A 41,371-nucleotide genomic window follows, 5' to 3' on the forward strand; every position below is an offset into this window, starting at 1 on the left:
CGGGCTCGCGAACGGCGAGGTCGGCACGGTGCAGCCCGTGCCCGAACTCGCGTCGGTCGCGAAGCGGGTCGGGGCGATCGTGCACACGGATGCCGTGCAGGCGGCGCCCTCGCTGCCGGTGTCCTTCGGCTCCCTCGGTGGGGGGCGCGAGCACGCCTGGCCCGGCTCCGCCGTCGATGCGATGACGGTCGCCTCGCACAAGTTCGGCGGACCGCAGGGGGCGGGGGCGCTGCTGCTGCGAGGAAATCTGCCGCTCGAGCCTCTGCTGCACGGTGGAGGGCAGGAGCGCGGTGCGCGCTCCGGCACCGAGAACGTGGCCGCGATCGCGGGGTTCGGGGCCGCGGTCCAAGCGTGCAGCGCGATCGTCGGCACGCGGGCGGTCGAGCTGCTGGGCAGCCGGGATGCGCTCATCGAGCGCATCGTTGCGGAGTTGCCCGGGGCTCGGCTGACGGGTCACCCGGCTGAGCGGCTGCCGGGGCACGCCTCGTTCGTGGTCGAGGGAGTGAGCGGCGAGTCGATGCTGGTGGCGCTCGACGCCGCGGGTTTCGCGGTCTCCTCCGGCTCGGCCTGCGCCGCGGGCAAGGACGAGCCGTCTCCGACACTGCTGGCGCTGGGGCTCACGCCGGAGCTCGCGCAGACGGCGATCCGCTTCACGCTCCCCGCGCCGCTTCCCGAGGGCGACATCGAGCGCATCGCCGCGGTGCTGCGCGGTGAGGCACCGGTCGCCGGGTCCGCGAGGCGCCGGAGCGTGTGAGCGGTTCGGCGCGAGCACGGGACCGATCGCCCTACGCCGCACGACTCTCGCGACGCGGGCGCGGCGCATAGAGCGGATACGAGACCAGGCGCTCGACCATGCGCGGGAGTTCGCTGCCCGGGTCGAGCGCCACGGCGTCGACTGCCTGCCGATGCGCCACCGATTGTGTACCTCCCAGCCACCAGACCCACGCGCTGAGCGAGAGCAGGCCGGAACGCAGTTCTTCGGGAGCATCGGATAGGGCGATCAGGAGTTTGCGACGGACCCCCGGGAGACGTTCGAACTCGGTGAAGTCCGGGCTGATGCTCGCGAGGATGCGGCGAATCGACCACCCCGCGCCTCGGGCCCGCTCCGGGCCGCCGTCGAGATCGACCGGCACGCCCTGGAACTGGGTCGGCCCCATCTCGCGGGCCAGCTCCTCGGGGAACTCCGGTCGCGTGAGTACTCCGAGCGCGAGCAGCAGCCATCGGTCGGGGTGCTGGGCGCTGCGGATCAGCCGCGCCGTCGTCGACGGGTCGAGCGGATGGTCCTCGTCTCTGAGCGCTCGCACGACCGCAGCGGTGCGCGCCATCCAGGTGTAGGCGTCGTCGGGAGGCGGTTCTTCCAGATGCTCCGCCATGAGCGCGATGAAATCCCTTCGCGCCTCGGGGAGAGCGAGGCGCTCCCCGGGTTCGACGCCGGCCGGGGGTTCCGGTGCCGAGCCCGGGAAGTCGAATGGTGCGAGCTCCGCGAGCGCGTCGGCCACCGCCGCGCGGCGAGCGGGCTCGGGCTCGGGGATGGCTCCGAGCTCTGCCAGCGCTGGGTGCGTGTCGCCCCGGAGACGCGCGCCGAGGGAGATGGGACTCTCTTCGATCTCGCGCAGCGGTCTTCCGCCGGTCGGCGCGGCGGGGTCGAGATAGCTGATCCAGCCGTCGGGAGCAATGCAGCACAGCTCACGCGGGCCGAGCCCCTCGCGGCGCAGACGCCGCTCGAGACGCCTCGCGAGTCGGCGCCAGGGCGGCCCGCCGGCCTCGGCGAAGGTCTGCTCGCTCGAGATCACGATGGCCGGTGCCGAGACCGTGTCCTGCACCGAACCGATGTCGTGCAGCGCATCGCAGATCAGATCGAGAAGTCCGACCGAATCGCTCGGGCTGTCGGAGGCCGGGAGGTCCACGCGCATCGCCCGCCCCGCGCGCTTCCCCGAGAAGAACACCACGAAGATGCTGTCAGGAGCGGTGAAACCGACCAGCTGCGGGAGCGCGGCGAGGAAGTCGGCGGTGGTCCGGCAGCGGATGACTTCGGGCTGATCGAGGCTGAGATCGTTCATGCATCGATCCTGAGCTGTCGCGAAGGCCGGATCCTAGTTACCCACAGGCCGCCGTGGATCTTCGTTCCGACGCGCCAACATTGCCCACTTGTGAGCGAAGCTTCGTGCGCACAAGGGCTTCCGTCACTACGTGGATCGACGCCCAGGAGGACGATTTCCGGAGAAACGTCCTCCTGGGCGTCGATCGCCTGCCGGAGCGTGGAAGCCAGTAGCGTGGCAGAAGAACGCCGAGGCCTGTGCGCCGTCTACTCCACGAGCTTGCCGGCGACGGAGGTGTCGATGACGTCGTATGCGAGGTCGCGGAACGAGTCCGGCGCCTCGGCCACGCGCTCGAAGGTCACTCCGCCATCGGGCGTCCACACGAAGCTGCCGCGCAGCTCGTCGCTCTGCTCGGGGAAGTCGGAGCGGTTGTGGCAACCGCGGGTCTCCCGGCGCTCGACCGCGCACTCCAGCGTGGCCCGCGCGGCCAGCAACGAGCCGTAGAGGTCGAAGGCGTGGGCGAGATCGTCGAAGCCGGCGATGTCGGGGTGCACCCCGAGGTTGCCCGCGCGATCCTCGATCGCACCGAGCTTCTCGAGACCCTCGCGCAGGCCGGCCTCGCTGCGCACCACACCCGCGTGCTCGGTCATGAGATTGCGCACCTGGCGCTGCAGCAGGCGCGGCGTCTCCGTGCCCTTGCCCGAGAGCAGATTCTGCATCTCGGCGCGGGCCTCGCCCACCGCGTCGGCCGAGCGGGTCACCTGCGAGAGCCCCGACACGTACTCGGCGGCATCGGTGCCCGTGATGCGGCCGTACACGAGCAGTTCGATGAGGGAGTTGCCGCCGAGGCGGTTGGCCCCGTGGAGGCCGCTCGACGCCTCTCCGATGGCGTAGAAGCCGTCGACGCCGGTGCTGTGGCTCTCGGCGTTCACCCACACGCCGCCCATCGAGTAGTGCGCGGTGGGAGCGATCTCGATGGGCTCCTCGGTGATATCGAGCATCTGCAGGTCGATGAGCGTGCGGTACACGCGTGGGAGCTTCTCGAAGATGGTCTCGCGCGGCAGGTGCGACACGTCGAGATAGACGCCGCCGTTCGTGGTGCCGCGCCCCTCGATGATCTCTGTGTAGCTCGCGAGCGCGATGCGGTCGCGGGTCGAGAGCTCCATGCGCTCGGGATCGTAGCGCTCCATGTAGCGCTCGCCGAGGGCGTTGCGCAGGATCCCGCCCTCGCCGCGCGCGGCCTCCGACACGAGCGTGCCGGCGGCGTCGGCGGGCTCCAGGATGCCCGAGGGGTGGAACTGCACGAGCTCGGCGTCGCGGATCTTGCCGCCCGCGAGCGCGGCGAGGCGGAAGGAGTCGCCGGTGTTCTCGTCTCGGCGGGAGGAGGTGTTGCGCCAGATGCGGTTGTGGCCGCCGGCTGCGAGGATCACGGCGTCGGCGTGGATGAGCACGGGCGTGCCGTCGACGATGTCGAAGCCGTAGGCGCCGAAGATCTTGCCGTCGGACGCCAGCAGGCGGGTGATGTAGATGGTGTCGACGATGGGGACGTTCAGCTCTCGAGCGCGGCGCAGCAGGGTGCGCTGGATCTCGAGACCCGTGTAGTCGCCCGCGTAGCAGGTGCGGCGGTACTTGTGCGCGCCGAAGAAGCGCTGGCTGATCCGTCCGTCCGCCTCGCGCGCGAAGGGCATGCCCCAGCGCTCGAGATCCTCGATGCCGCGGGCGGCGTTCTTGGTGACGACCTCGATGATCGCGGGATCGCCGAGGAAGTACGACTCGCGCAGCGTGTCTGCGGCGTGCTGCTGCCAGCTGTCCTCCGGATCGATCGTGCCGAGCGCGGCGTTGATGCCGCCGGCGGCGAGCGTGGTGTGCGCGTCGTGCTTGCGACGCTTGCCGACCGTGAGCACCTGCACCCCGCGCTCGGCGAGCTCGATCGAGGCGCGGAGGCCGGCGCCCCCGGTACCGATGACCAGCACGGAGGTGGAGAGGAGGCGCTCGCGGGTGGCGGTGTCGTGGCTCGCCGTGACGGAGCCTGCTGCATTCGTGTTCATGCGGACCACGTTAGGCACCCTCGTTTGATTACTCCAATGAATAGTCCGGATCATGACGATGCGATTATGCTATGAGAGATGAATCTCGAACAGCTCCGGGGGTTCGCCGAGATCGCGCAGACCGGACACTTCACCCGCGCGGCCGAGCGCCTCCACCTCGCCCAGCCCTCGTTGAGCCGCCAGATCTCGAGTCTTGAGCACGAGCTCGGTGTCGAGCTCTTCCACCGCGCCCGTGGCAACGTCACCCTGACCGCGGCGGGGGAGCGCCTGCTGCCCATCGCGCGACGCATGCTCTCCGACGCCGAGGCCGCCCGCGGCGAGATGGCCGAGCTTGCGGGCTTGCGTCGCGGCCGGGTGCGGCTGGGCGCGACGCCGACGGTCTGCACGAGCCTGGTGGCCGAGGTGCTGGCCGAGTTCCGGGTGCGCTACCCGGGCATCGACGTCGAGATCCTCGAGCGCGGATCGCGCAGCCTCATCGCGGCGCTCATGGAAGGATCCCTCGACCTGGCGCTCATCGTGACGAGCGTCTCATCGGGGGCGGCGCGGGCCGTGCTCGAGCACGAGCCGATCCTGAGCGAGCGCCTCGTGGTGGTCTCGTCGGCAGCGGCTCCGGATCCGTTCGGCCGCGAGGGATCGGGATCCCCGGCCGGGTCCGCCCCGAGGCCGATCGAGCTGCGCGAGCTGGCGGAGGTGCCGCAGGTGCTCTTCGCCGAGAACTACGATCTGCGGGTTGCCGTGGACACCGCCTTCGCGGCGGAGGGGCTCGTGCCCACGGTCGCCGTGGGGGGAGTCGAGATGGACTCCGCACTGAGCTTCGCGGAGCGAGGGATCGGCGTCGCGGTGGTTCCTGCCATGGTGGCCGTCGACCGCCCCCAGCTGCGCGCCGCACCGCTCGCCGGCGATGCGATGATCCGCACGATCAGCGCGGCCCGCCGCTCGGACATGGCACCGACGCACGCGAGCGCGGCGCTGCAGGCGCTCGTGCGGGAGACCGCCGATCGCCTGACCGAGCCGGGCAGCGCGATGGCGAAGCTGGTCGAGCGGGCGTAGGCCGTGGTATGAGACCGCGGGCGGCTACCCGTCATTCTGCGCACTGCGACTCGCAAGCTCGCGCAGCACAGGCTCCGTCGCAGAATCTGGAGTTGGATCCTGCGACTCCTGGCGCCGTGGGCGCCACCGCGAAATGCGCGAAACGCTGGCGCGTTTCGCTCCAGCATTTCACGCGCGCAGGATGACGGGTGCGCGGGTGCGGATTCACCCCTGCCGGGACACGAGCTCCGCGATCGCGATCGGCGCGTAGGGCGTCGTGCAGCCGGGCGAAGTCGGATAGTCCTCGAGCACGCGCAGGCGCTCGCCGATCTCGAGCGCCCTGGCGCGATGCTCCTCGTGGCAGACGCCGATCTGCGTGAGGCTCCAGTTCATCGCCCACTGCAGGCGATCCGGAGCGTCTCGCATCTCGGCATCGATCGTGTCGAGCAGGCCGGGCAGATCGAGACCCTCGGGCGACTTCGCGACGCGCTCCGTCGTGAGCGCCCACCCCGCGCTCGCGACCACCGGGTCCGGATCGGCGAACCACACGAGTCGCAGCGCCTCGGCGTGCGGGCTCTTCTTGACCACGTAGTTCACGAGCCAGTCGTGCACCTTCGGGATGTATGCCTCGCGCAGCATGGCATCGAGCTGCGCCTCCTCGAATGCGCGGGGCTTGCAGATGAGCAGTGCCACGAGCCGAGCCGGGGTGTAACCGGTCGCCCACAGCTCGAGCGCCAGATCCTGGTTCGACTTCAGCGCCTTGGCGATGGCGCGCAGCTTCGTCAGGTTGACGCCGTGGTCGTCGCCGTACTTCTCGTTGACGGCACGCGCCTTCGGATCCTCGAGCGCCTCGAGCGCCGCGACCACGTCGGCCGCGCTGCTGGCGGGGGAGATGTCGATGGTCATGGCGGCCTCCTTGCCGAGTCAGCGGGGCGGTCAGGCGCGCTGCGCGTTCACCTGGGTCAGATCCGCCTCGAGCGCCACCCATCCCAGCATGGCGCACTTCACGCGCATCACGAACTTCGAGACGCCCTGCAGCGCCACGGCGTCGCCCAGCAGCTCCTCGTCGGGCTCGCCCTCGCCGCGCGCCTGGATCATCTCGCGGAAGGCGGCGATCCGGGTGCGGGCCTCGTCGACGGTCAGCTGCTCGTCTCGCACGAGCTGCGAGAGGATCGATGCCGAGGCCATCGAGATCGAGCAGCCCTGGCCTTCCCAGGCCAGCCGTTCGATGCGGCCGGTCGCGGGATCGACGGCGATCGACAGGTCGATCTCGTCGCCGCAGCTCGGGTTGAACTCGTGATGCGACGCCGTCAGCGCGCCGTCGGGCGCCTCGAACGCACCCTTGCCCACCGGGCGCTTCGAGTGGTCGAGGATCAGCTCCTGGTACAGTCCGTCGAGCGCGCTCACGCCGCCACCTCCACACCGAAGTACCGCTGGGCGCCGCGGATCGCGTCGAGGAAGCGGTCGACCTCGTCCTCGGTGGTTGTCAGGTGCACGCTCGCTCGCGTGCTCGAGGTGATGCCGAGAGCGCGGTGCAGCGGCTGTGCGCAGTGGTGCCCCACCCGCACGAGCACCCCCTGCTCGTCGAGGAACTGGCCCACGTCGTGCGCGTGCAGGCCCTCGACCGAGACGGCCGCGAGGGCCACCCGCAGCGAAGGGTCGGCGGGGCCGAGCAGGCGCACGCCGGGGGTCGCCTCGATTCCGGCGACCAGGCGCTCCACCAGCTCGTGCTCGCGGGCGGCGGCCCGTTCCATACCGACGGCCTCGAGGAAGGCGACCGCGGCTCCGAGCCCGACGGCCTGCGAGACCGGCTGCGTGCCGGGTTCGAAGCGCATCGGGGGCGGCATGTAGTCGGCGGACTCCATGGTCACCTTCTTGATCGCCGACCCGCCGGTGCGCGACGGCGGCAGTGCCGCGAGCAGCTCGGGGCGGCCGTAGAGCACGCCGATGCCGTTGGGGCCGAGCATCTTGTGGCCCGAGAAGGCGGCGAAGTCGACGCCGAGGGCCGTGAAGTCGACGGGGATGTGCGGCACGGACTGGCAGGCGTCGAGCACCGTGATCGCACCCACGCTTCTCACCAGCTCGGTCAGTTCGGCGACGGGCGCCACATAGCCGGTGGCGTTGGAGACATGCGCGAAGGCGAATATGCGCGTGCGGTCGTTGATGGCCGCGCGCGCATCGTCGAGCGTCCAGGTGCCGTCCTCGCGCACGGGGATGTATCGGAAGGAGGCGCCGGTCTTCGCGGCGAGCCGCTGCCAGGGGATGAGATTGGCGTGGTGCTCCGCCTCGGTGACGAGGATCTCGTCGCCCGGGCCGAGGGCGAAGCGCTCGCTGCCCGGGACGCCGAGCTGAGCGGCGTTGGCAGACGACGCGCCGAGCCCCGCGTTGGCCTCGCCGATCCCGAGGGCAATGATGTTCAGCGCGTCGGTGGCGTTCTCGGCCCACACGATCTGCTCGGGGGCGGCGGCTCCGACGAAGCGCGCCACTGCGGCGCGGGCGCCCTCGAAGGCCTCGGTCGCGGCCCCGACGGCGCCGCTCGTGCCGCGGTGCACCGCGGCGTTCGCGGTCTCGAGGAATCGGCGCTCGGCGTCGAGCACGGCCGTCGGGCGCTGCGAGGTGGCCGCAGCGTCGAGATAGGCCGGAGCGAGTGCATCGCCCCGCGCTGCGAGCGCGTCGTGGGCGGCGAAGTAGGGGAAGGCCGCGCGCAGGTCGGCGACCTCCGCGGGGCTGAGCGCGAGAGCAGGCATGGTCTCCATTCTTCCACCCCGGACTGGACGTGCGACGCGGCGTTGCTGCGAACGGGCGTTCGGATCGCCGCGGGGTCGGGCTTCCACCCGTGCAACATCCGCCCGTGCGTGGCTATTCCTCCCGTTCTCCCGCCCGGGCCGCGGTCCAGCCCGGGCCGCGAGCCTGCCTCGGGCCGCGGAACTTCTTCGCGCGTCAGTAGTTGTCACCAAACGTGAAGAATGACCGCAACTACTGACGCGCGAAGATTGGGGCGTGGGCGCTGGGGATGGAGCTGGACCGCGGGCGCGCGCCGGGGATGGGCTGGGACCGCGGGCCGGCAGGCGGCGGAAGGCCGGCCGCTCAGCGGGCGGTTGACGGCGTGAGCAGCCAGTTGACCAGACCCGCGAGCACCGCGACCAATCCGGCGCAGAGCGGCAGCATCATGGCGGGCTCGACGCCGAGGTTCTCGGCCACGCTGCCCGCGGCCGCGGCCGCGAGAGACTGTCCGAGCATGATCGCCGAGCCGAGCATCGTCATGACGGTGGCCGAGCGTCCCTCGGGGCTGCGCGCCGAACCGAAGCCGTAGAGCGTCACCAGCAGCGGCCCGATCCCGATGCCGGTGACCGCGAGGCCCAGCGCCACCAGACTCATCCCGTCCTCCGGCCCCGCGCTGCCGGCGGACGCGAGGATCGCCTCGCCGACCACGATGAACGCCGCGAAGACGAGCCACCGGTAGCGCAGGGTGAAGCGCGGCGAGAAAAGCGCGACGCTGATGGCGAGGAGCGCCGATCCCACACCCATCACCCCGTAGAAGAGTCCGGCGGACTCCGCGGCTCCGCGCGCCTGCATGAACGCGGTCAGCGAGGTGAGCGTGGTGCCGAAGACCATGCCGACGGCGAAGATGCCGAGCACCACGACGAGCAGCGAGGGCCGGGCGAGCTCGGCCGCCGGCGCGAGGGTGGCCGCGCGTTCCTCGGGGGAGGTCGCGGTGGCGCTCGTGTGATGCAGGGCGAAGGCGGTGACGAAGATCAGGGTGAGGGAGGCGGCTCCGGCGATGGGCGCCCAGGCTCCCAGCGTGGTCGCGAGCAGGCCCACGATGACCGGTCCGAAGACGAAGACGACCTCGTCGGCCGCCGACTCGTAGGCGAGCACGGTCGAGATGGTGCGGGGACGGCGCTCGGCCGGCAGCTCGGTCTTGATGATCGTGACCAGTCGCGATCGCGACATCGGCGAGGTCTGCGGTATCGAGGCGCCCACGAGGAACGCCGCGGCGAAAACCGCGAGCGAGGGGAGCGGGCTGTAGGCCACCCACGCCAGCAGGCCCATCGCCGCGCTGTTGACGCACGCGGTGGCGAGCAGCGTGGGGCGCTGCCCGTAGCGATCGGCCGCCGCGCCGATGAGCGGGCCGAAGATCGCCGACGCGATGCCGACCATGGCCGATCCGAGGCCGGCGATCTCCACCGATCCGCGCACCGAGACGAGCAGCGTGAGCACGCCGACGACGCCCATGGCGAATGGCAGGCGCGCGACGAGCGCGAGTGGGAAGTAGAGGACCCCGGTGCGCGAGACGAGCGTGTCGCGACGGGCCGGGCTGCTGCTCGATGAGTGCATAGCCGACCAAGCCTAGCAGGGCGCGGGATCGCGCCCTGCGGCGCCCCTTATGAACGGTCGGGCAGCTCCAGCCCCTGCTCGGCGAGGAACATCCTGAACGCCTCGCCGTCGGCGGGTGCGCCGACGTAGGGCACGCCGTCCACCACGACGAACGGGGTACCGGTGACCATGAGCTCGGGATCGGCCGCGTAGGGCACCGGGTTCGCGAAGGTCCAGTCGTTCAGCGCCAGCGCGAACGGCACGAAGCGCTGCTCTTCGATGCAGGATCGCGCCGCGTCGTCGAGCCCGCCCGTCTCCCGCTCCAGCTCGGCGAGGATGGCTGCGTCGTCCTTGCCCGGCTCGCTCTCCGACGGCTGGAACGAGGGATCGAGCAGAGCCGTGTGCGCGTCCCAGGCGCCGTCCGGCTGCTCGTCGGCCATGCACGCCATCGCTCCGGCGACGCGGGAGGAGTACGCGTCGGGCGAGATGCGGTCGAGGAACGTGAGCGGGTGCAATTCGACGGCGGCCGAACCGCTCGTGACCGCGGCCTCCAGCGTGTCCGCGCTGGCTCGTTCGAACTCGGCGCAGTAGGGGCAGCGGTAGTCGAGGTAGACCCTGATGAGCGCCGGTTCCCCGAGTCCCGCGGCGTCGCGCGGCTCGGGCAGCGCGTTGTCGTGCGGGGCCTCCGAGCGCGCCAGCTCGATCCCGCCCGATCCGTCGCTCACGAAGACGAGACCGCCGGTCGCCATGTTGGCGGGCCACTGCACCGTCTCGCTCTCGCCCGGTGCGGGCATCTCGCTCTCGCCGGATTCGGCGCCGCCCTCAGTGCTCTCCGCTCCCTGCGAGCTCGGGGCGTTCGGGGCGATGAGTGCGCCGAGTGCCATCCCGCCGATCGCGACGGCCGTGATGATCGCGAGCGCGCCGCTCGCGAGGCCGATGATGCTCGGCACCTGCTGCTGCCGCAGCACCAGGGCGATGACGCCGAGGATCACCGCGACGAGTCCGATCAGCGCCCCCGCGATCGCGAATGCGCCGAAGTAGAACGCGCTCACAGCGGTGGTCAGCACCGCGACGAGCCCGAGCGTCATCGCAGCGATCGCGAGGCCGCGGCCACCCCTCGGAGCGGGCTGCGCGTACGGGTGGGGCGGCGGGGCGGACGGGGATGTCGAAGCGGGCGGGGTCGACTGCGGATCGCTCATGCGCTCCATCCTCCCAGATCGTTCCCGGGCGTCGCATGATCGCTCCCGGGCGTAGCATGGAGGCATGATCCTGCTCGCGGCGACCCCTATCGGCAACCTGGGGGACGCGTCGCTCAGACTGCGCGAGACCCTCGAATCGGCGACGGTGATCGCCGCGGAGGACACCCGCCACACCGTGCAGCTGCTGCGCCTGCTCGGCATCGAGAACCGCCCGGAGCTCGTCGCGCTGCACGACCACAACGAGCACGAGCGCGCCGCATCCCTGGTGGAGCGGGCCGCGAACGAGGACGTGGTGCTCGTGAGCGACGCCGGCATGCCCACGGTCTCGGATCCCGGCTTCCGCGTGGTGCAGCTCGCGGCAGAGCGCGGGATCGAGGTGAGTGCGATCCCCGGGCCCAGTGCGGTGATCACCGCACTCGCCATCGCGGGTCTGCCCACCGACCGCTTCGCCTTCGAAGGATTCTTGCCGCGCAAGGCCGGCGAGCGATCCCGCGCCCTCGGGCAGCTCGCCGCGGAGCGACGCACGCTCGTCTTCTTCGAGGCGCCGACCCGGCTGGCTGCGACGCTGCGCGACCTCGCGGGCGCGTTCGGCGAGGACCGGCCCGCGGCCGTCTGCCGGGAGCTCACCAAGCTGCACGAGGAGGTGCGCAGAGGGTCGGTCGGCGAGCTCGCGGAGTGGGCGGCCGAGGGGGTGCGCGGAGAGATCGTGCTCGTGGTCGGCGGGGCGCCGCAGCTGGAGGCCTCTCCCGAGGCGGCGCTCGACGAGGTGCAGCAGCGTGTTGCCGAGGGGGAGCGACTCAAGGATGCCACACGGGCGGTTGCGGAGGCGACGGGACTCTCCGCTCGGGAACTCTACGCCGCCGCGCTCGCCGCACGCGCGTCGTGACCACCGCCGCGATCCCGCGGCCGGCCTCGTCCACCGGGATGGCCGGGATGACCGGGACGGCCGCCCGTGAACACCCCGAGGAGGACGGATGAACGAGCAGGCGACGGCACAGCGCCGCAGGATCGCCATCGAACTCTGGCGGTTCGCGCTGCCGGTGCTGTGGTTCGGCATGATCGCCGCGATCTCGTTCATCGAAGCGCCCCTCAAATTCCAGGCCCCCGGCATCACGATCCCGCTGGGGCTCGGGATCGGGCGGCTCGTGTTCGCGGTGCTCAACATCGTCGAGGCCGCGATCCTGCTCGCCTACACGATCCTGAGCTTCTGGCCGGTCGCCACACGCATCAGCGGCCGCAGACTCTGGCTGTGGTTCGGCCTGCTGCTGGTGTTCACGTTCAAGGTGGCAGCGGTGCGACCCCCGCTCAACGCGCGCACCGATCTGGTGCTGCAGGGCGCCGACCCCGGCCAGTCGGTGTGGCACTACGTCTACATCGTCTGCGATCTCCTCACGATGGTGCTGCTCCTGGTGCTCGCCGTGACCTCCGCTCGGGCGCTGCTGCCGGCGAAACGCTGAGGCCGGGCGCGGAGCGGACTCGGGGCGGCAGCCCCGAAGCCGAACCGCGTGCCGGGCGCGCAGCACCCCCGAGGCAGGCTCCCAGGAGACGGGCAGTCGGATGCGAAATACTCGGAGCGACCTCATCGGCCTCCCGCCCCATCGTGTGTAAGGACCCAGACCATCGTGAAACTCTCCCGCTCTCTTCTCCCCGCCGCTCTCGCCGGGGCTCTGCTGATGACCGCCTGCTCGGGTGGCGGAGCGCCCGCCGAGGACGCATCCGGAACCGACTGCGTCGCCGGCGGAGACGCGAGCAAGGCCGTCGAGGTGACGGGCGAGGTCGGGTCGGGCCTCGAACTCACCTCGGAGACCCCGCTGCAGGCCGATGAGCTGCAGCGCACAGTGCTGCAGGAGGGCGAGGGTGAGGCGCCCGCCGATGGCCAGCAGGTCGCCGTCGCCATGTCCATGTTCAACGGCACCAGCGGTGAGACCGTGCAGGAGGCTCCTGAGAGCACGACGCCGTTCACGGAGGGCGCCCTGTTCGGCTGGGCCTACGAGGGACTCCGCTGCGCTGTTCCCGGGCAGCAGGTGGCGCTCGTCACCTCCTTCGAGGACGCCTTCGGCGACTACGCGCCGGAGGATCTGGGCTTCACCAACGTGGCGGTGGAGGACTCCCTCGTCATCGTCATGCAGATCGGCGAGATCACCGACGCGGCCGCTGAGCCCGGGACACTCGGCGAGGACGAACTGCTGAAGAAGGCGGAGGGCACGGCCGTTGAGGCTCCTGAGGGCTTCCCGACCGTGGAACTCGCCGAGGACGGCGCGCCCACCATCACGATGCCCGAGGGCGTCGACGCGCCGACCGAGCTCTCGATCGCCACGATCATCGAGGGCGACGGCGAGGAGGTGCAGCCCGGTGACCGCGTCTACGTCAACTACCGAGGCGTGATCTGGCGCACCGGTGAGGAGTTCGATTCGAGCTGGAGCCGCGGGGCGCCGACCGACTTCCTCACCACGGAAGTGATCGGCGGCTTCCAGCAGGCGCTCGAGGGCCAGAAGGTGGGCTCGCAGATCATCTCGGTGGTTCCGGCCGATGACGGCGGCTACGGCGCGGCATCCCTCGAGGGTATGGGGCACGAGCCCGACGACGTGATGGTGTTCGTGCTCGATATCCTCGGCACGGCGCACGCAGGGTAACCGGCCGGGCAGCATCCGATCGACTCGCGCAGCCCCGACGCTCTCAAGAGCGCCGGGGCTGCGCTGTGTTCTCATACCCGTCAGAATGGAGGGCATGAAGCGCGTCGTCATCCTCGGATCCACAGGCTCGATCGGCGAGCAGGCGCTCGACGTGATCCGCAAGAACCCGTCGAAGTTCCAAGTGGTGGGCCTCGTCGCGGGGTCCCAGGCTGACCGGGTGCAGCAGCAGGCCGATGAGTTCAACGTCGAGCACACCGCCCTCGGAGCCGACGCCGCCGTCAAGCTGATCCGCGAGGTGCCGGCCGACGTGGTGCTGAACGGCATCACGGGATCGATCGGGCTCGGCCCCACCATCGCGGCGCTCGAGGCCGGCCGCACCCTGGCGCTCGCGAACAAGGAATCGCTGATCGTGGGCGGCGACCTCGTCGCGGGAATGGCGGCACCCGGCCAGATCGTTCCGGTCGACTCCGAGCACTCGGCGATCGCGCAGGCGCTCCGCTCGGGCAGCAGCGACGAGGTGCGCCGGATCGTGCTCACCGCCTCGGGCGGACCGTTCCGCGGTCGCAGCCGCGAGTCTCTGCGCGACGTGACCCCCGAGCAGGCGCTCGCCCACCCCACGTGGAGCATGGGCAGAGTGGTCACCACGAACTCGGCGACGCTCGTGAACAAGGGGCTCGAGATCATCGAGGCGCACCTGCTGTTCGGCGTCTCGTACGGGGACATCGACGTGGTGGTGCACCCGCAGTCGATCGTGCACTCGATGGTCGAGTTCGTCGACGGATCGACGATCGCGCAGGCGTCGCCGCCCGATATGCGTCTGCCCATCTCGCTCGGCCTCAACTGGCCCGATCGGCTCGCGAACGTCGGGGCGCCGCTCGACTGGACGACCGCCTCGAGCTGGGAGTTCGAACCGCTCGATACGGCCGCCTTTCCCGCGGTGGACCTGGCGAAAGAGGTGGGGCGGGCCAGACGCACCTACCCGGCGGTGTTCAACGCCGTGAACGAGGAGGCGGTGGAGGCCTTCCACGCGGGTCGGATCGGCTTCCTCGACATCGTGGACATCGTGCGCGAGGTGCTCGAAGCGCACTCCGCCCCCGAGAAGCTCACGCTCGAGTCCCTCGCCGAGGCCGAGCGCTGGGCGCGCGAGCGGGCTCAACGGGTGATCGCCGCGCGCTCGGCCCGCTCCGCTGGTTGAGCGAGGAGCGCAGCGACGAGTCGAAACCCCGAACGCACGAGATTGCTCGATTTCGACTCGCTCCGCTCGCTCAATCGGCGGCGGAAGCCGTGCGCTTCGCTCCGCTCAACCGGCGGAGGCGACTCCCCGAAACTCCACAGCGCGGCGCACTAGCCTGAGTGCGTGACTGAGGTGCTGCTCTACCTGCTCGGGATTCTGATCATCCTGTTCGGCCTCGCGCTGTCCATCGCGCTGCACGAGATCGGTCATCTGGTTCCGGCGAAGCTCTTCGGCGTCAAGGTGACGCAGTACATGGTCGGCTTCGGTCGCACGCTGTGGTCGCGCAAGAAGGGCGAGACCGAGTACGGGGTCAAGGCGATTCCGCTCGGCGGCTACGTGGCGATGACCGGCATGTACCCTCCGAGCAAGCCGGGGGAGGCGCCGCGCGCATCGACGACCGGCTTCCTGAACTCGGTCGTCGAGGAGGGTGCGGGATCCGCGAAGCGCACTCCTCGCGGCGACGTGGTCGCCGAGCTCGAGCGCATCGGGGATCCCGATTCGCCCGCGGGATCAGACGCAGCCGGTATAGATGCAGCCGGCACCGATGCAGCCGGTACCGACGAGCCGCGCCGCGGCATCGCCGGCATGGTGGACGATGCGCGGCTGGCGAGCGCGGAGACCATCGACGCGGGCGAGGATCACCGCACCTTCTACCGGCTCCCGGTCTGGAAGAAGATCGTCATCATGCTCGGCGGTCCGTTCATGAACCTGGTGCTCGCCTTCGTGTTCTTCGCGATCGTGCTGGTCGGTTTCGGGCTGCCGCAGAGCAGCACCACGATCGGGAGCGTGAGCGAGTGCCTGCAGCCCGCCTCCAGCACCGCCACCTCCTGCGGCAGCGGAGATCCCGCGGCCCCGGCCGCCGAGGCCGGGCTGCTCCCGGGGGACCGGGTGATCGCGGTCGACGGCACCGCCATCGAGAGCTGGGACCAGTTCCGCGGGATCGTGGGCATGGCGCCGGGCCGTGTGCTGGACGTGGAGATCGAGCGGGACGGGACGCAGCAGACGCTGCAGCTCACACCGGTCTCGAACGAGCGCTCAGTGATCGACGCCGGCGGGCAGCTCGTGACCGATGCGAGCGGGAAGCCGCTCACCGAGACGGTCGGGATGATCGGTGCGACGCCGGCATCGGAGACGGTCTCGCAGCCCATCACGGAGGTGCCGGCCTTCGTGGGGGACAATGTGCAGCGGGTCGCCGGGGTCATCGTGCGGCTGCCTGAGCGCATGGTCGACATCTGGCACGCCGCCTTCGGAGCGGAGGAGCGCGATCCCGACGGCCCCATCAGCGTGGTCGGCGTGGGCCGGCTCGCGGGCGAGATCGTCAGCCTCGACGAGGCTCCCGTCGCCGCTCGCGCGCAGACGATGTTCGGGCTGCTCGGATCCCTGAACGTCGCACTCTTCGTGTTCAACCTCGTGCCCCTCATGCCGCTCGACGGCGGACACGTGGCCGGCGCGCTCTACGAGGGCGCGAAGCGCGGGATCGCGCGGCTGCGCCGCAAACCCGACCCCGGACCCATCGACACGGCGAGAATGGTGCCGGTCACCTTCGTCGTGGTCGTGGTGCTCGGGGGGATGAGCGCGCTGCTGATGTACGCCGACATCGTGAAGCCGGTGCAGTTGTTCGGCTGACGCCGAGCTGCATCTACTCGCAGCCGTGTGCGGCGCTTTCACACGGCTGCGAAACGCTGCGCGTTCCGCTGACGCCGCGTGCAGGTGACGCCGTACCGGTCCGACAACGCCTCCACGCGCGTCAGTAGTTGCTGCCTCCGGTCAGGTTTGGTGACAACTACTGACGCGCGGACGCGGGTCGGCGCGCCTCCGATCGGGTCCGGACCTCAGACCGCAGAGGTAGACTCGTGCACGTGGCAGCAGTCAATCTAGGAATGCCGACGGCGCCCGAGGTGCTCGCACCGCGGCGCAAGACCCGCGAGATCTCGGTCGGATCGGTACGGGTGGGCGGCAGCGCCCCGATCTCGGTGCAGTCGATGACCACGACGCCCACCACCGACATCAACGCGACGCTGCAGCAGATCGCCGAGCTCACGGCCGCCGGCTGCGACATCGTGCGCGTCGCGTGCCCCAGCCGCGACGACGCCGAGGCGCTGCCCATCATCGCGATGAAGAGCCAGATCCCCGTCATCGCCGACATCCACTTCCAGCCGAACTACGTCTTCGCCGCGATCGACGCGGGCTGCGCCGCCGTGCGCGTCAACCCGGGCAACATCCGCAAGTTCGACGACCAGGTGGGCGAGATCGCCCGGCGGGCCGCGGCGGCGGGGGTGTCGCTGCGCATCGGTGTGAACGCGGGATCCCTCGACCGTCGTCTGCTCGAGAAGTACGGCAAGGCCACCCCCGAAGCGCTCGTCGAGAGCGCGGTGTGGGAGGCCTCGCTCTTCGAGGAGCACGGCTTCCACGACTTCAAGATCTCGGTCAAGCACAACGACCCCATCGTCATGGTCAAGGCGTACCGTCTGCTGGCCGAGCGCGGCGACTGGCCGCTGCACCTCGGCGTCACCGAGGCCGGGCCCGCCTTCCAGGGCACCATCAAGAGTGCGACGGCGTTCGGCATCCTGCTGTCGGAGGGCATCGGCGACACGATCCGGGTCTCGCTCTCGGCTCCTCCGGTCGAGGAGGTGAAGGTCGGCCTGCAGATCCTGCAGTCGCTGAACCTGCGCGAGCGCAAGCTCGAGATCGTGTCGTGCCCCTCCTGCGGGCGCGCGCAGGTGGACGTCTACACGCTGGCCGACGAGGTGACCGCGGGGCTCGAGGGCATGAGCGTGCCGCTGCGCGTCGCCGTGATGGGCTGCGTGGTGAACGGGCCGGGCGAGGCGCGCGAGGCCGACCTGGGTGTCGCCTCGGGCAACGGCAAGGGTCAGATCTTCGTGAAGGGCGAGGTCATCAAGACCGTGCCCGAGAGCGAGATCGTCGCGACCCTGATCGAGGAGGCGAACCGGATCGCGGCCGAGATGCCCGCGTCGGCGGGCACCGGGGTGCCCGAGGTCGTCACGGCGTAGCGCCGCGGCGCCGGATCATCACAGCGTCGAATCACCGCGGCGCCGAATCACCTCGGCGTCGAATCACTTCAGTGCCGAATCACTTCAGTGCCGAATATCCCCCTCGCGGGGGATACGGGGGCGCGTTCGTGCGCGTAGCGTGAACGGCATGGCTGGAACAGGAGACACGGATTCCTCGGCGGGACGGGGGCTCACCCTCGGACTGGTGATCGGCTTCGCCGTCGGCGTCAGCATCGGCGTCGCGACTGACAACCTCTCGCTCTGGATGATCATCGGCGCCGGTCTCGGGCTGGTACTCGGGCTGGCCTATGACAACGGGCGCAAACGCGCAGGAACGACGGCCCCGGTGAAGGTGGTCGACGGCGCGACCTACACGATCGTGAAGCGATCCGATCCCGTTTCCGGCCAGAGGGCGCACTACTGGCTCGGCGATAACGGGATGGAGCTGGAGCTCACCGACGGAGAGGCGGAGCAGTACGGGCTAGGCTGACGCCTTCGCCTCGCGTGCTGTCGCGAGCGCCGCGAGTTCGATGCTTCCGCTCGGCACGTCCGCCGCGATCACCCGGACCTCGACGCGCGTGCCCGCCTCCAGCCCGTCCGCGGGGCACTGCGCGGTCACGGCGGGTTCCGCGAGCTGCACCCTGGCGCGCTCGCCCCGCACCTCGACGACCACCGCGGGGAAGACCTCTCCGACGCGATCCCGCAGCAGCGCCGCTTCGACGCGGTCGAGGGCAGCGGATCCGATCCCGCCCGCGAGTCGATTCGATGCGCGCATCAGAGACGGCAGCTCCGACAGGCTCTCGCGCACCCAGCTCGGCACCGGTCGATCCGTGCACAGCGCCTCGCAGATGACGAGCCCCCAGCGATCCACGAGCCTTCTGAGCGGGGCGGTGACGTGCGCGTAGGGTGCGGCGATCGCGGCCTGCTCGGTTTCTGCCGGAGCCTCTCCGTCGAACGGCGCGTACTCCGCTCCGCGGAAGAGCGAGGCCGCCGCCTGCAGAATCGCGGGGGTCGAGGCCTCGTCGGTGTCGAGGCCGCGCAGGTACTCGCCGTAGCTGTCGTTCCGACTCCACGGCTGGCCGAGGGCGGCGACCCGGGAGCGGAACTCGCCCAGAGCCCCGGTGCCGGGAGGGGGCATGATCCGGAGCACGCCGATTCCGCCGTCGAGCATCATCTCTCCGGCCGCGATCCCGGTGAGCAGCGAGAGCTGCGCGTTCCAATCCTCGACGGGCAGCGGGTAGCGTCGCACGATGCGATACCCCTCGGGATCCCGCACGATCTCCTCGTCCGGCATGTTGAGACTCGCACCGCCGCGCGCCCGCTCCTGCGCGATCCGCAGCTTCCCGACCTCCGGCAGCAGCGCGAGAGGGCCCTCGACGGTGCCGGTCTCGAAGGCTCGTTGCGCCCCCTCGTAGTCGAGTTGAGCGCGCGACCGGATGACGGCGCGCTCGACCCGCGCATCGGTCGCGGCCCCCGTCTCGTCCAGATCGATGGTCCACACGAAGGCCGGACGATCCTGTCCCGGGAGCAGCGAGGCCCGGTCCTCGCTGAGCGTCGGAGGGTGCAGCGGTACGCGGGCGTCGGGCAGACACAGGGTCTGACCGCGCAGGCGCGCCTCGGCGTCGAGGGCCCCGCCCGGCGGCACATGACCGGGGAGATCCGCGATCGCGTAGCGCACCCGATACCCGCCGCTGCGGCGCTCGATGTGGAAGGCCTGGTCGAGATCCCGCGAACCCTGCGGGTCGAGCGTGACGAAGTCGATGTCGCGCAGATCGGGCTCGGGCACCGAGGACGGCGCTTCGGAGGCCTCCTCGAGCACCGCAGCGGGGAATCCGTCGGGCACGGCGAACTCGATGCGCAGGGCAGCGAGCGCCTCCGCGAGCTGCCCGCCGGCGGAGAGCGGTGAGAGATGCGTGTGCCTGACCGGCATGGCCCCAGCCTATCGGTGCGGTGCGCGGATCCCGGAGGTTCGCACCGTGCCGTGCTACCGTGCGGGCATGCCGAGAACCGACACCGCCGTCCGCGAGATCGCCTCAGCCCCCGAGCGCGTCTACGCCGCATTCGTCGACCCCGAAGCGCTGAGCCGCTGGCTGCCGCCGAGCGGTATGCGCGGCAGTTTCGAGCACTTCGATGCGAGCCCGGGCGGCTCCTACCGGATGGTGCTGCGGTATGAGGACCCCCTCGCATCGCCCGGAAAGGCCGGGGACGGGACGGACGTCGTGGAAGCGCGATTCGTCGAGCTCGTTCCCGGGGAGCGCGTGGTGCAGGAGATCGACTTCGTCTCGGACGATCCGGCCTACCGCGGCACCATGCGGATGACGTGGAGCGTGGCGCCGAGCGCCGCGGGCAGCCGCGTCGAGATCCGTGCGGAGAACGTGCCGACGGGCGTCTCGGCCGCGGACCACGCCGTGGGGCTCGCCTCGTCGCTGCAGAACCTCGCCGCCCATCTGGACGGCTGAACCCGGTTGCGATCCCGACCGCGGCGTGCCCGCGATCCCGACCGCGACGCATCCGTGACTCCGACCGCGACGCGCCCGGCGTACTCGGACGCGCCGCCTAGACTGGGGGTGTGAAGCCTCTGCCGAACACCGATCAGCCGAACACCGACCTGCTCGAATCGCCTGCGGGCGCCGAGCCGCCCGCAGCGCCACTCTCAGCCGAGGAAGAGCTGGACGCGAGGATCGCCGAGCTCGTCATCGAGGCCGGCATCAAGGGCCAGCGGGGCCTGATCCGGCGCATCCTCGCCACCGGGATCGGGCTCGGGCAGGACGGCACGAGCCGTCTCAATCTCAAGATCACGGCTGCGGCCGTCGAGGAGATGCGGACAGCGTTCCGGCTCTTCGCCCCCTACGTCGACACTCCGAAGGTCTCGATCTTCGGCTCCGCGCGCACGAGCGTGGGAGATCCGCTCTGGCGAGCCGCCGAGGGCGCAGCGCGCGGGCTCGCCGAGCAGGGCTGGATGGTCGTGACGGGCGCCGGTCCGGGGATCATGGAGGCGGCCGCGACCGGAGCCGGTCCGGAACGCTCGCTCGGGGTCTCCATTCGGCTTCCCTTCGAGGAGCGCCCGAACGCGGTCGTCGCAGACGACGACCGCAGGGTGGCGATGAAGTACTTCTTCACCCGGAAGCTCATGCTCGTGAAGGAGTCGAGCGGGTTCATCTGCCTGCCCGGCGGCTTCGGCACCATGGACGAGACCTTCGAGCTGCTCACCCTGCAGCAGACCGGCAAGATGGTGCCGATGCCGATCGTGCTGCTCGACCGCCGCGGGGGAACCTTCTGGCGAGGCTTCGCGAGGTTCGTGACGGAGGAGCTCGCGGGATCGGGCATGATCGCTGTGAACGACCTCGATCGTGTGCTCGTCACCGACTCCGTCGATGAGGCCATCGCGGAGATCGCCGGGTTCTGGCGCAACTACGACTCGCTGCGGTGGTTCGACGAGGAACTGGTGCTGCGGCTGCGAGCCGAGCCGAGCGACGCCGAGCTCGCCGATCTCAACGAGCGCTTCTCCGGACTGTGCCTGAGCGGGCGCATCGAGCGGGCCGAGACCCGCCGTGCCGAGATCGCCGAGCAGGATCGGCCCGAGCTGCCGCGCATCGTGCTCACCCCGCGGCAGCGGGCCGTGGGCGACCTCTACCGCCTGATCCGCGCGATCAACGAGTTGCCGAGCGCCCCGTAACCTCGAGCGGGGCCAGAAGCGGCCAGGGCTGGAGCTCCTCGACGGCCGCCCCGGCGCGGAACACCGACTCCTCCGCATAGGGGTGGCCGACGATCTGCACTCCGATCGGCACGCCGTTGCCCGCGATGCCGGCCGGCACCGCCAGCACCGGGCAGCGGTTGCCGACGTTGAACGGCACGGTCATGTGGGCCTGCCAGTAGTGCTCGAGATGCACTTCGCGGCCGCTCCCCGGGGCATCCGGATCCGGAAGAGCGATCCCGTCGAGATAGCTCGCGTCGGCGATGAGACCGTCGACGGCGCTGACCGGCGTGAGCAGCACGTCGAACCCCTCCATCGCCGCGGCGAGCTCGAGCTGCATGCGGCTTTCGCCCTCCAGGGTCTCGACGAGGCTCAACCGCTCGCCGGCCGCGAGCGCGTCTGCGATGAACCGCTCGGTGTAGTCGGTGAGCGCCGGCATTCCCGCGGTCAGCCGGGCCATGGCCGGGCCGAGGATGTGCCCGAAGTGGCCCATGGTGATCTCCCGGATCCTCGAGCTCGTCCACGGCAGCTCCACCTCTTCGACGATCGCGCCGGCGTCGGCGAGCAACGCAGCCAGGCGCAGGATCGCGTCCCGTACATCGGGGTGCACGGGGTAGTCCCCGAGGCGGACCGACACCGCCACGCGCCGCCTCGCGACCCATCCAGCGGCGTCGGGATACTCGAGCGGGATCCGACCCTCACCGGGCACGGTCCCGTGGTCGACGGGGTGGATCCCCGAGAGCACGTTCGTCAGCAGCGCCGTGTCGGTGACCGAGCGGGCCATGGGGCCGTCGCCGCGGTACCAGTCGGCCGACAGCGGCGGGAGCCCGGGGATCCTCCCGTACGGGGCCTTGTAGCCGACGACCCCCGTGAACCCGGCCGGGATCCGAGTAGAGCCCGCGATGTCGGAGGCGGTGGCCAGCGGGGCATAGCCCGCGGCGAGTGCGGCCCCGGCTCCTCCGGAGGAGCCGCCGGGCGAGAAGGCGCGGTTCCAGGGGTTGCGCGTCACTCCCCAGAGCCGGGAGTGCGTGACCGTGGCGCAGCTGAACTCGGGTGAGGTGGTGCGGGCGTGCACGATCCCGCCCGCGCCCGTGATCCGCTCCACCACCGGGTGGTCCTGCTCGGCGAGCTCGTCGCGCAGCGCGACGAGTCCCTGGCTGAGCGTCTCGCCGGCGATCCCGTGCTTCTCCTTCGTCGCGACCGGCAGGCCGAGCAGTGCCGTCGGCCCGGTACCGAGGGGCTCATCGACGCCCGAGCGGTAGCGGTGCTCGGCCCTGACCGCGGCCTCGCGCGCGCGATCCAGGGTCTGCATCACGGCCGTGATCGCTCCCGACCCATCCGGGTCGGCGCGGTCCACCGCCTCGATCCGCTCCACCACGGAGTCGAAGAGATCGACCGGCGACAGCTCTCCGGTTCGGAAAGCGCGCAGCGCCTCGAGGGCGCCGAGCGCGTACGGCTGCTGCTCGGTCACGGATCACGCCTCCACTGCGACGGTCGGACGGCCCGGGTAGGCGACCCCGTCGAGCGCGCCGGTCAGCATCTCGGAGACCACGCCGGTGAGCGCCGCGAGGCCGTTCACCAGATCCTCGTCCCTCGTGAACTCGCGCTCGCAGTGGGAGACGCCGTCCACGGACGGCACGAACATCATCACGGAGGGGGTGACGGTGTTCAGCGCCACCGAGTCGTGGCCGGCCATCGTCTGCATGCGGCGGATGCTGAGGCCGAGGGAATCCGCGACGCGCTGCTGCAGTTCGACGCCCTCCTGCGGATAGTAGCGATTCGGCCGGATGTCGAAGTCCTTCGCCACGATCTCGAGACGCTCCTCCTCGGCGACCAGACGGAAGCGCTCCACGAGGGCGTCGCGCGCTCCCTGGACGATCGCGGGATCGTTCGCGCGCAGGTCTGCGACGAGGTGCACGTGGCTGTTGACGACGATGGGAGAGTTCGGCTCCACCGTGATCTGCCCCACGGAGGAGACGAGCGATTCGGCGGGGTACTCCGAGCAGATGTCGCGCACCAGCAGGGTGACGCGAGCGGCGCCCACGAGCGCGTCGCGGCGATCCGCCATCGCGGTGGCCCCGGTGTGGGACTGCTCGCCGAACACCTCGATGTCGAGCTTCTGCGTGTACCAGCTCGAGTCGACCGCACCGAGTGCGACTCCCTCGCGCTCGAGGATGCGTCCCTGCTCGATGTGCACCTCCGCGTAGCCCGCCAGCTCTCGCGGACCCTGCGATGCACCGAGGTACCCGATGCCCTCGAGCGCATCGCGCACGGTGCACCCCTCGAGGTCGCGCACGGCGAGGATCTCATCCCGGTCCATGAGTCCCGAGAACACTGAGCTGCCCATGATGGAGGGAGCGAACCTGCTGCCCTCCTCGTTGAACCAGTCGACGACGACGAGATTGTACTTCGGCGCGAGTGCACCGGCTTCGACCCGCCGCTGCACCTCCGCCGCGGCGTGCAGAGACGCGATCACCCCGTACGCCCCGTCGAATCGTCCTCCGCGCGGTTGCGAATCGAGGTGCGATCCGCTGAGGATCGCGGGCGCTCCGGGCACGAACTCCACAGTGGCGAACACGTTCCCGATGCTGTCGACATCGACCGACCAGCCGTGTGCGCGGGCGAACTCGGAGAACCAGTCGCGGGTCCGGCGATCGTCGTCCGTCGCCGCTTGGCGTTCGACGCCGCCGCGCTCGGTGGCGCCGATCGATGCGACGTGATGGAAATCCTGCAGAAACGCGTCTGCTGATGCCTGATGGATGGGCATGGTCTGGTCCTTCATGTTCGTGCGTCTTCTCCGATGAGATGGTGGGTGATGTCCGGGTGCCGAGGCCTGAGCCCGGCCGCTCTACTTGGTCCAGCCGCGGGTCTCGGGCACCTTGGTGAGGGCCATCACGATGAGGGTGAGCAGAGCGACTCCGATGACGTAGTACGCGGGCGAGTGGGGCACCGAGGTCGCCTCGACCATGGCGGTGCCGATGAACGGCGCGGTTCCGCCGAGGATCGCGTAGCCGAGGTTGTAGCTGAAGGCCGCCGAGGTGAAGCGGTTCCTGGTGTCGAACACCTCGATGAAGAAGGTGTAGCACCCGCCGCCGTAGAAGCAGATCGCGACGACGAAGATCAACTGGCCGACGAGCGCGAGGCCGACGCTGCCGCTGGTCACGAGGGAGAACGCCGGAATGGCGAGGACGGCGATGGCGAGCGCTCCGCCGATGAGCATCGGTTTGCGGCCGATCCGGTCTCCGATGGCGCCGGCGATCGGCAGCAGGATGGTGTATGCGAGCATGGCCGCGCCGTTGAGCAGCAGCGACTGGTCGCGGCTCAGATTGCCGGTGGTCGAGACGTAGGAGATGAAGTAGCCGGAGAGGAAGTAGAACCCCATCGCGGTCAAGCCCATCACGAAGACCACCTGGATCATCTGCAGCCAGTTCTTCCGGAAGGCCTCGCGGATCGTGGTGTGCGAGCCGCGCTCGGAGTCTCCGCCGCGCTCGGCGTGCTCGGCCTGTTCGCGCATCATCGCCTTGAACGCCGGCGACTCCTCGGTCTTCGCTCGGATCCACAGCCCGACGAGTGCGAGCGGCAGTGCGATGATGAACGGGATCCGCCACCCCCAGGACATGAACGCCTCATCGCTCATCGAGGTGGAGAGGAAGAGGACGAAGAACGCGGCGCAGACCGAGGGCAGTGCGGTTGCGGCGAGGGTGATGTTGACGAAGAGGCCGCGGCGATGGATCGGCGCGTGCTCGAACACGAACGACGGCGCCCCGGCCGACTCTCCGCCGGCCGAGAGGCCCTGCAGCAGGCGGAGGAGCACGAGCAGGATCGGGGCGGCGACGCCGATCGTCTCGAAGGTGGGGAGGAGGCCGATGCCGGTGGTCGCGACGCCGATGGTGAGCAGCGTGATGACGAGCACGTTGCGGCGCCCGACGCGGTCGGCGAGCGAACCGAAGAAGAGCCCGCCCAGCGGCCGGATGAAGAACGCGACGCCGAACGTGGCGAACAGCACGAGCAGGCCGGTGAGCGGGTTGTCGGAGGGGAAGAAGAGCTGGGCCAGGACCACGGCCGAGACCCCGTAGAGGGCGAAGTCGTAGAACTCGATGAACTGGCCGACACTCGCGCCCGCGAGTACGCGGCGCTGCATCGGGGTGATTCCGGTGCGGGGGTGGTCGATCGCGTCGGTGGGGCGGGGCGGAGACTGAGCTTCATTGCTAGGAGTCATGGACCCAGAATCTAGGGAGTTCGCATAGCTTCTGTCAATGGCTGAATTCGTGCGTCGCTTCGTGCGTCTCGGGATCTTCTGTCCGTTCTGTCACGTGGACGTTACTTGTGTCCGCTTGTTATCCAATGCAGAAAACGGTGAGATCGCCGCCATGGTGCCGCAGACGCCGCATGAATCGGCACAGGGTGAAATGTTGCAGTGTTTCTTTCGAATAGTTTCTAGTTATGTAAAAGGGTAGCTTTTTCCCGTGCTCCGGCTGCCGTCTCAGGTGCCGGAGCGGGGCGTGAGAAGATGCGGTGGCAGACCTCGGTGAACGCCCTGACCCGCTGCGATTCCTCGTCCCGACGACGCACGAGCAGCAGCGTGAGGCCGGGGAGATCCTCCTCGAGCTCGACGGACCTGACCTCCGCGCCCCCGTAGGTGAGATCGTGGCCGATGCGCTGGTTGAGGAGCGCGACGCCGAACCCCCGGCCGACCAGGCCGCGCACGGTCTCGAAGCCTTGGATGCGGTAGCGCACCTCCGGTGTGAGGCCCAGGGAGCGGTAGAGATTCAAGTAGTAGTGAGCCGTGTGCGGCAGGTCGAGCAGCACGAGGGGGTCGGCGGCGAACCTCGTGAGGCTGACCGGTGCGTCCGCACCTGCGAGCGGGTGCTCGGGCGCCACGATCATGTGCGGCGGGATGACCTCCAGCGCCTCGGTGTGGTGCTGCTCGAACGGGGCCATGTCGTACGCGATCGCCACGTCGATCTCTCGGCTGTCGAGCAGTTCGACGAGCCGGTCATGGTCGGCCTCGAACAGCTCCACCGCGATGTTCGGGTGGCGCCTGGCGAAGGCCTGGAGCAGCGACGGGGCCCGGAAGGGAGCGAGCGGAAGATACATGCCGACGCGCAGGGTGCCGCTGAGGGCCTGCGAGAAGCTTCCCGCGCGCTCGAGCACCCCCTCGGCGTGCGAGAGCAGCCCCTCGGCGTCGAGATGGAACTGACGCCCGGCGGAGGTCAGCCGGATCCCTCGGCGCGGCACCCGCTCGAAGAGCCGCACGCCCAGATCGCGCTCGAGCTGATTGATCGCGGACGAGAGCGCGGGCTGCGAGACGTGCAGTCGACGCGCCGCCTCGGTCATGCTGCCCGCCCGGGCCGCCTCGGTGAAGTATCGCAGCTGCGTCAGAGTGAATCCCTGGTCGAACATCGATCCTTCTCCTCATCGCGCCTTCGCAGTGACGGGCGTCATCGCGGGGTCGCCGTGTACTCCGCGAGGTGCTGACCGGTGAGGGTCGAGCCGGCGGCGACGAGGTCGCGCGGTGTGCCCTCGAAGGCGATCGTGCCGCCCTGCTGACCGGCGCCGGGCCCGATGTCGATGATCCAGTCGGCGTGCGCCATCACGGCCTGGTGGTGCTCGATCACGATCACGCTCTTGCCGGCGTCGACCAGCCGGTCGAGCACCCCGAGCAGCTGCTCGACGTCGGCCAGGTGCAGGCCGGTGGTGGGCTCGTCGAGCACGTAGACCTCGGCGTCCTCGATCATGTGGATGGCGAGCTTCAACCGCTGGCGTTCGCCGCCCGAGAGCGTGGAGAGGGCCTGCCCGAGCTTGATGTAGCCGATGCCGACGTCGACGAGGCGCTCGAGGATCCTCGCGGCCTTCGGGATCTTCGACTCCGGGGTCGAGAAGAACTCGAGTGCCTCAGACATCGACAGGTCGAGTACCTCGGCGATGTTCTTGCCCCCGAGGGTGTACTCGAGCACGGCCGCGTCGAAGCGCTTGCCCTCGCAGACCTGGCAGACGCTCTCCATGGTCGCCATCATGCCCAGGTCGGTGTAGATGATGCCGGCGCCCTTGCACTCGGGGCACGCGCCCTCCGAGTTCGCGCTGAAGAGCGCGGGCTTCACCCCGTTGGCCTTCGCGAACGCGGTGCGCACGGGATCGAGCAGGCCGGTGTAGGTCGCCGGGTTGGATCGGCGCGATCCCTTGATGGCGCCCTGATCCACCGCCACGACACCCTCGCGCTTCGAGACGTAGCCGTGGATCAGCGAGCTCTTGCCCGAGCCGGCCACGCCGGTGACGGCGCACAGCACGCCGAGCGGCACGTCGACGTCGACGTCGCGCAGGTTGTGAAGATCCGCGCCCCGCACCTCGATCGCGCCCGTCGCGCTTCGCACCAAGTCCTTGAGCCGCGCCCGGTCGTCGAGGTGCTTGCCGGTGAGCGTACCCGAGGCGCGCAGCCCGTCGAGGCTGCCCTCGAAGCAGATCTCGCCGCCGTCCGCACCCGCCCGGGGCCCGAGATCGACCACGTGGTCGGCGATCGCGATCATCTCGGGCTTGTGCTCGACCACCAGCACGGTGTTGCCCTTGTCGCGCAGCTTGAGCAGCAGCTGGTTCATGCGCTGGATGTCGTGGGGGTGCAGGCCGATCGACGGCTCGTCGAACACATAGGTCGCGTCGGTGATGGCCGATCCGAGGTGCCGGATCATCTTCGTGCGCTGCGACTCGCCGCCCGAGAGGGTGCCCGTGGGGCGGTCCAGCGAGAGGTAGCCGAGTCCGATCTGCACGAAGGAGTCGAGGGTGCCGACGAGCTTCTCGATGAGCGGCGCCATACCGGGATCGTCGATGCCACGCACCCACTCCGCGAGATCGGTGATCTGCATGGAGCAGACATCGGCGATCGAGCGGCCGTCGATCTTGGAGGATCTGGCCGTCTCGTTGAGTCGCGTGCCGTCGCAGTCGGGGCAGGAGTGGAACACGATCGCGCGATCCACGAACGCCCGGATGTGGGGCTGCATGGCCTCGCGATCCTTCGACAGGATCGATTTCTGAATGCGCGGGATCAGGCCCTCGTAGGTGAGATTCGTGCCCTCGATCTTGATCTTCGTGGGCTCCTTGTGCAGCAGATCGTCGAGCTGCTGCTCGGTGAAGTCCCGGATCGGCGTATCCATGGGCAGCAGCGCCGAGAACAGACGCCCGTACCAGCCGTCCATGCTGTAACCGGGCACCTTCAGTGCGCCCCCGCTCAGCGACTTCTCGGAGTCGTAGAGCTCGTCGAGGTCGAAGTCGCTCACGCGCCCCCGCCCCTCGCAGTTCGCGCACATGCCGCCCAGGATCTCGAAGCTGCGGCGCTCCTTGATCTGCTTGCCGCCCTTCTCGATCGTCACGGCGCCGGCGCCGCTGATCGAGGCGACGTTGAACGAGAAGGCGTTGGGCGTTCCGATACGCGGCTGCCCGAGCCGGGAGAAGACGATCCGCAGCATCGCGTTGACGTCGGTGGCGGTGCCCACGGTGGAGCGCGGGTTGGCCCCCATGCGCTCCTGGTCGACGATGATGGCTGTCGTCAGCCCCTCGAGCACGTCGACGTCCGGGCGCGACTGCGACGGCATGAAACCCTGCACGAACGCACTGTACGTCTCGTTGATGAGGCGCTGCGACTCGGCGGCGATGGTGCTGAACACGAGCGAACTCTTGCCGGATCCGGAGACCCCCGTGAACGCGGTGAGCCTGCGCTTCGGCAGGTCGACGCTGATGTTCTTGAGATTGTGCTCGCGGGCGCCCTGCACTCTGATGCTGTCGTGACGGTCGGCGGGATGTACGGCGGCGTATGCGTCGGTCATGGAGACAGGGTAGCGCGGGGCTCCGACATCGGGCTTCTTCAATCCTGATCGCCGCTGCTGAGGTGCGACGGAGCCAGGCGGTAGAGCACTTCCGGGCGCCCGCGCCTGCCGTAGCGGTGCGCGAGGTCGATGGCTCCCTCCGAGACGAGGTAGTCGACATATCTCCGGGCGGTCGCCCGCGAGATCTCGCAGCGTTCGGCGAGCTCGGCGGCTGAAACGGCCGAGACCGGGTCGAGCGCCTCCACGACTCGCGCGAGGGTCACCTCGGAGAGCCCCTTGGGGAGCCGTGGGCTCGGCCGCTCGGGCGTCGCCGCCGGGGGCGATGCGGTGCCCGCGGGGCGGGACGGACCGCTCGCGGCCGATCCGGGCACGCGGATCCTGCCGGTCGAGAGCAGCCGGTCGATCTCGCCCTGGGCGAGGGGTCGATCCCGCTCGTTCCGCTCGCGCGCCTGCCGCTCGGCCCGGTACACGCGGAGGCGCTCGCGCAGCGCCTCCTGCGTGAACGGCTTCACGAGGTATCCCACGATGTGGGCCGCGAGGGCCTGGCGCACCGTCACCTGGTCGCGGGAGGAGCTGATGACGAGCACATCGGGGGAGCGGGCGCCGAGCGTGCGCAGGCGGTGGAGAACCTCGATCCCGCTGATGTCTGGGAGCCGCATGTCGAGCAGGATCAGGTCGACCCCGCCGCGGTGGCCGCGCAGCACGGCGGCCTCCCCGCTGCCGGCCGTCCCGACCAGCACGAAGCCGGGTGCGCCCGAGACGAAGCGGCCGTGCAGCGCGCGGGCTCCGGGGTCGTCGTCGACCACGAGCACCCGGATCGGCTCGCCGCTCACCGTCCGACCTCCATCTCGAAGGCGAAGCGGGCGCCGCCCAGCGCGGATCCGCTGAGTTCGACCGCCCCGCCCCTGGCGCCGACGGTGCGGCGCACGAGGTCGAGCCCGAGGCCGCGCCCGGTGCCCGTGGGATCGGGCTTCGAGGTGTAGCCCGACGCGAAGATCCGCTCGGCCTCCCGCGGATCGACGCCCGGACCGTCGTCTTCCACCACGCCTCTCAGCCGGGAGCTCTCCCGCCGCGAGCCCTCCTGCCGCAGCGCGCACCGCACCAGGCTCGCGCCGGCCTCGCCCGCGTTGCGGCAGAGGTTGGAGATCACGAGCAGCACCTCCTCGTCGATCTCGTCGGTCAGGTCGATGTCGGTCTCGAGCTGTGACCCGAGAGCGCCGAGCTCCGCACGCAGCGCCTCGACGGTGGCCCGCAGCAGCGGTTGCCCGTCCAGCGTCTCGTCCGTCTCGCCGGTGAGCACGGGGGCCACGCCGTCGATGTAGGTGAGCGCCTCCCGGGTGTCGCCGTGCGAGACGAGGCCGTGGATCACGTGCAACCGGGTATTGAACTCGTGGGACTGCTCCCGTAGCGCCGTCGCCGTGCGCCGCAGCCGCTCGTGCTCGCGCGCGGCCTCGTCGAGCCGCCGGAAGCGCCGCTCGAAGGCGGTGGCGAGCAGCGAGCTCGCGAGGGTGCCCAGCAGGAGCGCGCCGAGCGCCCAGGGCAGCAGCTGAGCCAGCGCCTCGTCGTGCTCGGCGGAGATGTGCGACTCCAGGATGCCCACCGAGAGCGTGCCGATCACCTCATCGCGGGTGTCGCGCACGGGCACCTTCGCCCGCAGCGTCGGGCCGAGGGTGCCGATCTCCGTGCCGAGGAACTCCTCCCCGGCGAGCACGGCCGCGTTGTCGGTGGACACCTCCTTGCCACGCTCCGACGCCGTGGGGTGCGTGATCCGGATCCCCATCGCGTCCGTGATGACCACGAAGTCGACGCCGGCAGCGTGCTCGAGGACCTCGGCGAGGGGCTGCAGCTCGGCTGTCGCCCGCTCGCGCCCTGCGTTCGTGCCATCGGCCTCGGCCCGCTGCAGCGCCTCGCGGACCTGGCTCAGCTGCGCCAGCGTCGTCGCGACCTCCTGCACCCGCTCGCCCGTCGCAGTGCGGATGCTGCGTTCCTGCACCGTGACGGCGATCGCCGCCGTGAGGCCGACGCAGACGAGCACGATGAGGCTCGGGAGGAGCAGGATCGCCAGGCGCATCGCGAACGGCCTGTTTCGAGTCACCAACCGATCCACCTCCTCGTGGGCCCGCACTGTCGGGCTAGCACCGTCGAGCCCGCACCGTCGAACCGGCGTCGTCGAGCCCGTGCCTTCCGGCCCGGGTTGTCGGGCTGTCGAGCTGTGAGCATCAAAGAGCACAAATGCGTGCGAGCGGGTCGTTCTGCGTCCCTGTTGTCATTCTAGTAACCGCAGTCAGATGACAACGGAGTCGCACGAAGGAGTGAGCAATGACGGCAGCATCGGTGGAGTCCGCCCAGGAGCCTCCTCCTCGCAGGCGGCTCGGGAGAACCGTGGCGCGCGTGATCGGCGGTCTGGTGGCTGTCGCCGCGATCGGCATCGCGTCGTACGGCTCGATCAGTTCGGCCGCGCTCGGATCCGACATCCGCAACTCCATGACCGTCATCGCCCCCGCCGCGGCCGGCGGCGGCTGGGACGGTGCGGCACGCGCGATGCAGCAGGCCATGAAGGCGAACGGCATCGTCAACAACGTGCAGGTGGTCAACATGCCGGGCGCGGGCGGCACGATCGCCCTCGGAAACGTCTCGGTGCTGTCCGGGCAGCCGAACAACATCCTCGTGGGAGGCACCGGCCTGCTCGCCGCGACCATCCAGTTCGACTCCGCGGCCACGCTCGACGACGTCACGCCCCTGGCCACGATCGTCGAGGAGTACGACGTCATCGTCGTACCCGCGAGTTCGCCCTACGAGACGCTCGAGGACCTGGTCGAAGCCTGGCGTGCCGACCCGAGGGCGCTGCCCTGGTCGGGCGGTGGATCCTTCGATCAGCTCGTGGTCACCGACCTCGCGCTCGCCGCCGGGATCGATCCGGTCGACGTCACGTACATCCCCTCCGACGGCGGAGGCGAAGCCATCCAGGCGATGCTCAACGGCACCGTCGCCGCCGCGGCAGGAGGCTACCCCGACAACATCGACCAGATCGAGACGGGCCGCCTGCGAGCGCTCGCGCTCGTCGCACCCGAACCCGTCGAGGGCATCGACATCCCGACGGCGCGGGAGCAGGGCTTCGACATCACCCTGACCAACTGGCGCTCCCTCTCGGCCCCGTCGGGGCTCAGCGACGAGGACGCCGAGGCCCTGGTCGAGCTGGTGCGAGAGACGCTCGCGACACCCGAGTGGGAGGACGCGATGCAGCGCTATCACTGGACCGAGAAGGTGATCACCGGCGACGAACTCGACGCGTTCCTCGTCGAGGAGCACGACCGCATCGCGCAGCTGTACAAGGAGATGGGCCAATGACACCGTCGAACAACCCCACCGCCCTCTCAGCGGTCGTGGGCGAGGAACTCGAGATCGGCAGGGCGAATCCCAACGCCGCGCTCGTGAAGCATCTGATCATGCCCGGGCTGCTCCTCGCGTTCGCGACCTACCTGCTCCTCGGCATCGTCACCATGCGGGTGCCCGAGGGCGTCGCCTTCCCGGGACCGAGGTTCTTCCCCGCGATCATCACCGCAGGGCTTTACCTGTTCGCGGTGCTGCTCATCGTGCGAGCGCTGCGGGACCGGACGGAGGCGATCGCCAGGCTGGAGCAGTCGGGCGAGGAGTTCGACCTGCTCACCGACGAGGAGGCCGAGGCGCTCGCATCCGGATCCGGATCCGCCAAGCGCGTCGGGGTGGACTGGGGATCGCTGGCCTGGATCGTCGGATCGTTCATCGGTTTCGCACTGCTGCTGCCCCTCCTCGGGTGGATCGTGGCGGCGATGCTGCTCTTCTGGTGCGTGGCCCGCGCATTCGGGTCGCGGCGAGCGGTCTACAACCTCGTCGTCGGGTTGACCGCGAGCTCGATCGCCTACATCGTGTTCGACATGCTGCTCGGCCTGACGCTGCCGTCGGGCATCCTCGGATGGGGGTTCTGACATGGATACGCTGCAACTCCTCGCCGAGGGCTTCGCCGGAGCGCTCACCTGGCAGAACCTGCTCTGGGTGGTCATCGGATGCCTGCTCGGCACGGCCGTCGGCGTGATGCCGGGCCTCGGGTCCTCGATGGCCGTGGCGCTGCTGCTGCCGGTCACCTTCGCGCTCGAGCCCACGGCCGCCTTCATCATGTTCTCCGGGGTGTACTTCGGCGGGCTCTTCGGCGACTCCACCATGAGCATCCTCATGAACATGCCGGGTCAGGCGTCGGCCATCGCGTCGACGTTCGAGGGGCACAAGATGGCACTCGACGGGCGTGCGGCGCAGGCGCTCGCCACCGCGGCCATCGGCGCGTTCACGGGCGGCTTCATCGCCTCGATCGTCGTGGTCTTCATGGCGCCGGCCCTCGCCGACTTCTCGACCCAGTTCGGTCCGGCGGAGTTCTTCGCGCTCGCGCTCTTCGCCTTCGTCGCCACCTCCTCGGTCGTCACCGACAACCCCGTGAAGGGCCTCGCCTCGCTGTTCATCGGGCTCGGGATCGCCGTCATCGGCGTCGACGGGATCTCGGGTGCACCGCGCTTCACGCTCGACTCGCCGAACCTCTTCGACGGCGTCTCGCTCGTCACCGTGACGGTCGCGATCCTCGCGCTCGGCGAGGTCATCTACGTGGCCTGCCTGGACCGGCACATCGGCGGCGGCAGGCTGATCCGCCCGAAGGGGCGCCCCTGGCTCTCGGGCCGCGAGTTCCGCGAGGCGCTGCCCGCCTGGCTGCGCGGCACCGCGATCGGCATGCCGTTCGGCGTCGTGCCGGCCGGGGGATCGGAGATCCCGACCTTCCTGGCCTTCGGCCTCGAGAAGCGGCTCGATGCGCGCCGCAAGCACCCGCAGTTCGGCAGGGGCGCGATCCGTGGCCTCGCCGCCCCGGAAGCCGCCGGCAACTCGACGACCGGCATGGCGATGGGCGCGCTGCTCGCGCTCGGCCTGCCGATCTCGGCGACTGCGGCGATCATGCTCGCCGCCTTCCGCCAGTACGGGCTGCAGCCCGGCCCGCTGCTCTTCGAGCGCTCCTCCGAGCTCGTGTGGGCGCTGCTCGCCAGCTTCTTCATCGCGATGATCGTGCTGCTCATCCTCAACCTGCCCTTCGCGATGGTGTGGGCCAAGCTGCTGCTGATCCCGCGCCCCTACCTGTACGCGGGCATCACCATGGTCTGCGCCCTCGGCATCTACGCGACCTCCGGCAAGACCTTCGACCTGCTGCTCCTGCTCGCCATCGGACTCGTCGGCTTCGTGATGCGCGCCGTCGACTACCCCCTCGCGCCCCTCATCATCGGCATGGTGCTCGGCCCGCTCGCCGAGACGAGCCTGCGCGACGCCGCGATGAGCGCGAACGGCGACTTCTCGGTGCTCGTGCAGGGGCCGATCCCGATCACGCTCTACGCCCTGCTGCTGCTCGTCGTCGCGTTCGCCGTGCGCGGCAAGATCGTCGAGCGCAAGAAGGCCCGCGTGACCGCGCGCGTCTGAGGGCGGTCACGCGGGCTGCGGGGCCGAGCGCGGGCCGCGGGGTCTGCCGTAGATATGGGATCTGCCTTATATATGGCGGGTCTGCCATGCGCGGGGCATATCTACGGCAGATCCCATATCTACGGAGGCCCTTGAGCCGGAACCGGCGGACCGTGGGCTGGAACCGGCGGACCGTGGGCTGGAACAGGCAGCCGGTGGGCTGGAACCGGTGGCCCGTGGCGGCCTCCGTCCCTTCATACCCCTGCATTGCAATACTTGTATAGCAAGCATAAGATGAGGATGTGCCCGACATCACCCGCGCCGGCGACAAGGAACGAATCGCGACGAATCTCCGCAAGGGGGTGCTCGAGTACTGCGTGCTCGCACTGCTCTCGCAGCGCGACATGTACGGTCTCGAGCTCGCCAACGAACTCACCGGGCGCGGCCTGAGCGCCAGCGAGGGCAGCCTCTACCCGCTGCTCGCGCGGATGCGCGAGGCCGAAGCGGTCGACACGAGATGGGAGACCGCGGGGGAGTCCGGGAGTTCGCGCCCGCGCCGCTACTACGCCATCACCGCGCGCGGCCGTGCGCTGCTCGCAACCTTCTCGGAGGTATGGGGCGGGATCGCGACCCAGGTCGAACGAGTACTGAAGGAGGAGCCGTGAACGCAGAGACGATGCCGCGCGAGGCGAACCAATACCTGCGCACCCTCGAGAGGGCCCTCGCCTATGCCCCGGCCGAGACGAAGGCGGCCGTGCTCGACGACGTGAGGGCCCATATCGTCGACGCGCTCGAGAGCGGCAGGAGCATCGAGGAGACGCTCGAGGGGCTCGGTGCGGCCGAGGCCTTCGCCGAGCAGTATCGGGACGAACTGCACATCGCAGCGTCCGATGACGCCGCGGCTGTGACGGGCGCGAGGATGCTGCATGTCGCCGCTGTGCTCGTCGGCGTACTCGCCGGGGCGTTCGTGGCCTTCCTGCTGCCGTCGTACGCCGGTACGTCGGTCTCGGAGCAGGGCGGCGACGTCGGGGTGGAGATCGCCGAGACGACAGTGCGAACGCTGGCCCAGGAATACGGCCCGGGGGCCGCAGCGCTCGCCATGCTGCCCGCCGTGCTCGCGCTGCTTCCGCTGGTGCTGCCGCGCGGTCTCCGCGTTCCCGTAGCTCTTGCGAACGCCGTGCTCGTGACGGGTTTCTCCATCGTCTCCGGCTTCACGGTCGGCGTGTTCTACGCTCCGCTCGCGCTCATCATGTGGGTTGCGGTCATCGTTCCCTGGCGGATGACCCGAGGGCTCGACCTCGCGACCGCTCCGATCTGGCGGGTGCTCGGCGCCGTGCTCATCGCGCTCCCCGCGCTGCTGCATGCGGCGAGCGGACTCAGCGGAGCGACCCACTTCGGGCCGCTGGCGTGGGCCACCTTCATCGGCACGCTGCTGCTCGCGGCGCTCTTCGCCGCGGGGGTGCGGGTGGCGGCGCTCGTCACCGCGGTCATCGGTCTCGCCATCATGGTGCTCACCATGTTCACGCAGGGCATGCTCCTGGTCGCAACCTGGTGGGCCGGCGGACTGTACCTCGCACTCGGCCTGTCCGCCTATCTCGCGTGGGGGTCAGGGGTGAGCAGACTTTCCCCGTCCGCATGGCGAACGGCGGCATCGTGAGGCGCGATCGCAGTGCGGCAGGCGTGCGCGGCCTCGCTGCCGCGGTCGCTGCCGCCGTCGCGGTGAGCCTGGCGGCGTGCGCTCCTCAGCCCCCGACCACCACCTACGTCGATGCCGAGGGAGACTTCGTGACGCTCGACTGGGGCGAGTTCCCCGCCTACGCGTACACCGACGTCGAAGCGGTGCTCGCCGGCCCGGTCGTGGAGGAGGTGCCGCAGCGGGAGGCGCAGCTCATCGGCAGCATCCGGTCCATGCTCGCGGAGGAGTACGGAGTGGATTCCTGGGCGGTGCGGACGGGGAACGGTGAGACGGTCGAGATACGGGATCCGGCAGCCGAGCATCGCAGCCCGGCCGCCGACCCGAACGAGTGGATGCCCGAGACCACGAACGGCTACGGCGGAGAGTCCATGCTCAGCCTCTACAACTCTCCCGTCTGGCGGGGCGAGGCCACGATCCCGCGCACCGACTGGCCCGAACTGCTCGACCGCGTCGCCGAGATACTCGAGGCTGCGGGGCTCGAGGCCGCACCCGGGGACGCGTCTGATGACCTGTCCGAGTGGAGCGAGACGCACGAGGGGCGCTGGTTCGTGCGGGGCGGCGAATTCCTCGACGTCTCCGTCACCGACTCCCGCCTCGACGCCGAGGTGCTGGCCGAGGCCGAGGAATACGGGTGGCTCATCGCCGGAGTGGAGATCGGCTACGGCATCAACACCGTGAGCCGGGACGAGCGAGCGGAGTTCGAGCGCCGCGCGGAGCCCTTCATCGGACGCGACTGGCCCGACCCCACCGACTCCTTCGAGTGACACCAGTGACGGGGCGACACGGCCGGTCTTTGGCGCGCCGTCGGCCTGGTCGGTACGCTGGGGACATGCTGGAGGCGCCGGGGCGAGTAAGGCCGCTGCACCTGACCGCGGCGCTGATCGTCTGCCTCGCGGCTCCCGCCTTCTTCGTGCTCGAACAACCCGTGCTCGGCTTCGAACTGCTCATCGCGGGACTCATCCTCGCGTGGGGCGCCGAGCACAGCGGGGGGCGGGAGATCGCCAGGACCCCCTCGTTGCTGCGCGACCTCTCCCTCATCGCGATCGGCCTGGCCATCGTGCGCACCATTCCTCTCGCAGCCGAACTCGACAACTGGTCGATGGTGGCCTTCACGCTCGCGCTGGGCGGAGCGGTCGCGGTGCCGTACGCGGTGTCGCGGTTCATCTACCGCGACCGGGCCACGGCCTTCCCCTGGTTCGGGTCCGGCCGCTGGGGGCGCCTGCACTGGGGCTGGCTGATCGCGGTGCTGGTGCTGGGCTGGCTGATCCTGCCCTGGTACTTCATCTCATCGGGGGTCTATCGCAACTGGCCCGTCGTCGACAGCCCCGACCTCATCGCGCGGTTGTTCGTCGGCGTCGGCGCGGTCGGGATCTGGGACGAGCTCTTCTTCATCTGCACGGTCTTCACCGTGCTGCTGCGGCACTTCCCGCCGTGGGTGGCCAACGCGCTGCAGGCGATCGTGTTCGTCTCGTTCCTGTGGGAACTCGGCTACCGCTCCTGGGGGCCGCTGCTCACCATCCCGTTCGCGCTGATACAGGGGTACATCTACCTGCGCACGCACTCGCTGGCCTACGTGGTGACGGTGCACCTGCTGTTCGACGCGGTGGTGTTCGCGGTATTGGTCCACGCCCACAATCCCCACCTGTTCGACATCTTCATCACGGTGCCGTAGAAGTTGTGGGCGCGGGCTGCTGTGCTCGCCGCCGTGGGCGGCGCTTTCGCGAGCTGTGAAAATGCTGGCGCATTTTCACGACGTTCGCGCACGCCCACAACCCCCACCTGTTCGACATCTTCATCACGGTGCCGTAGGGGCGAACGGCGGCGCATCCGTACGCTGTCGCTTCCGGATCCCCGTCATCCTGCGCGAGGAACGAGTCGCAGGATCCACCCCGCAGGTGTCACCCGGCGATGATGGCGGCGAGGCGGCGCACCGCGAACTCGTAGCCCTGCACGCCGCAGCCCACGACCACGCAGTCGGCGATGCCCGAGATGTAGGAGTGGTGGCGGAACGCCTCGCGCGCGTGCACATTGGAGATGTGCACCTCGGCGACGGGCAGCGCGACACCCGTGAGCGCGTCGCGCAGCGCGATCGAGGTGTGCGTGAAGGCGCCCGGATTGATGAGGATGGCCGCGCAGTCCTCCCGCGCGGCGTGGATCGCGTCGATGAGCGCGCCCTCGTGATTGCTCTGCACCGCGCGCACCTCGAGGCCGAAGTCCCCCGCAGCGCGCGCGACCAGCGCCTCGACGTCGGCGAGCGTGTCGTCGCCGTAGATCTCGGGTTCGCGCGTTCCCAGCAGGTTGAGGTTGGGGCCGTTCACCAGCAGGATTCGTCTGGTCATGGTGCGTTCCCTCCGCGTCGAAACCGTACCCCCATGCTACCGGGCGTCGTTCACGCGGAGTCCCGAATGGCTGCTTCCCATTTCCCGAAGCAGCCATTCGGGACTCCGCGCTCCAGCCGAAGGGGACGGGAGGAGCGCGGAGACGCGGTTGCGATCGGCTGGCTCGGTCGGGGAGAAGCGCCGCGCGATCGGCTACCGTAGACGGGTGACCGAGCAGCAGCCCCTCCCGCATAAGAGCTTCGACCCCAGCACCTTCCGCGACAAGCCCGTGTCGTTCGTGCGCCGCAGCGGTCGCATGACTCCGTCGCAGGAGCGCGCGTGGGAGCAGCACCACGCCGAGTACGTGCTCGACATCCCGCACGGCCGCGCCGCGACGAGCGTCGCCGACGGCGTCACGGGCGATCCCGGGCGCATCTTCGGGCGCCCCGCCCCGCTGGTGGTCGAGGTGGGAACCGGGCAGGGGCACGCGATCCTGCACGCGGCGGAGACGCACCCCGACACGAATTTCCTGGGCGTGGAGGTGTTCCGCGCCGGGCTCGCGCGTACCATCATCCGGGCCGAGATCGCGGGCCTCGAGAACCTGCGCCTCGCCGAGGTGAACGCCCCCGAACTGCTCGAGAAGTACCTGCCGGCCGGATCGGTCGACGAGGTCTGGGTGTTCTTCCCCGACCCGTGGGCGAAGGCTCGCCACCACAAGCGGCGCCTGGTCAGTGCCGACTTCGCCCGCATCGCCGCGCTCGCCCTGCGCCCCGGAGGCGTGCTGCGTCTCGCCACCGACTGGGAGGACTACGCCGAGCAGATGCGCGAGGTGCTCGATGCGGCCCCTGCCTTCGAGCGGGATTTCGCCGGGGAGTGGGCGGAGCGCTTCGAAGGGCGCGTGCTCACCGCCTTCGAGAAGAAGGGCGCCGACAAGGGCCGAGCCATCCGTGATCTCGCCTACCGACGCACCTCATAAATAATCGCCGGCTGCCCGCGGCGCGGGAGTAGAGTCGGGGCATGAGCGAGGATCCCGTGGCCGCCGGCAAGGGTGCTGAGGCGGAGCGGGCCGGCCAGAGTTCGTTGCCCGCCCCGCCCGCCGCGATCGAGCGCTGGGAGCTGTCGGGCGGTGCCGTCCGCATCGCCCGCGTCGGCGATGCCGCGGCCGCGGTCGAGCTGCTGCGCTGCGACGGCGGCGAGGTGGTGGAGACGCTCACGCTGCGCGACCCGAGCGAGGTGCGGTGGGCGCGGGCGCGGCGGGCGGCGGAGTGACGGCGACTCGGCATCCCGGACCTGGTCGTCGATTCGGGCGGCGACCCGGGCCGCCGGTTCGGGATCGCGTGCGACGGAGGGAACAAGGATGACGGACGGATCGCAGACGGCCTGGGCCACCGCACTGGGGCTCGCGGCACCGGTGGTGTGCGCCCCGATGGGCGGCGTGGCCGGCGGAGCGCTTGCGAGTGCGGTGTCGCGTGCGGGCGCGCTCGGCACGATCGGCATGGGCAGCGCGGGATCGGTCGCGGCGCTCGAGCGGGAGCTGGGACTTCTCGACACCGGCGGCAGGCCGTTCGGGATCGGGCTCGTCGCCTGGGGCATCGAGCGGGATCCCGTGATGCTCGACCGAGCGCTCGACGCCCGCCCAGCGCTCGTCTCGGTGAGCTTCGGCGACTGGGAGGGGGAGGATCGGCGGCCCACGTGGATCGCGGCCGTGCAGGCCGCGGGCGCGCTCGCCGTGACCCAGGTCGCCACGGTCGCGGAGGCCCGCCGCGCGGCCGACGCGGGCATCGACGCCGTCGTGGCCCGCGGCCTGGAGGGCGGCGGACACGGCGATCATCGCGAGCCGCGGGACGCCCTGCTGGCGGCCGTCGTGGCGGCGGTCGACGTGCCGGTGCTGGCCGCCGGTGCCGTGAGCACGGCCGAGGATCTCGCGCGCGTGCTCGATGCGGGGGCCGCGGCAGCCTGGGTGGGCACGGCGTTCGCGGCCTGCGACGAGGCGCTGACCGCCGCCGCCGCCCGCGCCGCGCTGCTCGACGCGGACGGCGCCGACACCGTGGTCTCGCGGGTGCTCGACGTGGCGCTCGAGCGGCCCTGGCCGAGCCGCTTCCCGGAGCGGCTGCTGCGCACGCCGTTCGTCGACCGCTGGCAGGGGCGCGAGGACGAGCTCGCAGCCGACGCCGAGGCCCGCGCCGAGTTCCGTGCGGCGGTGGCGGCCGGGGACTACTCGGTGGTGCCGCTCGACGCGGGGGAGGGTGTGGGATCACTCACCGCGGTGCGACCCGCGGCCGAGGCCGTCGCGGCGCTGGCCGGCGCGCCCCGCTGAGGGTGCGCGGTCAGCCGATCGGGTAGTGGGGGTCGTTGTAGGGCTCGTATCCGGGGGTGGTGAAGATCTTGGTGGCGAAGCGGTTGATCTCGTGGAGGATGCGCTCGGGCGGGTATTCCTCGGAGCCGCCGAAGGAGTGGGCCCTGCCGTAGGCTGCGCAGGCGTCGACGTATCGTTCGATCCATTCGGCGGGAGTGATGTGCCGCATGCCCGCGAGTTCTGCTTCGGTGAGATCGAGGTCCTGGCTCAGCATCCGGCTGGTCATCGTGATCGGTTTCGGATCGTAGAAGGGCGGTGTCTGCAGGAGCGGCGCCAGCCGTTCGACGAGGTCTTCTCGTCCTGCGCGTCGGGCGAAGAAAGCGGTGCCCCGCACGGCGTACAGGGTAGAGCCGTAGTCGGGGATGTTGTACTCCCAGACGGGCATCTCTTGGATGGGGAGGAGCCCGGTGACGGCGCGGTCGAGTTCGCCGTAGAGGCAGAGCGCCGACGCCGTGGTGATGAGGTGGTAGTTGTCGTGCATCTTGTGGATGCGGAAGTTCCGGGGGGGGGGGGGGGGGGG

Annotated in this window: 39 protein-coding genes (1 of these 39 cut by a window edge); 22 read left to right on the plus strand and 17 right to left on the minus strand. The window is 70.2% G+C overall.

What is annotated here, in order from left to right:
• On the plus strand, positions 1-754 hold the 3' portion of the coding sequence (locus AMS65_RS14765; RefSeq protein ID WP_053384937.1) for a cysteine desulfurase family protein. The gene continues 467 nt to the left of window position 1, outside the view; only the last 754 of its 1,221 coding nucleotides appear in the window; the start codon falls outside the window, past its left edge; its stop codon occupies positions 752-754.
• A 31-nt stretch (positions 755-785) separates the two neighbouring features.
• Here the strand turns inward: AMS65_RS14765 and AMS65_RS14770 are convergent, their stop codons facing one another.
• Entirely contained in the window at positions 786-2,060 is a 1,275-nt protein-coding gene (locus AMS65_RS14770) for a DUF4192 family protein (protein WP_053384938.1), read from the minus strand.
• A 245-nt stretch (positions 2,061-2,305) separates the two neighbouring features.
• A complete protein-coding gene (locus AMS65_RS14775; protein ID WP_053384939.1) occupies positions 2,306-4,087 on the minus strand; it encodes an FAD-binding protein in 1,782 nt (593 codons plus the stop codon).
• A 78-nt stretch (positions 4,088-4,165) separates the two neighbouring features.
• Here AMS65_RS14775 and AMS65_RS14780 point away from each other — a divergent pair, with 78 nt between their 5' ends.
• Entirely contained in the window at positions 4,166-5,137 is a 972-nt protein-coding gene (locus AMS65_RS14780; RefSeq protein ID WP_053384940.1) for a LysR family transcriptional regulator, read from the plus strand.
• A gap of 204 nt (positions 5,138-5,341) precedes the next feature.
• On the opposite strand, the gene AMS65_RS14785 is transcribed toward AMS65_RS14780, so the two are convergent.
• From AMS65_RS14785 to AMS65_RS14805, 5 genes are all read right to left on the minus strand, one after another.
• Complete coding sequence (locus AMS65_RS14785) at positions 5,342-6,022, minus strand: DNA alkylation repair protein (RefSeq protein ID WP_053384941.1); 681 nt, start codon at positions 6,020-6,022, stop codon at positions 5,342-5,344.
• Positions 6,023-6,052: 30 nt separating this feature from the next.
• Positions 6,053-6,523 carry a Fe-S cluster assembly sulfur transfer protein SufU gene (gene sufU, locus AMS65_RS14790; RefSeq protein ID WP_053384942.1) on the minus strand — a complete coding sequence of 157 codons (471 nt, stop codon included), beginning with the start codon at positions 6,521-6,523 and terminating at the stop codon, positions 6,053-6,055.
• The gene (locus tag AMS65_RS14795; RefSeq protein WP_053384943.1) at positions 6,520-7,872 is read right to left on the minus strand and encodes an aminotransferase class V-fold PLP-dependent enzyme; all 1,353 of its coding nucleotides are present in this window, start codon (positions 7,870-7,872) and stop codon (positions 6,520-6,522) included. The genes sufU and AMS65_RS14795 overlap by 4 nt, the downstream gene beginning before the upstream one ends.
• A 331-nt stretch (positions 7,873-8,203) precedes the next feature.
• Positions 8,204-9,454, minus strand: a complete 1,251-nt coding sequence (locus tag AMS65_RS14800; protein WP_053384944.1) for an MFS transporter — start codon at positions 9,452-9,454, stop codon at positions 8,204-8,206.
• Positions 9,455-9,501: 47 nt separating this feature from the next.
• Positions 9,502-10,632, minus strand: coding sequence for a thioredoxin domain-containing protein (locus AMS65_RS14805; protein ID WP_162231774.1), 1,131 nt, complete (start codon positions 10,630-10,632; stop codon positions 9,502-9,504).
• Between the two features lie 64 nt (positions 10,633-10,696).
• Between AMS65_RS14805 and rsmI the strand changes: the two genes are divergently transcribed.
• The 7 genes from rsmI (at position 10,697) to AMS65_RS14840 (ending at position 18,000) form a co-directional block, all read left to right on the plus strand.
• A complete protein-coding gene (gene rsmI / locus AMS65_RS14810) occupies positions 10,697-11,518 on the plus strand; it encodes a 16S rRNA (cytidine(1402)-2'-O)-methyltransferase (RefSeq protein ID WP_053384946.1) in 822 nt (273 codons plus the stop codon).
• A gap of 88 nt (positions 11,519-11,606) precedes the next feature.
• Complete coding sequence (locus tag AMS65_RS14815; protein WP_053384947.1) at positions 11,607-12,089, plus strand: hypothetical protein; 483 nt, start codon at positions 11,607-11,609, stop codon at positions 12,087-12,089.
• A gap of 165 nt (positions 12,090-12,254) precedes the next feature.
• A complete protein-coding gene (locus AMS65_RS14820) occupies positions 12,255-13,265 on the plus strand; it encodes an FKBP-type peptidyl-prolyl cis-trans isomerase (RefSeq protein WP_053384948.1) in 1,011 nt (336 codons plus the stop codon).
• Between the two features lie 94 nt (positions 13,266-13,359).
• Entirely contained in the window at positions 13,360-14,460 is a 1,101-nt protein-coding gene (gene dxr / locus AMS65_RS14825; RefSeq protein ID WP_075201027.1) for a 1-deoxy-D-xylulose-5-phosphate reductoisomerase, read from the plus strand.
• A 162-nt stretch (positions 14,461-14,622) separates the two neighbouring features.
• Complete coding sequence (locus tag AMS65_RS14830; protein ID WP_075201028.1) at positions 14,623-16,125, plus strand: M50 family metallopeptidase; 1,503 nt, start codon at positions 14,623-14,625, stop codon at positions 16,123-16,125.
• Positions 16,126-16,379: 254 nt separating this feature from the next.
• The gene (gene ispG, locus AMS65_RS14835; RefSeq protein WP_053384950.1) at positions 16,380-17,510 is read left to right on the plus strand and encodes a flavodoxin-dependent (E)-4-hydroxy-3-methylbut-2-enyl-diphosphate synthase; all 1,131 of its coding nucleotides are present in this window, start codon (positions 16,380-16,382) and stop codon (positions 17,508-17,510) included.
• 148 nt (positions 17,511-17,658) lie between these two features.
• Positions 17,659-18,000: a hypothetical protein gene (locus tag AMS65_RS14840; protein ID WP_053384951.1), complete on the plus strand. Its 342-nt coding sequence runs from the start codon at positions 17,659-17,661 to the stop codon at positions 17,998-18,000.
• Here AMS65_RS14840 and AMS65_RS14845 read toward each other — a convergent pair.
• Complete coding sequence (locus AMS65_RS14845) at positions 17,992-19,440, minus strand: RNB domain-containing ribonuclease (RefSeq protein WP_053384952.1); 1,449 nt, start codon at positions 19,438-19,440, stop codon at positions 17,992-17,994. The genes AMS65_RS14840 and AMS65_RS14845 overlap by 9 nt on opposite strands.
• A 67-nt stretch (positions 19,441-19,507) precedes the next feature.
• Here AMS65_RS14845 and AMS65_RS14850 point away from each other — a divergent pair, with 67 nt between their 5' ends.
• On the plus strand, positions 19,508-19,969 hold the full coding sequence (locus AMS65_RS14850; RefSeq protein WP_053384953.1) for an SRPBCC domain-containing protein: 462 nt from the start codon (positions 19,508-19,510) through the stop codon (positions 19,967-19,969).
• Between the two features lie 209 nt (positions 19,970-20,178).
• Complete coding sequence (locus AMS65_RS14855; RefSeq protein ID WP_053384983.1) at positions 20,179-21,186, plus strand: LOG family protein; 1,008 nt, start codon at positions 20,179-20,181, stop codon at positions 21,184-21,186.
• On the opposite strand, the gene AMS65_RS14860 is transcribed toward AMS65_RS14855, so the two are convergent.
• The 3 genes from AMS65_RS14860 to AMS65_RS14870 form a co-directional block, all read right to left on the minus strand.
• Positions 21,161-22,675, minus strand: a complete 1,515-nt coding sequence (locus AMS65_RS14860; RefSeq protein WP_053384954.1) for an amidase — start codon at positions 22,673-22,675, stop codon at positions 21,161-21,163. The two genes, AMS65_RS14855 and AMS65_RS14860, sit on opposite strands and share 26 nt — an antisense overlap.
• Positions 22,676-22,678: 3 nt before the next feature.
• Entirely contained in the window at positions 22,679-23,986 is a 1,308-nt protein-coding gene (locus tag AMS65_RS14865) for a M20 family metallo-hydrolase (RefSeq protein WP_083451739.1), read from the minus strand.
• A 66-nt stretch (positions 23,987-24,052) separates the two neighbouring features.
• The gene (locus AMS65_RS14870; RefSeq protein WP_053384955.1) at positions 24,053-25,423 is read right to left on the minus strand and encodes an MFS transporter; all 1,371 of its coding nucleotides are present in this window, start codon (positions 25,421-25,423) and stop codon (positions 24,053-24,055) included.
• 37 nt (positions 25,424-25,460) lie between these two features.
• Between AMS65_RS14870 and AMS65_RS19525 the strand changes: the two genes are divergently transcribed.
• Positions 25,461-25,661, plus strand: a complete 201-nt coding sequence (locus AMS65_RS19525; protein ID WP_157502327.1) for a hypothetical protein — start codon at positions 25,461-25,463, stop codon at positions 25,659-25,661.
• Here the strand turns inward: AMS65_RS19525 and AMS65_RS14875 are convergent.
• Genes AMS65_RS14875 through AMS65_RS14890 form a run of 4 tightly spaced genes read right to left on the minus strand, consistent with a single transcriptional unit; the run spans position 25,642 to position 31,113 of the window.
• A complete protein-coding gene (locus AMS65_RS14875; protein WP_053384956.1) occupies positions 25,642-26,607 on the minus strand; it encodes a LysR substrate-binding domain-containing protein in 966 nt (321 codons plus the stop codon). The genes AMS65_RS19525 and AMS65_RS14875 overlap by 20 nt on opposite strands.
• Positions 26,608-26,645: 38 nt before the next feature.
• Positions 26,646-29,018, minus strand: coding sequence for an ATP-binding cassette domain-containing protein (locus AMS65_RS14880; RefSeq protein WP_053384957.1), 2,373 nt, complete (start codon positions 29,016-29,018; stop codon positions 26,646-26,648).
• A gap of 38 nt (positions 29,019-29,056) precedes the next feature.
• Positions 29,057-29,851 (minus strand): response regulator, encoded by a 795-nt coding sequence (locus AMS65_RS14885; protein ID WP_053384958.1) that lies wholly within the window; start codon positions 29,849-29,851, stop codon positions 29,057-29,059.
• The gene (locus AMS65_RS14890) at positions 29,848-31,113 is read right to left on the minus strand and encodes an ATP-binding protein (RefSeq protein ID WP_241489468.1); all 1,266 of its coding nucleotides are present in this window, start codon (positions 31,111-31,113) and stop codon (positions 29,848-29,850) included. The genes AMS65_RS14885 and AMS65_RS14890 overlap by 4 nt, the downstream gene beginning before the upstream one ends.
• A 224-nt stretch (positions 31,114-31,337) precedes the next feature.
• On the opposite strand from AMS65_RS14890, the gene AMS65_RS14895 reads away from it, so the two are divergent.
• From AMS65_RS14895 to AMS65_RS14925, 7 genes are all read left to right on the plus strand, one after another.
• Positions 31,338-32,366: a tripartite tricarboxylate transporter substrate binding protein gene (locus AMS65_RS14895; RefSeq protein WP_053384960.1), complete on the plus strand. Its 1,029-nt coding sequence runs from the start codon at positions 31,338-31,340 to the stop codon at positions 32,364-32,366.
• Complete coding sequence (locus tag AMS65_RS14900; RefSeq protein WP_053384961.1) at positions 32,363-32,983, plus strand: tripartite tricarboxylate transporter TctB family protein; 621 nt, start codon at positions 32,363-32,365, stop codon at positions 32,981-32,983. Before AMS65_RS14895 ends, AMS65_RS14900 begins: the two co-directional genes overlap by 4 nt.
• 1 nt (position 32,984) lies before the next feature.
• Positions 32,985-34,502 (plus strand): tripartite tricarboxylate transporter permease, encoded by a 1,518-nt coding sequence (locus AMS65_RS14905; RefSeq protein ID WP_053384962.1) that lies wholly within the window; start codon positions 32,985-32,987, stop codon positions 34,500-34,502.
• Positions 34,503-34,783: 281 nt separating this feature from the next.
• Entirely contained in the window at positions 34,784-35,146 is a 363-nt protein-coding gene (locus AMS65_RS14910; RefSeq protein WP_075201030.1) for a PadR family transcriptional regulator, read from the plus strand.
• Positions 35,143-36,138 carry an HAAS signaling domain-containing protein gene (locus AMS65_RS14915; protein ID WP_053384963.1) on the plus strand — a complete coding sequence of 332 codons (996 nt, stop codon included), beginning with the start codon at positions 35,143-35,145 and terminating at the stop codon, positions 36,136-36,138. Before AMS65_RS14910 ends, AMS65_RS14915 begins: the two co-directional genes overlap by 4 nt.
• Positions 36,117-36,941: a hypothetical protein gene (locus tag AMS65_RS19530; protein WP_053384964.1), complete on the plus strand. Its 825-nt coding sequence runs from the start codon at positions 36,117-36,119 to the stop codon at positions 36,939-36,941. The genes AMS65_RS14915 and AMS65_RS19530 overlap by 22 nt, the downstream gene beginning before the upstream one ends.
• 65 nt (positions 36,942-37,006) lie before the next feature.
• Positions 37,007-37,849, plus strand: a complete 843-nt coding sequence (locus tag AMS65_RS14925; RefSeq protein WP_053384965.1) for a type II CAAX endopeptidase family protein — start codon at positions 37,007-37,009, stop codon at positions 37,847-37,849.
• Positions 37,850-38,075: 226 nt separating this feature from the next.
• Here AMS65_RS14925 and aroQ read toward each other — a convergent pair whose 3' ends face one another.
• Positions 38,076-38,516 carry a type II 3-dehydroquinate dehydratase gene (gene aroQ, locus AMS65_RS14930; protein WP_053384966.1) on the minus strand — a complete coding sequence of 147 codons (441 nt, stop codon included), beginning with the start codon at positions 38,514-38,516 and terminating at the stop codon, positions 38,076-38,078.
• A gap of 205 nt (positions 38,517-38,721) precedes the next feature.
• Here aroQ and trmB point away from each other — a divergent pair, with 205 nt between their 5' ends.
• The 3 genes from trmB to AMS65_RS14945 all read left to right on the plus strand — a co-directional run bounded on the left by trmB (position 38,722) and on the right by AMS65_RS14945 (position 40,812).
• Complete coding sequence (gene trmB / locus AMS65_RS14935) at positions 38,722-39,471, plus strand: tRNA (guanosine(46)-N7)-methyltransferase TrmB (RefSeq protein WP_053384986.1); 750 nt, start codon at positions 38,722-38,724, stop codon at positions 39,469-39,471.
• 41 nt (positions 39,472-39,512) lie between these two features.
• Positions 39,513-39,764: a hypothetical protein gene (locus AMS65_RS14940; RefSeq protein ID WP_053384967.1), complete on the plus strand. Its 252-nt coding sequence runs from the start codon at positions 39,513-39,515 to the stop codon at positions 39,762-39,764.
• A gap of 88 nt (positions 39,765-39,852) precedes the next feature.
• A complete protein-coding gene (locus AMS65_RS14945) occupies positions 39,853-40,812 on the plus strand; it encodes an NAD(P)H-dependent flavin oxidoreductase (RefSeq protein WP_053384968.1) in 960 nt (319 codons plus the stop codon).
• A 10-nt stretch (positions 40,813-40,822) separates the two neighbouring features.
• On the opposite strand, the gene AMS65_RS19830 is transcribed toward AMS65_RS14945, so the two are convergent.
• A partial coding sequence (locus AMS65_RS19830) for a hypothetical protein (protein WP_206542000.1) occupies positions 40,823-41,371 on the minus strand: 549 nt, incomplete at its 5' end.

The organism is Leucobacter celer subsp. astrifaciens (assembly GCF_001273835.1).
Classification (GTDB): Bacteria; Actinomycetota; Actinomycetes; order Actinomycetales; family Microbacteriaceae; genus Leucobacter; species Leucobacter celer.

Coding starts and splice junctions, on each gene's coding strand:
- AMS65_RS14770 (WP_053384938.1), bottom strand. CDS start 2,060: ATGAACGATCTCAGCCTCGATCAGCCCGAAGTCATCCGCTGCCGGACC.
- AMS65_RS14775 (WP_053384939.1), bottom strand. CDS start 4,087: ATGAACACGAATGCAGCAGGCTCCGTCACGGCGAGCCACGACACCGCC.
- AMS65_RS14780 (WP_053384940.1), top strand. CDS start 4,166: ATGAATCTCGAACAGCTCCGGGGGTTCGCCGAGATCGCGCAGACCGGA.
- AMS65_RS14785 (WP_053384941.1), bottom strand. CDS start 6,022: ATGACCATCGACATCTCCCCCGCCAGCAGCGCGGCCGACGTGGTCGCG.
- AMS65_RS14795 (WP_053384943.1), bottom strand. CDS start 7,872: ATGGAGACCATGCCTGCTCTCGCGCTCAGCCCCGCGGAGGTCGCCGAC.
- AMS65_RS14800 (WP_053384944.1), bottom strand. CDS start 9,454: ATGCACTCATCGAGCAGCAGCCCGGCCCGTCGCGACACGCTCGTCTCG.
- AMS65_RS14805 (WP_162231774.1), bottom strand. CDS start 10,632: ATGAGCGATCCGCAGTCGACCCCGCCCGCTTCGACATCCCCGTCCGCC.
- rsmI (WP_053384946.1), top strand. CDS start 10,697: ATGATCCTGCTCGCGGCGACCCCTATCGGCAACCTGGGGGACGCGTCG.
- AMS65_RS14815 (WP_053384947.1), top strand. CDS start 11,607: ATGAACGAGCAGGCGACGGCACAGCGCCGCAGGATCGCCATCGAACTC.
- dxr (WP_075201027.1), top strand. CDS start 13,360: ATGAAGCGCGTCGTCATCCTCGGATCCACAGGCTCGATCGGCGAGCAG.
- ispG (WP_053384950.1), top strand. CDS start 16,380: ATGCCGACGGCGCCCGAGGTGCTCGCACCGCGGCGCAAGACCCGCGAG.
- AMS65_RS14840 (WP_053384951.1), top strand. CDS start 17,659: ATGGCTGGAACAGGAGACACGGATTCCTCGGCGGGACGGGGGCTCACC.
- AMS65_RS14845 (WP_053384952.1), bottom strand. CDS start 19,440: ATGCCGGTCAGGCACACGCATCTCTCACCGCTCTCCGCCGGCGGGCAG.
- AMS65_RS14850 (WP_053384953.1), top strand. CDS start 19,508: ATGCCGAGAACCGACACCGCCGTCCGCGAGATCGCCTCAGCCCCCGAG.
- AMS65_RS14865 (WP_083451739.1), bottom strand. CDS start 23,986: ATGAAGGACCAGACCATGCCCATCCATCAGGCATCAGCAGACGCGTTT.
- AMS65_RS14870 (WP_053384955.1), bottom strand. CDS start 25,423: ATGACTCCTAGCAATGAAGCTCAGTCTCCGCCCCGCCCCACCGACGCG.
- AMS65_RS19525 (WP_157502327.1), top strand. CDS start 25,461: ATGGCTGAATTCGTGCGTCGCTTCGTGCGTCTCGGGATCTTCTGTCCG.
- AMS65_RS14875 (WP_053384956.1), bottom strand. CDS start 26,607: ATGTTCGACCAGGGATTCACTCTGACGCAGCTGCGATACTTCACCGAG.
- AMS65_RS14880 (WP_053384957.1), bottom strand. CDS start 29,018: ATGACCGACGCATACGCCGCCGTACATCCCGCCGACCGTCACGACAGC.
- AMS65_RS14895 (WP_053384960.1), top strand. CDS start 31,338: ATGACGGCAGCATCGGTGGAGTCCGCCCAGGAGCCTCCTCCTCGCAGG.
- AMS65_RS14900 (WP_053384961.1), top strand. CDS start 32,363: ATGACACCGTCGAACAACCCCACCGCCCTCTCAGCGGTCGTGGGCGAG.
- AMS65_RS14905 (WP_053384962.1), top strand. CDS start 32,985: ATGGATACGCTGCAACTCCTCGCCGAGGGCTTCGCCGGAGCGCTCACC.
- AMS65_RS19530 (WP_053384964.1), top strand. CDS start 36,117: ATGGCGAACGGCGGCATCGTGAGGCGCGATCGCAGTGCGGCAGGCGTG.
- AMS65_RS14925 (WP_053384965.1), top strand. CDS start 37,007: ATGCTGGAGGCGCCGGGGCGAGTAAGGCCGCTGCACCTGACCGCGGCG.
- aroQ (WP_053384966.1), bottom strand. CDS start 38,516: ATGACCAGACGAATCCTGCTGGTGAACGGCCCCAACCTCAACCTGCTG.
- AMS65_RS14940 (WP_053384967.1), top strand. CDS start 39,513: ATGAGCGAGGATCCCGTGGCCGCCGGCAAGGGTGCTGAGGCGGAGCGG.
- AMS65_RS14945 (WP_053384968.1), top strand. CDS start 39,853: ATGACGGACGGATCGCAGACGGCCTGGGCCACCGCACTGGGGCTCGCG.